The organism is Thermoclostridium stercorarium subsp. stercorarium DSM 8532, from assembly GCF_000331995.1.
Lineage (GTDB): Bacteria > Bacillota > Clostridia > DSM-8532 > DSM-8532 > Thermoclostridium > Thermoclostridium stercorarium.
This window is the reverse complement of the sequence record NC_020134.1, coordinates 173,014-230,684: the sequence shown is the minus strand read 5'-3', so window position 1 is coordinate 230,684 and position 57,671 is coordinate 173,014. Positions and strand designations below refer to the sequence as shown.

The 57,671-nt window shown below is 41.1% G+C and carries 48 protein-coding genes, 2 tRNA genes and 1 CRISPR repeat array (2 of these 51 only partly in view); of the genes, 23 read left to right on the top strand and 27 right to left on the bottom strand.

Translation table 11 applies throughout. The features are described from left to right. The 4 genes from CST_RS00985 to CST_RS00970 all read right to left on the bottom strand — a co-directional run. A protein-coding gene (locus tag CST_RS00985; protein WP_015357935.1) for a cache domain-containing protein crosses the window boundary here: on the bottom strand, positions 1-277 show its start. 758 nt of this gene lie to the left of the window's left edge; the window shows 277 of its 1,035 coding nt (coding positions 1-277); its start codon is at positions 275-277; the stop codon falls past the left edge of the window. A 168-nt stretch (positions 278-445) separates the two neighbouring features. Then, positions 446-2,071: an extracellular solute-binding protein gene (locus tag CST_RS00980; RefSeq protein WP_015357934.1), complete on the bottom strand. Its 1,626-nt coding sequence runs from the start codon at positions 2,069-2,071 to the stop codon at positions 446-448. A gap of 86 nt (positions 2,072-2,157) precedes the next feature. Further along, on the bottom strand, positions 2,158-3,078 hold the full coding sequence (locus CST_RS00975) for a carbohydrate ABC transporter permease (protein ID WP_015357933.1): 921 nt from the start codon (positions 3,076-3,078) through the stop codon (positions 2,158-2,160). A 12-nt stretch (positions 3,079-3,090) separates the two neighbouring features. Then, positions 3,091-4,044 carry an ABC transporter permease gene (locus tag CST_RS00970; RefSeq protein ID WP_015357932.1) on the bottom strand — a complete coding sequence of 318 codons (954 nt, stop codon included), beginning with the start codon at positions 4,042-4,044 and terminating at the stop codon, positions 3,091-3,093. A 330-nt stretch (positions 4,045-4,374) separates the two neighbouring features. Between CST_RS00970 and cheB the strand changes: the two genes are divergently transcribed. From cheB to CST_RS00955, 3 genes are all read left to right on the top strand, one after another. Beyond that, positions 4,375-5,439, top strand: coding sequence for a chemotaxis-specific protein-glutamate methyltransferase CheB (gene cheB, locus CST_RS00965; protein WP_015357931.1), 1,065 nt, complete (start codon positions 4,375-4,377; stop codon positions 5,437-5,439). 289 nt (positions 5,440-5,728) lie between these two features. Beyond that, positions 5,729-6,097, top strand: a complete 369-nt coding sequence (locus tag CST_RS00960; protein ID WP_015357930.1) for a BlaI/MecI/CopY family transcriptional regulator — start codon at positions 5,729-5,731, stop codon at positions 6,095-6,097. A 1-nt stretch (position 6,098) separates the two neighbouring features. Further along, on the top strand, positions 6,099-7,766 hold the full coding sequence (locus tag CST_RS00955) for a M56 family metallopeptidase (RefSeq protein WP_015357929.1): 1,668 nt from the start codon (positions 6,099-6,101) through the stop codon (positions 7,764-7,766). 80 nt (positions 7,767-7,846) lie between these two features. On the opposite strand, the gene CST_RS00950 is transcribed toward CST_RS00955, so the two are convergent. From CST_RS00950 to CST_RS00940, 3 genes are all read right to left on the bottom strand, one after another. Beyond that, the gene (locus CST_RS00950; RefSeq protein WP_015357928.1) at positions 7,847-8,713 is read right to left on the bottom strand and encodes a carbohydrate ABC transporter permease; all 867 of its coding nucleotides are present in this window, start codon (positions 8,711-8,713) and stop codon (positions 7,847-7,849) included. Between the two features lie 16 nt (positions 8,714-8,729). Further along, complete coding sequence (locus tag CST_RS00945) at positions 8,730-9,665, bottom strand: ABC transporter permease (RefSeq protein WP_015357927.1); 936 nt, start codon at positions 9,663-9,665, stop codon at positions 8,730-8,732. 93 nt (positions 9,666-9,758) lie between these two features. Further along, complete coding sequence (locus CST_RS00940) at positions 9,759-11,261, bottom strand: extracellular solute-binding protein (protein ID WP_015484833.1); 1,503 nt, start codon at positions 11,259-11,261, stop codon at positions 9,759-9,761. An 840-nt stretch (positions 11,262-12,101) separates the two neighbouring features. Between CST_RS00940 and CST_RS00930 the strand changes: the two genes are divergently transcribed. The 9 genes from CST_RS00930 to CST_RS00890 all read left to right on the top strand — a co-directional run bounded on the left by CST_RS00930 (position 12,102) and on the right by CST_RS00890 (position 21,272). Beyond that, positions 12,102-12,195, top strand: a tRNA-Ser gene (locus CST_RS00930). Between the two features lie 1,320 nt (positions 12,196-13,515). After that, positions 13,516-13,731, top strand: coding sequence for a hypothetical protein (locus CST_RS00925; protein WP_015357924.1), 216 nt, complete (start codon positions 13,516-13,518; stop codon positions 13,729-13,731). Between the two features lie 53 nt (positions 13,732-13,784). Further along, positions 13,785-14,108 carry a rhodanese-like domain-containing protein gene (locus CST_RS00920; RefSeq protein WP_015357923.1) on the top strand — a complete coding sequence of 108 codons (324 nt, stop codon included), beginning with the start codon at positions 13,785-13,787 and terminating at the stop codon, positions 14,106-14,108. A 131-nt stretch (positions 14,109-14,239) separates the two neighbouring features. Further along, positions 14,240-15,295, top strand: a complete 1,056-nt coding sequence (locus CST_RS00915) for a radical SAM/SPASM domain-containing protein (protein WP_144050588.1) — start codon at positions 14,240-14,242, stop codon at positions 15,293-15,295. 1 nt (position 15,296) lies between these two features. Continuing rightward, positions 15,297-16,499, top strand: coding sequence for an MFS transporter (locus CST_RS00910; protein WP_015357921.1), 1,203 nt, complete (start codon positions 15,297-15,299; stop codon positions 16,497-16,499). Then, entirely contained in the window at positions 16,496-17,869 is a 1,374-nt protein-coding gene (locus tag CST_RS00905; RefSeq protein ID WP_015357920.1) for a radical SAM/SPASM domain-containing protein, read from the top strand. The genes CST_RS00910 and CST_RS00905 overlap by 4 nt, the downstream gene beginning before the upstream one ends. Before the next feature lie 113 nt (positions 17,870-17,982). Beyond that, positions 17,983-19,020 (top strand): metallopeptidase TldD-related protein, encoded by a 1,038-nt coding sequence (locus CST_RS00900; RefSeq protein WP_015484831.1) that lies wholly within the window; start codon positions 17,983-17,985, stop codon positions 19,018-19,020. 151 nt (positions 19,021-19,171) lie between these two features. Further along, positions 19,172-19,651 (top strand): MFS transporter, encoded by a 480-nt coding sequence (locus CST_RS00895; RefSeq protein ID WP_081594880.1) that lies wholly within the window; start codon positions 19,172-19,174, stop codon positions 19,649-19,651. Between the two features lie 550 nt (positions 19,652-20,201). Next, entirely contained in the window at positions 20,202-21,272 is a 1,071-nt protein-coding gene (locus CST_RS00890; RefSeq protein WP_015357916.1) for an IS30-like element ISCth3 family transposase, read from the top strand. 1,032 nt (positions 21,273-22,304) lie between these two features. On the opposite strand, the gene CST_RS00885 is transcribed toward CST_RS00890, so the two are convergent. After that, positions 22,305-23,405, bottom strand: a complete 1,101-nt coding sequence (locus CST_RS00885; protein WP_015357915.1) for a M28 family metallopeptidase — start codon at positions 23,403-23,405, stop codon at positions 22,305-22,307. A 319-nt stretch (positions 23,406-23,724) separates the two neighbouring features. Further along, positions 23,725-25,139: a CRISPR direct-repeat array (repeat unit 30 nt; unit sequence GTTTCAATTCCTTATAGGTAAACTTCAAAC). A 1,257-nt stretch (positions 25,140-26,396) separates the two neighbouring features. Here CST_RS00885 and CST_RS00880 point away from each other — a divergent pair. Together CST_RS00880 and CST_RS00875 are read left to right on the top strand one after the other, a co-directional pair. Further along, on the top strand, positions 26,397-26,804 hold the full coding sequence (locus CST_RS00880; RefSeq protein WP_015357914.1) for a bacteriohemerythrin: 408 nt from the start codon (positions 26,397-26,399) through the stop codon (positions 26,802-26,804). A gap of 129 nt (positions 26,805-26,933) precedes the next feature. Next, entirely contained in the window at positions 26,934-27,785 is an 852-nt protein-coding gene (locus CST_RS00875) for a YihY/virulence factor BrkB family protein (protein ID WP_015357913.1), read from the top strand. A 164-nt stretch (positions 27,786-27,949) separates the two neighbouring features. On the opposite strand, the gene prfA is transcribed toward CST_RS00875, so the two are convergent. The 3 genes from prfA to CST_RS00860 form a co-directional block, all read right to left on the bottom strand. Beyond that, entirely contained in the window at positions 27,950-29,020 is a 1,071-nt protein-coding gene (gene prfA, locus CST_RS00870) for a peptide chain release factor 1 (RefSeq protein WP_015357911.1), read from the bottom strand. 99 nt (positions 29,021-29,119) lie between these two features. Further along, positions 29,120-32,365, bottom strand: a complete 3,246-nt coding sequence (locus CST_RS00865) for a DEAD/DEAH box helicase (protein WP_015357910.1) — start codon at positions 32,363-32,365, stop codon at positions 29,120-29,122. Between the two features lie 241 nt (positions 32,366-32,606). Continuing rightward, positions 32,607-33,362 (bottom strand): sulfite exporter TauE/SafE family protein, encoded by a 756-nt coding sequence (locus CST_RS00860; protein ID WP_015357909.1) that lies wholly within the window; start codon positions 33,360-33,362, stop codon positions 32,607-32,609. 208 nt (positions 33,363-33,570) lie between these two features. Between CST_RS00860 and CST_RS13790 the strand changes: the two genes are divergently transcribed. Then, the gene (locus tag CST_RS13790) at positions 33,571-33,702 is read left to right on the top strand and encodes a hypothetical protein (protein WP_015357908.1); all 132 of its coding nucleotides are present in this window, start codon (positions 33,571-33,573) and stop codon (positions 33,700-33,702) included. 67 nt (positions 33,703-33,769) lie between these two features. Continuing rightward, entirely contained in the window at positions 33,770-33,955 is a 186-nt protein-coding gene (locus tag CST_RS13155) for a phosphorylase family protein (protein WP_015357907.1), read from the top strand. A 2-nt stretch (positions 33,956-33,957) separates the two neighbouring features. Here CST_RS13155 and CST_RS00855 read toward each other — a convergent pair whose 3' ends face one another. The 5 genes from CST_RS00855 to CST_RS00835 all read right to left on the bottom strand — a co-directional run bounded on the left by CST_RS00855 (position 33,958) and on the right by CST_RS00835 (position 38,545). After that, entirely contained in the window at positions 33,958-34,365 is a 408-nt protein-coding gene (locus CST_RS00855; RefSeq protein ID WP_015357906.1) for an RrF2 family transcriptional regulator, read from the bottom strand. A 31-nt stretch (positions 34,366-34,396) separates the two neighbouring features. Further along, a complete protein-coding gene (locus CST_RS00850; RefSeq protein ID WP_015357905.1) occupies positions 34,397-36,211 on the bottom strand; it encodes a GTP-binding protein in 1,815 nt (604 codons plus the stop codon). A 58-nt stretch (positions 36,212-36,269) separates the two neighbouring features. Next, positions 36,270-37,151 carry a sulfate adenylyltransferase subunit CysD gene (cysD, locus tag CST_RS00845; RefSeq protein WP_015357904.1) on the bottom strand — a complete coding sequence of 294 codons (882 nt, stop codon included), beginning with the start codon at positions 37,149-37,151 and terminating at the stop codon, positions 36,270-36,272. Between the two features lie 24 nt (positions 37,152-37,175). After that, the gene (gene cysQ, locus CST_RS00840) at positions 37,176-37,958 is read right to left on the bottom strand and encodes a 3'(2'),5'-bisphosphate nucleotidase CysQ (protein WP_015357903.1); all 783 of its coding nucleotides are present in this window, start codon (positions 37,956-37,958) and stop codon (positions 37,176-37,178) included. A gap of 326 nt (positions 37,959-38,284) precedes the next feature. Further along, on the bottom strand, positions 38,285-38,545 hold the full coding sequence (locus tag CST_RS00835; RefSeq protein ID WP_015357901.1) for a putative Se/S carrier protein: 261 nt from the start codon (positions 38,543-38,545) through the stop codon (positions 38,285-38,287). 217 nt (positions 38,546-38,762) lie between these two features. On the opposite strand from CST_RS00835, the gene CST_RS00830 reads away from it, so the two are divergent. Continuing rightward, a complete protein-coding gene (locus tag CST_RS00830; protein WP_015357900.1) occupies positions 38,763-39,410 on the top strand; it encodes a hypothetical protein in 648 nt (215 codons plus the stop codon). Between the two features lie 489 nt (positions 39,411-39,899). On the opposite strand, the gene CST_RS00825 is transcribed toward CST_RS00830, so the two are convergent. After that, positions 39,900-39,976, bottom strand: a tRNA-Arg gene (locus CST_RS00825). Positions 39,977-40,251: 275 nt separating this feature from the next. Between CST_RS00825 and CST_RS00820 the strand changes: the two genes are divergently transcribed. Continuing rightward, positions 40,252-41,112, top strand: coding sequence for a stalk domain-containing protein (locus tag CST_RS00820; RefSeq protein ID WP_015357898.1), 861 nt, complete (start codon positions 40,252-40,254; stop codon positions 41,110-41,112). Here the strand turns inward: CST_RS00820 and CST_RS00815 are convergent. Next, on the bottom strand, positions 41,109-41,423 hold the full coding sequence (locus CST_RS00815) for a hypothetical protein (RefSeq protein ID WP_015357897.1): 315 nt from the start codon (positions 41,421-41,423) through the stop codon (positions 41,109-41,111). The two genes, CST_RS00820 and CST_RS00815, sit on opposite strands and share 4 nt — an antisense overlap. 411 nt (positions 41,424-41,834) lie before the next feature. Between CST_RS00815 and CST_RS00810 the strand changes: the two genes are divergently transcribed. Further along, positions 41,835-45,557, top strand: coding sequence for a bacterial Ig-like domain-containing protein (locus tag CST_RS00810; RefSeq protein ID WP_015357896.1), 3,723 nt, complete (start codon positions 41,835-41,837; stop codon positions 45,555-45,557). 139 nt (positions 45,558-45,696) lie between these two features. Further along, positions 45,697-46,113, top strand: a complete 417-nt coding sequence (locus tag CST_RS00805) for a hypothetical protein (RefSeq protein ID WP_015484828.1) — start codon at positions 45,697-45,699, stop codon at positions 46,111-46,113. A 67-nt stretch (positions 46,114-46,180) separates the two neighbouring features. Here the strand turns inward: CST_RS00805 and CST_RS00800 are convergent, their stop codons facing one another. The 6 genes from CST_RS00800 to CST_RS00775 form a co-directional block, all read right to left on the bottom strand. Beyond that, positions 46,181-47,464 carry a hypothetical protein gene (locus CST_RS00800; protein WP_015357894.1) on the bottom strand — a complete coding sequence of 428 codons (1,284 nt, stop codon included), beginning with the start codon at positions 47,462-47,464 and terminating at the stop codon, positions 46,181-46,183. A 24-nt stretch (positions 47,465-47,488) separates the two neighbouring features. Beyond that, positions 47,489-48,550 (bottom strand): DUF58 domain-containing protein, encoded by a 1,062-nt coding sequence (locus CST_RS00795; RefSeq protein ID WP_015357893.1) that lies wholly within the window; start codon positions 48,548-48,550, stop codon positions 47,489-47,491. Positions 48,551-48,555: 5 nt separating this feature from the next. Then, positions 48,556-49,530 carry an AAA family ATPase gene (locus tag CST_RS00790; protein ID WP_015357892.1) on the bottom strand — a complete coding sequence of 325 codons (975 nt, stop codon included), beginning with the start codon at positions 49,528-49,530 and terminating at the stop codon, positions 48,556-48,558. Positions 49,531-49,558: 28 nt separating this feature from the next. Next, entirely contained in the window at positions 49,559-50,077 is a 519-nt protein-coding gene (gene loaP, locus CST_RS00785) for an antiterminator LoaP (protein WP_015357891.1), read from the bottom strand. 16 nt (positions 50,078-50,093) lie between these two features. After that, on the bottom strand, positions 50,094-50,546 hold the full coding sequence (gene mscL / locus CST_RS00780) for a large-conductance mechanosensitive channel protein MscL (RefSeq protein WP_015357890.1): 453 nt from the start codon (positions 50,544-50,546) through the stop codon (positions 50,094-50,096). 63 nt (positions 50,547-50,609) lie between these two features. Further along, on the bottom strand, positions 50,610-51,920 hold the full coding sequence (locus tag CST_RS00775) for a nucleotide sugar dehydrogenase (protein ID WP_015357889.1): 1,311 nt from the start codon (positions 51,918-51,920) through the stop codon (positions 50,610-50,612). 172 nt (positions 51,921-52,092) lie between these two features. On the opposite strand from CST_RS00775, the gene CST_RS00770 reads away from it, so the two are divergent. Continuing rightward, positions 52,093-52,290 (top strand): hypothetical protein, encoded by a 198-nt coding sequence (locus tag CST_RS00770; RefSeq protein WP_015357888.1) that lies wholly within the window; start codon positions 52,093-52,095, stop codon positions 52,288-52,290. 16 nt (positions 52,291-52,306) lie between these two features. On the opposite strand, the gene CST_RS00765 is transcribed toward CST_RS00770, so the two are convergent. Together CST_RS00765 and CST_RS00760 are read right to left on the bottom strand one after the other, a co-directional pair. Further along, positions 52,307-53,878 (bottom strand): response regulator transcription factor, encoded by a 1,572-nt coding sequence (locus tag CST_RS00765; protein WP_015357887.1) that lies wholly within the window; start codon positions 53,876-53,878, stop codon positions 52,307-52,309. 18 nt (positions 53,879-53,896) lie between these two features. Further along, a complete protein-coding gene (locus tag CST_RS00760; RefSeq protein WP_275450130.1) occupies positions 53,897-54,412 on the bottom strand; it encodes a sensor histidine kinase in 516 nt (171 codons plus the stop codon). A gap of 12 nt (positions 54,413-54,424) precedes the next feature. Between CST_RS00760 and CST_RS00755 the strand changes: the two genes are divergently transcribed. Then, the gene (locus CST_RS00755) at positions 54,425-55,537 is read left to right on the top strand and encodes a stalk domain-containing protein (protein ID WP_323054214.1); all 1,113 of its coding nucleotides are present in this window, start codon (positions 54,425-54,427) and stop codon (positions 55,535-55,537) included. 114 nt (positions 55,538-55,651) lie between these two features. On the opposite strand, the gene CST_RS00750 is transcribed toward CST_RS00755, so the two are convergent. Next, positions 55,652-55,858, bottom strand: a complete 207-nt coding sequence (locus CST_RS00750; protein WP_015357884.1) for a hypothetical protein — start codon at positions 55,856-55,858, stop codon at positions 55,652-55,654. Positions 55,859-55,999: 141 nt separating this feature from the next. Between CST_RS00750 and CST_RS00745 the strand changes: the two genes are divergently transcribed. Further along, positions 56,000-57,671, top strand: the 5' portion of a protein-coding gene (locus tag CST_RS00745) for a glycoside hydrolase family 2 (RefSeq protein ID WP_015357883.1). Its footprint extends 1,040 nt past the window's final position; only the first 1,672 of its 2,712 coding nucleotides appear in the window; the start codon lies at positions 56,000-56,002; the stop codon falls past the right edge of the window.

Below are 57,671 nucleotides of genomic sequence, written 5' to 3'. Positions count from 1 at the left end.
AATACGCCTTCAGCGCATTTTCTTTCAGCTTAAACGGAGTAATATACGGTGAAAGGCTTATCTGATTGGCTATATTAATCAATGCGGACAGCTTTTCCTCATGCTGTATTCTAAGAGAACTGAGCCTGTTTGTGTTTTCCTCCACAATACTTTCATGAATAGCCGATGCATAGCTGTTGTTCACATATATCCCCACACCGATAAACAGCACAGCCATGACGGCAGCGTATGAAACAATATAGCTTAACAGGATGGAACGACCGAAAATCTTTCTCATTTTACACTCCCGTATGCTTTTTAATATTATCAGGCTGCAGTTTATTCGGAAGTAATATAACAAAACCGCAGAACAGACAAGCCGTACTGCGGTTATTAAACTCAGAGCTCAAATCAGATGTTATGAAAGGAAGTTAATCCCTGTCTTTTTTTATTCTATCACATTGCTTTACTGCTTGGCAAGATAGTTATCATACGCTTTCTGGTAAATCTCGACATATCGATCCACACCCACGGCCTTGGCCGTGTTCAGGAACTGCTGCCAGCTTTCGTCCGTTACTCCGTTTGTTATGAAATTTGTAATTGATTCCTTCATGAATTTGTCTATTTCATTATACAACCGTGAAACTTCAATTGACTCCTCATTGGTCATCTTAACAAGCCGTTGCAGGTAAACATACGAATATTTCTCAAGTATCCCCGCCCCTTCGTATTCTTTGCTGTACTCATATCTTTCCACGCGATGCGGGGGCATTTCGTAAATCTTGAAGTAATAATCCCCGGGCGCGAAGAACTGGGCGTGATATACCGGAACGTAATTATAAAGTTCGTTGTTTTCAGGAACATATAATATTTCGTATTTTCCCTGGTCATTTATTTTCATCGTAGGTTCAATCGGGCCGCCCTCGTGAATCGGTCCGTTGTAAGCCACCATCATTGTTTCGGTTTCAAGCTGGGCATCTATCCACATGAGGGTTTCAGGAATATGCTTGTTGGCAACTGTCAACGCAGCTCCTAAAGTCGGTACCTCAAGAATTCTCGGAACCTTTACGCCATGCTTGCTTGCAGGAGGAAGTATCGAAACATAATTCGCCGCAGTTTCGGGTGTAAGTGCGGTATTTATAAGACGCAGATAAGTTGTATATCCGACACGCCCCGCATTCATCTTTGTTCCCCATACGTTGGAGTCCTGGGTAATCGCTTCGGGGTCAAGCAGACCTTCCCTGTAACACAGATGCAGCCACTCGCATGCGTCACGGAATCCGGGCAGATATCCCGGGAAAACCACCTTCTGATTGTCATCAATGCACGCATAAACAAAATACTGCAGTGGCACGCCAAACTGCGCAAAATACGTATAAACGCCCTGAATGTGGTTGGTAAGACCTCCGGCACTCATGGGGATTTCGTCCTTTTCACCGTTCCTGTTCGGATCACTGTCACGGAAAGCGCGAAGGACATTGGTAAGTTCATCGACGGTTTTCGGAATTTCAAGCCCCAGGTTGTCAAGCCATGTTTTATTAATGAACCAATGGCTTTCGTGATTGACGTTCTGAGCGATAAGGTTGCCAATATAGTACATTTTGCCGTCGGAGGCGGGAATTGATACATAGGCATCATTCAAATACAGGCGACTGTAATAATTGGGCATGTATTTTTCGATATAGTCGTCCAGAGGCACAAGGATTCCCTGATTTACGCCATACTCCTCAATATCCACCTCGCCACGGAGAATCATATCGGGCCAGTCTCCGGAGGCGAACATCAGGTTTAATTTGGTATTCCAGTCCGCATCCTTCACAAGCTCCCATTCAATATGTATATTGGTCTTCTTCTCCAACTCCTGGTAAAACCACATATTATCGAAGTCTACCTGCTGGTTTTCCAGTACGTACTGAAAAGCCCTCAACGTAATTTTTTCGTCGCTTATCTTTCCGTCGCTTCCCGGCACCGGTGCGGCTATAATAGTATCGGCTTTCTGACTTTCACCGCCGTCCGGCTTTGCGGCCGGTGCTCCGCATGCAGTCGTCAGCACCGCAAGCACAAGCAGCAACATTAATAATGTTTTCTTCATACTCAGACTCCCCCTCTTCTATTTTCTGATTATTTCCGCCGTTGTTTCAGCGGTTCGGCTCAAACATGGGGTATAAAAAATTTGCATCAGCCTTTTAAGGAACCGAGCATAACGCCTTTGACAAAATAATTCTGCATGAGTATATAAAGAACAACCGCAGGCACTGTTGATATAACAATCGCACAGTATTTTGCAACCAGAGCCTTTCTAATCGCTTCGGTCATTCCCTTAACGTCACCTTCATATGCCGAGAAAAAGGCATCGGTTGCCGTGCTCGCCGTCAGCGTTGCCACGGCTTCCCTCAGAATTGTCTGCAGCGGCAGTTTTGATCTGTCCCTTATATAAACCAGTGCGGTGAAATAGTCATTCCATCTCGCAACGCCGTAGTATACGCTCAGTACGGCGATTATAGTCCCCGACAGCGGCAGAACCGCATGGATAAAATATTTGAAATGGCTGGCACCGTCAATTATCGCTGCCTCGTATAATTCGTTGGGAATATTCATTGTAATGTAAGTCCTTGCCACCATAAGATTCCATACCGAAACGCAGTTTATGACAATCATAAGAAGCCTTGTATCGTACAGTCCAAGCCTTCTGTTCATTATAAACTGTGGTATCAGGCCACCCGAGAAAAACATCGTAAACACAAACAGGAAGTTAACAAATTTTCTTCCGGCAAATTTCCTGCTTAACGCATATGCTGCCATCATTGTCACGGCAACGCTTAACGCGGTACCCACGACGGTGTAATATATGGAATTCATATATGACCGAAGCAATTCCTTATGCCCGAATACAGCTTCATATCCGATAAGTGAAAAATCCTTTGGCCACAGTATCACTTTTCCTGACATTACGGCATCGGGATCAGACACCGACGCTATAAGAATGAACCAGAGGGGATATATTACAATAATCAGAACAATAATCCAGAATATAATGTTAAAGGTATCAAACAAATTGTCCCCTAAAGTTTTTTTTGTTTTAACCCCGGTATGAAGCATCCCGTTTTCCTCCTAAAACAGGCTTGTATCGCCAAGTTTTTTCGATATCCAGTTAACGGTTATAATCATTATAAAATTAATTACATTTATAAAAAGACCTATTGCGGCCGTGTACGAGAACTGCGCTTTTGTCAGCCCCATTTGATATACATAAACACCAATAATGTCGGACTTCACCATGTTGCCCGGTGTCTGCATCAGCAAAGCCTTGTCGGTATTTGAAACCAAAAGATTCCCGCAGCTAAGAATTAACATCATCACAACAATGGGGGCAAGGTGGGGTATATCAATATACCGGATTTTTTGATGCTTTGTGGCTCCGTCTATCGTAGCAGCTTCATACAATTCTGGATCTATTCCTGTCAATGCTGCAATATAAAGGATAGTATTCCAGCCGGCATGCTGCCATATATCGGAAACTATGAACAGGGTTCTGAACCACCCCGGTTCAATCATAAAATGTATAGGATTTCCTCCCATGGCCTTTATGAAAGTATTTATAATACCACTGTCGGGTGACAGGAAAAGGTACAATATTCCTGCCATTACCACGGTGGATATGAAATGTGGTATGTAAATAACGGTTTGAGTAAATTTCCTAAAACGCGGCCATTCTATTTGATTCAGCAAAATAGCCAGTACTATCGGAACGGGAAAACCCCACAGCAGTCCATATAGGTTTAACAGAAACGTGTTTTCAAGAAGTCTTCTGAAATAATATGCATTGAAAAAGTCTTTAAAATTTTTCAGCCCGACCCATGGGCTTCCCGTTATTCCCAATACCGCCTTGTAATCCCTGAACGCGATCTGGACGCCATATAACGGCAGATAGCAGAAAACGAAAATAAAGGCCAGTGCAGGAAGTAAAAGCACATATAATTGCCAGTCACTCTTTACCGCCTTTCCAATTCTTTTAGTTAATCCCGGTTTCTGATAATATTTAAAAGAAGCTTTTTTCATTTCCATTCCCCATCACCCTCTTCGTCATGGTAGCACGGAACGGTCTCAGGCTTCCTTATATTGTCCATTGCAGCATTTGCTTTTCTTCAAATTAATCAGGAATTAACAACAATCGATTTGTATGAAGTGAATTTCCGGCTCCAACTTCATAATAACACGAATGGATATACTTGAATATCGGCTAAAATTTTGTATATTATAAACAACACCCCGAATATGATAGTCTATATTTTTGTAGATTATTACTTTACATAAAACTTCCTTTACTATTGGCGGAAGGGTATATTATAATTATGCTGAAATATACACAGTACTCAGCCTTCGGGAGAATAGAAAATGATAAAAGTTTTGATAGTAGATGATTCTTCTTTTATGCGCGTCAGGATAAGGACACTCCTCGAAACCTGCAGTGAAATAAAAGTTGTCGGCATCGCCAGAAACGGTATGGACGCAGTACGTAAAACCGTTGTTCTCAGACCCGACGTTATTACTATGGACATAAACATGCCGGATATGTCCGGAATCGAGGCCGTTGAACTCATAATGAAACAGTGCCCCACTCCTATCATAATGGTAAGTTCACTGTCCTCTGACGGTGCCAATGAAACGCTTGAAGCTTTGGAAAAAGGGGCGGTAGACTACATACACAAGGATAATCTGAATGAAAAAAACCTGATAGAGAAAATTCTTATTGCCAAGAATGCAAAACTTAACATAAATGGCCATTCCGCGCCAAAAATTTCCAAGAACATTATTCAGGAAACCAGGGAAAAAATTTTGGCCGAAACCTTAAGACTTCAGAAAACTACTGAAATACTTTCAGGGCGAAGGACATTTTCAATAATCGGAATTGGAATTTCGACGGGAGGCCCAAGCGCATTGGCGAAAGTACTGCCCCGAATATCCGCCGAAATCCCGGCAAGCATTGTAATAGCCCAGCATATGCCTTCCGCTTTTACAGGCCCTCTGGCTGAAAGGCTGAACAGGATTTCCGCATTGCATGTCAAAGAAGCCGAAAACGGCGAGCAATTAATACCCGGGTATGCATATATATGTCCGGGCGGTAAACATATAATGGTTGAAAAAAAAGGCATTATTACTTTATATGACAGGGAGAAATTCCCTAATTACCATTACTGCCCTTCGGCAAGCCTTTTAATGGCGTCAATTTCCAGGGTATACGCCAACAACGCCATGTGCATAATAATGACAGGAATGGGTTCAGACGGCCTTGAAGGGGTTCTTGAAGCGAAGAAAAACGGAAGTTACGTCATCGCGCAGTCCGAAAATTCTTCTGTTATTTTCGGGATGCCGAAAGCAATTATAAGCAATAACCTGCAGGATGAAATTGTACATCTGGACCATATCGCCGACAGAATTAATGAGTTATGCCTTGAATGAAGCGGGGCAGGTAAAACTCTCCTTTGCCCCCTTCAAAATATTCCCGCCTGAACAAGCTTTACATATATCATCCGTTCTTCGTTCACGCAAGCATCGCTGACTGAAACCTTAACCCCTCCGTAACGCGGCATATCCATAATTTATATCAAACCCCGATGCAATTTTTTCGGGAATTTGCTTCCCGGATGAATAAGCCGTATACCCTCTTACTGATAAAAAATATATTGACTTTGATTTAAGACAATTGTAGAATTTAAATAAGACAATTGTCTTAAAGGAGTTGGGTGAAATGAAACGACTGCCCGATGCGGAGTTTGACGTAATGAAAATCATATGGGCGAATGAACCCCCGATTACCGCAAACATTATCATGGAACAACTGGGGACGCAGCGGAAATGGAAAGCCCAGACGGTAAATTCCCTGCTGCTTCGCCTTGTAAAACGCGGATTTCTCCGTTCCGAGAAAAACGGCAAAGAGCGGGTATATTTTCCTGTCGTCAGCAGGGATGACTATCTGAAGTTTGAAACAGAGCTTTTTTTGAAACAATATCATAACAATTCCGTCATAAACCTGGTTAACACTTTGTACAGAGACAAGACACTGACCGACGAAGACATCGACGAATTGCTTCAGTGGCTTAAAAAACGGAGGGGTTAGAATGAAAGACTTTATGATAATGCTGATAACTTATTCTGCAGCATTGTCCCCGGTTATACTTTCCTATGCAGCTTTAACTTCTCTGTTGTCAAAACGTTACTCTGCAAAGGGGCTTTATTATTCATGGCTGGTTATCGTGATCGGCCTGATTGTTCCATACCGCCCTCAGATATGTGCAGGCATTATAAACAGCAGTAACAATAACAAAATAATACCGGAAAACAATATCTTTCCCGGGTTCAGTGCTGTCTCCATTTCCCATTTAAATAATAAAGTCTTCCCAAGGTTTCCTTTACAGGGGAAATGGTGGACATTTATTTTTGCCGTATGGCTGTGCGGAATAATGTTTTTCCTTTCGTACCAATGTTTCAAGCACCTTCGCCTTGTGAAAGCCTTCAACAGGTGGAGTAAAGAAATAAAAAATGAAAAGACTGCATCAATTTTAAAAAAGGTAATGCGTGATTTGGCCTTGTCCGGCAAGATAAAACTTCTGTCATGCCCGTATGCCGGAAGTCCTGTGTTAATTGGTCTTTTCAATCCGCGGATAATTATTCCGGAACAAGACTACACAGATGACGAACTTTATTTTATTCTCAGACATGAACTTGTTCATTACAAAAGAAGGGATTTATGGTACAAATCGCTGATACTTCTTGCCACAGCCATCCACTGGTTTAATCCCGCCGTTTATATAATGGCAAAAATAGTCGGCATGCAGTGCGAATTGTCATGCGATGAGTATGTTGTTTCGGGTATGGATGCAGCTACACGTTACAGATACTGTGAAACGCTTATCGGAATTTTTAAAAAGCAAACCCTGATGTCAACTGCATTAACAACAAATTTTTACGGAGGTAAAAACGGTATGAAAAGGCGAATACTTTCAATCATGAACGAAGGCAAAAGAAAAATCGGACTTTTTATTGCCGGTATCCTGCTGGCTGTCGTTATAGGAGCGGGGTTTTACTGCAAAGCGGTAAATCCGGCGGATACACTTACCCCGTCGTCCGGAAAATTTAATGCCGCTGTGTCCATTAAAATGGCAGGTATGGAGAATACGAGGGAAAATACCGGCACATCGGTGCGTTATGTTGATCCAAGGCCATCCCTTGAATTTTACATCGAAGGCGAAAACATAGCGAAAATAGACATATCCTGCGAGAACGAATACCTCGCCGCCATTGACTGGACTAAAACACAGCACAGAAAATACTGGGACGTGAACTACTATCAGACATTTGATGAGGAAACTCAGGCCAGTGTATTTTATCCCGACAAATATTTCGATAAGACAATATCTTTATCATTCAACGAAGACTTCACAGATTACCAAAATATCTGGTACAGATGGCATGCGTTAAACCTTTATGAATGGGCGTTGGAAAATAATTATTCCCGCTTTTTCGGTTACGGAAGTGGGCAAAAAATAAAAATGCCCGATAACCCGACCGAAGACCAAAAACTTATGCTGGCAGCCGGAAATGACGGTTCCGGGTTAACAGGGCTCGGACACATACAGCTGTCGGGATATCCCGACGAACTTACAAAAGATAGGATCACCGTAAAAATCACCGACAGAACCGGAAATACAATCACCAAACTAATTAATGTAAAAATCAGCAACAATGAATTTAATGAAACGGTAGTAACTGCATATTTAGAGAATTAGTAAACAAAAAAAGGGAGGCGCATCATCAGCTCACTAAACCGGAGGGAGCAGGCTAACCGTCCCCTGCCTCCCTTTTTTCATTATTCCTTAACTGCCCCTAAGGTAATACCGGTAACAAAATACTTCTGGCAGAACGGATACAAAATCATCGGAGGAATCATGGCCACTATTGTAGCGGCATTTTTCACGGCATTACCATATCCAGCCGCATTCGGGTCTGTTAAAGTCTGATCACTTAAGATCAGCTCTCTCAGCTTAACCTGGAAATTGTACAAATCGGTGTTGGTAATATAAATTACAAAGTTGAAAAAGCTGTTCCAGTAGCTAACCGCAAAGAAAAGGCTTATTGATGCCAGCGCCGGAAGAGAAAGCGGCAAAATAATCTTATAGAATATTTTCATTGGCGTAGCACCGTCTATATCTGCTGATTCCATCAGGCTTTCAGGAATCTGTTCAAAGAAATTCTTCATCAGGAAAATATTATACACACTAATGGACGGCGGCAGTATTACAGACCATAAAGTATTGGTAATTCCCAAAGCTCTGATAACCAAATATGTCGGTACAAGGCCACCGCTAAATATCATGGTTACAAGGATAAAATACGAGAAAAATGTTCTTCCCGGCATATCCTTCTGTACCAGAATATATGCCCCGAGGGTTGTAAATACCATTCCAAAGAAAGTTCCCGCTACAGTCGTTATTATGGAAATATAAAACGGCCTGTATAACCCCTTGGTGGAGAAAATAAGCTTATATGCTCCAACATCAAAATTCCTTGGCCACATATTTATTCCATATCTTGTAGATTTATCAAGAGAATCAACCAATACTTTCCAGACAGGTATGCAGACAACTATTAACACTATCAAAAAGAATACGCCGTTAAGAATTCTGAATATGCTTCTTCCTGCGTATCCATGCTTAAAGGAAAATTTGTTTCTCACGCTGCTCCTCTCCTTATTACAGTATACCTGAACCTTTTACTTTTTTGCTCAGGTGATTTGAAATCAATACAAGCACCATGCCTACAACCGATTTAAACAGACCAATGGCCGTACCAAGGCCGTAATTTGCTTGGCGCATACCTATTCTGTATGAATACGTTCCAATTACATCGGCAACATCGTAAACCATATCATTGTAGAGTACAAATATCGGTTCAAATATATTCAATATCTTTCCTATGTCGAGTATGAAAACAACCAGTATTGTCGGAAGTAATGCAGGTATTGTGATATGGAGGGTCTGCTTCCACCTGCCGGCTCCGTCAATTTCAGCAGCTTCGTACAATTGCGGGTCTACTGATGTTAATGCCGCTAAATATATAATAGTTCCCCAACCGGTTTCTTTCCATCTGTAAATCATCAGGAATATGGGAACCCACCATTTTTTATCAGCCAGGAAATATATCGGCTCAACCCCAAAATTGGCGAGTAAGTTGTTTACAAATCCTCCCTGAGGGGAAAGAATAATGTTGAAAATCGATGCCACAACAACCCAGGACAAAAAGTGCGGCAGGTAAATAACCGTCTGAACAAAACGTTTTATTCTTACATTATAGATCTCATTAAGCAACAGTGCAAAAATTACGCACACAACAATACCAAGAATAATATTTGAAAAACTCAGAAATATTGTGTTTCTGAAAGCTTTCCAGAACCTTCCGCTGCTTACCCCCGTAAATAAATCCTTAAAGTTTTCCAGACCAATAAATTTCTTTTTAAACGGGGTAAACTCATAAAAAGCATATCTTATTCCAACCATGGGGAGATAATGAAAAATAATGAGCATCACAAATACCGGAAGGAACATAAAATAGTGATATCTGTACTTCTTTATCTTTTCAATTGTTTTTCTTTTTGAATATTTCTTAACTTGAGTTTCGACTTTTTGCAAGTAAGTCCCCTCCTATTACACGATTAATTAAATACAAGCGTACCAGCAGAAAACGAGTTTCTGCTGGTACACATGATATTAACCCCGTTTTCCTTATTTGTTTATATCAGCAAGTATCTGATCCACATACCCTTTAGCTTTCTGGGTATATTCATTGAGACCTTCGTCTACGGTTGCTTCGCCGTAAACAACTTTAGCTATAATTTCACTCTTAATTGAGTCTAATTCAGACATATACTTTGTCAAAACTTCCGAAGCAGGCAGCAGTACATCCTGAACTGCATCTTTCTGGAACATTGCCAGAGAGTTCATAATGATGTCAGGATATTCATAAGGATCGTCGTACTTGGTAATTGACAGTGAACCTGACATAAATACCTTATCAAATGTGGTATTGGGATCCTGCATGCTCGGCAGTTTTACCATCTTGCCGTCTTTCATTTCATACATTAAACCTTCAATACCATGGGTAAAGAGGGTCTGTCCTTCACCACAGTCAAGCATGAATTCCAGGAAATATTTGAAAACTCCTTCGGGGTTTTCACATTTTGTTGTAATGCTTACAGGCGGTGCAACTCTCTCAATATACTTGGTTTCTGCAATAGCAGGAATCGGAAGTACCTTAGCTTCAGGAACATTTGCTTCAATGTTGTTCTGCAGTGTCTGATTCCACAGTCCTGCCCAATAATTGAATACACCTACATTACCTGCATAAAACTTATCACGGCAGGTGGATGTTTTGTTGGTAACAACTTCCTTATCAATCAAACCTTCTTTATAAGCATCCTGCATTCTCTGCAGAGCGGCTTTCATTTCAGGTTCGGTCATTCCGTCTACCCATTTGCCGTCTTTCTTATAGAAACCGGGATTTGCATCCTGATAAAATTCCCTCACATAGTTTATTCCCATAAGTCCCGGAGCGGTAAACGGAATTGTATCCTTCTCACCATTTCCGTCAGGATCTTCGTCTCTGAATTTTCTCAGCATTTCGATAAATTCATCATAGTTTGTCGGAACGTCTATGTTCAGTTTTTCCAGCCAGTCTCCTCTTACATATGTGATAGGGCCGTTACCTCTTTCTACCGGCAATCCGTAAAGTCTGCCGTCCAGTCTTAAAGCATCAACTATTGACTGATCTACCATGTTGTTCTTAACTTCGGATTTTTCATACAGATCGGTAATATCATACAGTGCGCCGTTTACGGCATATGTCACATACATGTCAGTGGAAAGCAACAGCACATCCGGAATTTCACCGGTAGCAAAAGCCAAATCCACTTTCTCATAGTATTCATTATGAGCCGGCTGATTAACAATCAGCTTAATTCCGGTCTTTTCCTCATATGCCTTAACAACTTCATCCTGTCCGTTTTCCTTGGTTATTAATGTACCGTTAACCATAAATGTAATCTGTTTTGGTTTTGCAACTTCATTTGAATTTCCCGGATTATTATTGTCAGTATTAGTTGGTGTACCGGTTACATCTGTTGAAGTATTAGAATTACCTGTTGAATTTTTACCACATGCTGTCAATGCCAGCACAAGCGTCATAATAATTATGAAAGCGCTTACTTTTTTCAAATAATTTTTTTTCATTTTTGCAACTCCTTCCCTCTTCTTTCTTAATTCAGTACTATCTTTAGTGCGATTAAGTAAGCTTTACACAATTTATAAGTTTCATTAAAAAATTTTGTCCCCCCTTTTTCTTCTGTTTTTATGATAATCTTTTGTAAAAACTTATATAGTATCCTGCCGCTTCTGAAAAGCAAAATACCGGCCCAGCGCTGGTTTCCTATCAGCCGCAAAAAATAAACATATGCCGTACTACCGAGCTTTTATATTCCTGTTATCTTTTTTACTGAAAAACGAGATTGTTAACCAAATAACAATCCTTTTTCTGCATGCATTGACTTAATAAGTGTAAAAAAAATTAAATAATTAAAATTTTGCTATCAAATTCATATTTTATATATTTTACACAGCAAACATCTGTAAGTATATCACCATATACATAAACTTGTCAACTAACTATAAAAACAAACTTATAAATGCAAACTTTACCTTTGCTATTACACTGAACTTTAAGAGAAAAAGAAAAATCACAGGTGTTTTATCAATTTCATTCAAAATTCAGTATGTCCTTATTATAAAGAAAAACTTTACGAAAAACAAAAACTATTTTTCTGTTTATTTAAAATTTATCTCCGATTATCATCTTATTAATAAACATTTTTACCGCATACGCATGAAATCGAATGTAAACCGTCAGTCAAATGTAATAAACTTTTCCTGCTAAGCCAGATACATAAGATTTGGTAATAAAAGCCTGTTACGCCTTCAATTTTTAAAAAACTTGACACTGCTTTATTTGCTATGATAGAATTAACAGGCAGGTTACTTGCATAACTGCTTTCAACTTAATAAACAAACGCTTGTGGAGAGATGGCTGAGCTGGTCTAAGGCGCACGACTGGAAATCGTGTGTACCCCCAAAAGGGGTACCGAGGGTTCGAATCCCTCTCTCTCCGCCAAAATAAAGGCTTTCAGGGTTTTACCTGAAAGCCTGTTTTTATGTCCCAAAGTACCCAATGTTACAAATATGTCACAACAGATTTAAGCGTTAAAATAAAGTTAAAAATTAAGGAAGCCCAACCAGCTTCCTTTTTTATATCCCGAACAAATACCACTTAATGGAAACGTCACATTCTGACCGTCTTTACCCTTTACTCTGAACCTGACAGGCTGCGGAGCTCCTCCGTTCGTAAAAGTACAGCTTATCACGTCTACGGGTTGCATGATAGTTTTAATAGAACCACCTATACATTATTCCACTTCTTATAAGCAAAATGTCACCGCCGGTGTATAATTTAAATCCGCTATTGACATTATGATGATTCATTCCGAGGAGAAGTGCTATAGCTAAATACAGTATAAAAGCTATTTTAGAGATACAAGAATGGATAGATAATTATCCACGGAAGGTGTTGAATGGAAAAAGCTCTAGAGAAGTTGTTCAAGGGTATATGAATTAAAAAAGCTCCTCCCCTAGGAAAGGGAATATAAAGCTTCAAAAATAGATCAAAAAACATAAACGGACGATTAGTTTTGACAGAGAAAAAGTGTTTCATTTTAACTTGCAATTAACGTTGAATAAAAAACAATGGAAAATATATTGCATATTTCCATTTTTTATGTTATAATAAAGGTAAGAGAGTAGACAGTTAAGAGGGGGAACAAAATGAGGGGGAAACTTTGGGTGCTACTCACATCACTGATACTCCTTGCCTATGTATATGGGGTTTTTATTGTAATTCCACTTGAAAATCCTCCTATTTGGGTAGGTTAAGAGGTAATAATATCAATAGCGGGTTAAAATTGAGCTACTTTTAATAATTTTAAATTAAATTGTTTCTAACTTTATTAATCTGACCTTGCTGATTTGCTCATTGTAAAAACTAATCTTTAGTCCATCATTATCTTTCAACTTTTATAACAGCAAAAGTTTTAAATATTGCACGATGAGAGAATAACCCTTGCGGCAATGATCAGAGGAAGGGAATCTAGGCTTTGAAGGCAAGTCTAGATTTTTAAACATAGAAGAATAGAAATCCAATTTTTAGCTGAGAAGTAAAGAGTTCGAAGATATTTTATAAAGTAATTGAAGCTGGTGGATGTAGGCTTTCCTCCTTATGAGTATTTATCACAATTGAACAAGCATAAGGGATTATAAACAAAAAGATAAAAATTTAAATTTGAAAGCAATAGTTAAAAAACACACCTCTTAAGTGACTTAAATTAAAACTTTCAAATTATATAAGTCCTTAAAAAATACAAAAATAGGAGGTGAGATAATGTCTGTGGTGATCCATGAAGGGATTTATCAGATTCACTGGTGTATTCATGGTGGGATTGTAGCGATGCCACTTTCACTGACTAACCGAGCGCAAGAAGAAGTTGCCTCAGAAATTGTTGAGAAAGGAATAATTGGTATACGGGAAGAGCAGATCTTAAAACAGTTGTTTGCGGACAAGTTAGCATTATCAGAATCATTGTCTTGGGAAAAGTAAATTCTAAAATGAGAAGAGTTAAACTAACTGAGTGAGAAAGGAGAGCATGGTATATGCAAATTGAAATGGTAACAAAAGAAGAGTTATTGACTATGCTAAATAACCTTGACGTTATTGTATTAAACGTTCTTCCTCGCGATTGGTATGAGCAGGCTCACATTAAGGGTTCGATATCAATCCCCTTGGAGGAGTTGCCAAACCATTTAAACTGTTTGTCTAAAGATAAACTTATTATTACGTATTGTGCAAGCTACGAATGTACATCTTGTATCGAGGCAGCGGAATTGTTGGCTAACTATGGATTTAATGTAAAAGTTTACAGAGGAGGTACTAAGGAATGGATAGAAGCGGGTCTTCCGTGGGAAAGCAGCACATAAATATTGATCATCCTCTCAATATTCTGCGTAATTCTCCCCATTATACCTCGGACCCACATTTCAGACGTAGAGCAGATATGCGAATAGCTCGGTAACAAAAGTTTGCTGGAGGTCGCCTCTTCAATCTTGATATAGAGATTACCACTATTTGTAATCTTGCTTGTCGAACGTGCTACAATGTATCGACTAAGCCACAAATTATGACAGTGGAGCAATTTAGTCGTATTTTAGCAGATGCTCGGCAACTTGTGGAGTGTTTAGAGATGGATGGACTTTGGCTGACAATTTCTGGGGGAGAACCATTGACAAATAACTGGATATGGGACATGCTTCAGTTGGCTCAAGGGCCGGATATTAAAGGTATCGCAATTATCACTAATGGTACACTTATTAACCAAGAAACAGCAAAGCTTATGGAATCTTTAGGTATCTCTGAGGTCATGATATCCCTAGATGGAGCTAGTGCACAAACCCACGATGCTATCAGAGGACAAGGTTCGTTCGCCAGGACCATGAGAGGCGTAGAGATACTAATAAAATACTGTTCTAATATATTTCTTGGATGTACCATGACTCTTACTACATTAAATATGGACAATACTGAGGATTATGTTGATTTAGCTTTTCAAATGGGATTTAATTATGTGTGGATTAACCCTCCGATTTATTGTGGATGTATAGTACAATCAGAGCTTGATATCTCTTACGAAGAGCATTTACGAATTATGAAGCTTGTTAGAGAACTCGATACCAGGTATTTTAGACAGGCTTTTGCAGTATATTATAATGTCCCGTATTACCCTCTTACTGACCCCATCTCTCCCTATTTGGATCTGAGCACAGCTTGTCCTTGGGGGCGTACTAACCTAACTATTACTGCCGATGGCTCAGTCCTTCCCTGTTTATACAGTCGAGATTTGTGTTTAGGAAATATTTTTGAGCAATCTCTAATCGTTCTTTATCACTCATCTGTGCTGGAAGGAGTTCGTAACGGATCGTTACTTGCTGAACCGTGCCGTTCTTGTTTGTACCGCGAATTCTGCGGGGGGTGCCGTGCTAGAACGTACTATCTTACTGAAGACTGGTTTGCTGCGGATCCCTGGTGTCCCCTTGTCAGGGGTTTGACTGAGGAGCAAATTAGAGTTTTTCCATCCAATTTACCAAAGGAAAAGGTAGGAGGATATTGACATGACTGAACATTCAACTAATGGAAAAATACTCTATACCTACTACATTCGCTGTTATATTATTGCTGTATGCCTTATAGAGTTTTTTGCTTTTAAAATTCTTGATCCTTACTATATTCAATTTATGACTACAGAAAAGGGACTCGAGTTAACACCTACCCAATTTGGATTTTTTGTATCACTTGCCTCAGCAGTGACATCTGCTATCGATTACCTGACTGGAGCTTTTGCAGACCGGCTGGGCCGTAGGCTCTCTTGGGGATTGGCAATGTTTTGCTATGGTGCAGGAATGTTATGGCTCAGCTCGATTTCTGCCTTTGGTCCTGCACTTGTTACAGCTGTATTAATGGGAATTTCCTATGCTTTTACGAGCGGTACACGGGAAGCATGGCTCTATGATAGTGTTGGACAAGAAGGGACAAGGAAAGCTTTTGGTAAGCTTTACCTTTACTCTATTCCATTTACTGCAATAGGAATGGTGGTAGCATATATTCTGGGAGGCCTTGGCAGCTTGCGTATTCCAATTGCTTTGACTGGTGTTATCATTATAGCCGATGGCTTGTTTATCATGACCTTTCCTGAGAACTATGGGAATTACCGCCGCCGAGGGTGGTTGGAAATACTCAAAACGGGATTTTATCAGTTTTTAGAAAGTCGTGTTCTATGGATTACAGCAGTTCAGAGTTTTTTCTTTACACTTCCCATTTGGATCACAACTGCCTGGTGGATTACTTACATGGTGGAACAGTTTGGGGTTGACCTGAAAGAGACGGCTTTTGCTTTTGGTGTTACTTCATTGGCTGCAGCAGTGACAGGTTTTTATATTTGCAAGATAAAAATCACCGATTACCGGAAACTAATTCTTTGGCCAACACTATTATCAGCACTTGCCTTTTTATTAATGCCGTTAGTTCATGTGCCTTGGGCTTTTGTGGCCTTAGTTATTGTTGCGATTGCTTCCAGTTATTTGAGGGGGAGTGGTATTACCCTTTTAGAAAATGAACAGATCAGCGTCGAACGGGCAACAGCACTATCTTTTTTGAATACTCTTCGTAGTGCTTTCTGGGCAGTAGCTCCTCTCTTATGGGGGACTCTTATCTCAGCTTTGGGGCTTAAAGTCACGTTCTTTTTTGCAGGAGTAGCTTCGCTGATTTCCTTGTTTTTGTTAAAACTTGCGTTAGTGCTAAGAGGTGAAGATTCATGAAACAGATTGTTGTACCCGATAGACCTTACCACTTGTCTTGGGATCTTACTACAGCATGTCATCTCCATTGTAACTTTTGCTACAACACTGAAAGAAAATCACATCCAACCGAAACACGAGATCTAATTGAAACAATACTTGACAATGTAGTAGAATTGAAACCACTACATCTAGGCATTGGAGGAGGCGATCCATTTTTAAGTCCGTACATTAGCTGGATATTGCAGCAGTTAGCGGAACGAATGGGGGATGAAATGCCGATTATTACAATTGATACTATGATGGTAAACCAACGTGAAGATGTGGTACAACAGGTCTGGCGACTCAACAAGGACCTTGGAGATAATAGGATACAGTTCTATCTAAGCATCCACGGGAGCCCTGAAATTCATGACAAAATTGTCGGATACAAAGGGCACTTTAAGGAACAAATTGAAGGCATCAAATTGTTAAAGCGATATGGGATTAACTTCAGCTTGGGTATTGTACCGACAAACTTTAATCAGCTTGACACAGTACTTATATTGGCTTTGTACTTGGGGGCTGGATTACTAAACCTTTCCCAATTTGTTCCTATTGGCAAAGGTGCAAAGGCATATGAGCAAAATCTGAGCTCCGAACAATATAAATGGCTTCTGGATTGGATTATGACACGTAATACCCAATTAGGCTGCCGATATATAGTGACTCATGAGCACTGGATAGCAGCTGTTGATCGGGAACTGCTTATGAATAGTCTTTTTATTGGTTGCAGCGCGGGGATTTACTATTTTGGAGTACGTAGTAATGGTGATATTGTTCCTTGCCAGCTTAACTCGTATGTGCTCGGCAATGTGTGCAACACAAGATTAACCGAAATATGGCGAAATCATCCTGTGTTACGACGATGGAGAGAACGAGAGGTTGAGGGAAGATGTATAGATTGTCCATTGGTTTTCAAATGCGGGGGTTGTCGTTGTAATGCTGTAGCATATAGTGGAAACTTTTTAGGGGAAGATCCACTTTGTCCTTTTTCACCAGAAGAATTAATCAGAGCAATTAACTTGAATCAAGCAAGCAAAAAAATAACTACTGAAAGGACTGATGCCTATTTGTCAGAAATAAACATTAGAAATGACACAAGAATTGTAAAACTCGTTACACTTGCAACGTGGCAAGGAGATTCTTTGATTATCCGTAATGAGGCACGAAATACTTTCGTGGAGCTCACAGGTGATGCATCAACTATCTATTGTTTAATTCCATCCCAATGTGGGATTGCCTTGAATGACCTCAGGTTAGCTTTCAAGAAACAAACAGGAAGAGAACTCCCTCTAGTGGAACTTAGGGCATTAATTAGTTCGGGTGTTTTAGGATGTGTTATCGAATAGCATATTTTCTGCGGTCACGGCACTTCAAAATATGTAAGGGACGTATTTATGAAATCAAAACTTACGAAGATTCCAAGGTTCATTGTATGATGTACAGTGGGAGGACTGTTATTGTGGAGAGTGATGGCGGTTCTAAGATGTTCACACTTCCTAAGGCTGCTGTATGGGAACCAGATCCTGGAGATATATATGTTGAGAGAGGGCTTCTTGATACACAAGGCTTGCTTGCTGCTGTGGAAACAGTAGCAAACTATTCTGTCGATGCAGTACTTTCTTTTTATCATGAAGAAAGGACAATAGAAACAGATGGTTTTGTCAAGCACCAGCGTATGGGATTTTATGTATTACAATTTCAGGAGAATTCTAGATTTTATATATATGCGGACTATGTTCCAGAAAAGTTGAAAGAACTGTGTATTTTTCACATGTTGCCTCACCGGGTAGTTTTTCCAAACAATTTACCTATCCTCCTAAGTCCTAATGTTGTTGGTCACATCTTCCATGAATGGGTTCATTTATTAGAACTTGACTTTTTAGGTTATGAAACTGCGTTGAGTATCAAAAATCTTCCGATTTTTGGTGAGTGTGTCGATCTACAAATCTTCGAGGATCCAAAGGCAGAGACCATTGGATTCAATGCTTTCAATGACGATGCCCGAATTACAAGGCAGATCCCTATTGTAGAACAAGGCAGAATAGTGGGGTTTATAGATAGTTCTGCATACCCATGTCATTATCTTGGATGTGGATATCTTGGGTACAATAATAGTGCTTTCCCTATTCCACGCACAACCAACCTAGTAATTCAAGCTAGGCCAATAGTATATGAGAGTGAGAGGGCATTAGTGATCACTGAACTTGATCTGGAGCTTTTAAATAAGGATCCTGTTTCTACTCGGATTCGGATTAAGAATTGCGAAGGTGTTTATATAGAACGTGGGATGCCTATATATAGGGTAAATTGGAAAGTTGGAATTGAAACAACAGTTCAAGAGTTAGTATGTAGTATGATCTTTCTGAATTCTTCGAACATTCACCTTACCGTAGTTGGTGGAATTTGTGTCAAAAATGGTATTGCAGTACGTTCTGCTCAAAGTGCCCCACCAGTACTACTTGATGGGTTATTAGGAAAGAGTTTACTGCCAAGGTAAAAGCTTTATGCGTTATTAACAGTATTTCATCTGCTAGGAATATCAAAAAGAAATTAATTGATTTCTTGAAAGCGATTACTTTGGGAAAGGATATTTATACAATTATACAAAAAATAATAATTTTAGGTGTAAGTTATAATGCTTCAGGACAATAAATCAAGAAATTACAATATATGGGAATTACTATTCTCCATATCTGACAGAAAGTTTTGGACTTGATAGTGCAAAAATAAGGCTAATATTTAGCATATTAGGAATAATTCAACTGATTCTTACACCAGTAGCGGGGATAGTTGTGGATAGATACAACTATGGATTTATAAATGGCCTTATTTTAGGAAATGTTCTGTCAGGAGCTTTCTTGTTAGTTTTTGCGCTTACCCATTTGCCATTTGTTGCAGTTCTGACAATGATAATATCTTCAGGATTAGGAGTTTTTCATTCAATTGGATACGATGTGATGATGGCAATGATTTCGGAGAATAGATTTAGAGCCACTATTTACAGTGGAATGATGGCTGTGTGGAATGGAATGTTCATCATAGGGTTGATGCCACCGCCGGTGTATAATTTAAATCCGCTATTGACACAAAATTTATTGAAAACGAAAAATTACGTTTTTTCTTTATAGATTAATGCGGTCCTCAGACAGGACATCCTTGGTTAAATGCCTTATAGGTAGTCTTTAAACATATGCGCAGAACTCGGCAAGTGAAATGTGTACTCTGTTTCAATTCCTTATAGGTAAACTTCAAACCCGTAAAACCCTCATAAAAAGCCGCTTTTATAAAATCCATAATTTTAAGCATTAAAATCCGTAAACAGCTGATATTGCTCAATTTTTAGATCTGTCGATCTCGGTGGTTTTTAAGCTACTGGGCATCAATAGATTCATAGGATAAATATTACCATATATTCTATCAATTTGCAATGGCTACTTTTAGCCAGTAATGCATATATTGCTGTATTTTATTTTGTTTATTCACAAAACTTCCTAAATTCAGTTTAACATTTCTTTGAATTGTTTGTATATAAAAAGAAGGTAATAACCATCAAATACATTAAAAAGGTTCGTTGTAAAATTAAATGCAACAGTAAAATGAAATAAATAATTGACAACCATAGTGAGAAATCATGTATGATTTAGGTGTCCAATCCAAACATACAGGAGGTTCTCAACTATGGCTGTACAATATAAGTCTACCACAACTGAGCATAAGTTTAAACACTTAAGTGTTTATGAAAGAGGGCAGATTGCAGCTCTTTTAAAAGAAGGAAAGAGTCAACGTTATATTGCTAATAAACTAGGTCGCTCGCCAAGTACAATTAGCCGTGAAATTAAAAGAGGGACAACAATGCAGATGAGAACTGATTTATCGACATACAAAGTATATTTTCCTGAAACAGGGCAGGCAGTTTATGAGAAAAATCGTATGAATTGCGGAGCAAAGCGTAAATTGGCTCAAGTTGAAGATTTTCTTAAGTTTGCAGAAGATAAGATACTACGCGAAAAATGGTCTCCAGATGCAGTTGTTGGTTTATGTAGGAGAGACCCCAAGTGGCAAAATTCTACTATTGTATGTACCAAAACACTGTATAATTATATAGACCTGGGACTCATAAAAGTACGAAATATAGATTTAAATCTTAAACTACGTTTAAAATCTAAAATAAAAAGGATACGTCAAAACAAACGGGTTGTAGGGAAAAGCATTGATCAAAGGCCGGAAGAAGTACAATCACGTCAAACCTTTGGGCATTGGGAAATTGATACGGTAACAGGCAAAAAGTCTAACGATTCAGTAATTTTAACCTTAACTGAACGAAAAACCCGCTACGAGTTATTGTTTCTTTTGGACGCAAAAGACAGTAATACTGTTAACGAGGCACTTTCAGAACTTAAGAATTGTTATGGTAAGGATGTTTCAAATGTATTTCGCACTATAACGGCAGACAATGGTTCTGAATTTAGTAGACTATCCGAAATGTTACAAGGGCTAGGAATTGAAGCTTATTTCACTCATCCTTATTCCTCATGGGAGAGAGGAACTAATGAACGTCATAATGGACTTATTAGGCGTTTTATTCCTAAAGGAAAGGCTATAAAAGATTTTTCTGAAGAAACGATAAAACGGATACAACAATGGTTAAACAGCCTTCCACGAAGGATATTAGGTTACAAAACACCTGAAGAATGTTTTAATGAAGAGATACATAACCTGGTAAACAAAAATATATCAGCAATAGTCTGAGCCCTTCATCCAAGATATTTTAAAGCTCATTTGAGGGTAGTCAAGGGTAAAGACTTTGTCTTATCTATCGATAACCCTTGACTACCCTCTGCACTCGCTCAAGATAGTAGTTAAGAAGGGCTAAAAGATGATGTTGTACTTTAACACCTAAAATTATGGATGATTTCCACTATAGGTGTTGCATTTAATATTGCAATTTACAAATACATTAAAAATTACAAAAATTATTTAGAAATAAAATGAACCAATTCGGAATTAGCGCAATGGGCATTGATGGAAATTATGTTTACCAATAAAAGCCACTTTATTTCTACCTAACAATAATCCTCTTATTTGAATATTTATCCATTTATTGATATTATATAAATATATTGGATTTGATTTTATAAAATGTATAAGCTTTGAATAAATGCAGGAGGTGTAATATGCAGTTATATAGTCTTTGTAACAAAGCGTTGACTTTGGATGAATTTGTTGGCGAATATTAGCCTATGTATTTTATAACCTCTCGTAACAAGCTAATTAGAAATAAAACGAGTCACTTCGTCGAGCAGGAAATTGAGAAGATACTTATACAAGGACTAAGACCAACCGATTTGCCATTTGTTTTAGCATGATAGATAGGAAATATAAAACATAAAGCCTCAATAAACAAAATAGCGTATAAAAATAATTGTAATAAAACACTGGAATTTAAAGATAGATTCAGAATTATTGAGCATCTAATATGCTGAAATATATAAGTGAAAACTTCATTCATCTAAAAGAATTATCAGAATCCAATCCTTATGAACTTTTCATCAAACTCTGTGAAAATAGAGTTAAAAAAGACTAAAAATTTACACAAGGGAGGAAACCGGTTGGATGATAATAACGCTATAACATAGTTTAAAAGATACATACAAGAAAGAAATAAAGAAAAGAAAAACTTGCGTCATGCGTATTTAAAACTTTATCCAAAAACTGATAAGAGTTTAAAAAAGTATATTGAAATATATTTGTTCGATTAACAGACAAAATGGTATTTTTCACTTAAGTGGTATCAGAATAATAAATATTATCAATATTCAGGTTAATTATGTACTCTTTTAAAAGATTCACCGTATTCACCAATTCATCTATTGACAAATTTTCAAAATCAGAATCTTTCTTTCTGACGGTTTCATAATCGAAATATTTCTGGGTGATCATCATATTTGGGATCCCTTTCACCTCAAAAGGATAATGATCACTGCTTGCGCTATACTGAACAAGGGTATTCATCTGCGGGAATATTCTTTGCCATTCGTCCGTCAAGGCATTTCCTATGCCGGCTAAGGGATCACGCGGATCATTTGCAAAATAGGGTGTGGCAATTACCACTTCCTGGCCGTTAACATAACCTACCATGTCGATATTGATGCATGCTATGATTTTGTCCAAATCATCTTCGCTCAAATTCGAAACGTAATACCTGGACCCTATCAAAAACCTTTCTTCCGAACTAAAGAAAATAAATCTCAGATTATACGGCAGGTCGCTTTCTGAAATTTGGCGGGCCAGTTCAAGCAGGGTAAGAACACCGGAAGTATTGTCTATAATGCCAAGCTCCTTGGATACAGTATCATAATGCGCGCATAGGATCAAATATTTATCCGTATTCTGCCGTGTATGAAGTTCCGCTATAACATTGCGTCCTTCTCCGATTACTTCACTGTTGTATGGATTGAGATTAAAATAATCAGCATTATTGACAGCAGCTATATCGTATTCATAGGCCGGGAATACCTGGATTTGAACGGAGTATCCGTATTCTTCCATTCTTTCTTTTATGTAATTTGCCGCGAGCTGTTCGTTCTCAGTTCCCCATTTCCGGGGCCCGTTCTTTGTAAGCGCCTGCAGATGCTTTTCAATTGCCTCTTCCGGTTTCATTTGGAGGGCTTCCAGACTTTTTTTATTAGGTGTATGAGAAGGTATGGGAGTATTGGAAGGGCATGCTTCACTGTTACTTTCCGCTTCTTTTTTTGTTGACGTTTCCTGTCTTAAGTCATCAATTTCCGACAGACCAATAAAATTATCTGCATTTCTTCCCTCACAGGCAGAAAATAGAAAAATGACGGCTAACGCAATGAGTATTTTTTCTATCTTTTTCATATAAAATTACCTCCATTTCAAAAAAATAGCACAAAGTTGCTTGATCCGTCAACACCGGCCGGTGTGACTTCACACAGCCCTCAATAAGTGTGATGCTCCCGGTATAACCCCGTTCCCTTAACAGGTACCTCAACACTTCGCTGTTGAAAATTCCCTGAACAATATATTCATCCGGAATAGGCCTGAAGGGATTTGTAGAAGCAAATTAGGTAGCTAAAGATATGTCAAAGCTGTGTGCATAGAGAACTCTTTGCGAGGGCCCACTTCATATGTAGACTTAAAACAGCCATGCAAAATACTGTGCCAACGAAGAAAGTATGCTTCAATCTCTTATATGTAGACTTGAAACAAATAAGAATGAAAAGCCATATTATTACATAAGACTGTTTCAATTCCTTATAGGTAAACTTCAAACCATGCAGAAAGAACTTGAGACTATGGAGCCTAATGAGTTTCAATTCCTTATAGGTAAACTTCAAACACACCGGGAAGCGTTCTCATTTTCTGGGGTGATACCGTTTCAATTCCTTATAGGTAAACTTCAAACTTCCTGCCGAGAGCAAGTTGTTTCCCGGTTTGGCTGTGTTTCAATTCCTTATAGGTAAACTTCAAACGCAAAAGTAAGTCCCGAGGTTGCCGGGCAATGCCGTTTCAATTCCTTATAGGTAAACTTCAAACTCAAAAGTTGGTAAAATTATCAGGGATTTAACCAAGTTTCAATTCCTTATAGGTAAACTTCAAACTCCCGGAACTCTGGCGAGGGATAAGGAATTCGAGACTTTCAATTCCTTATAGGTAAACTTCAAACCGCAACAGCAGAAAGGTACTATGACGATGCTATCATCTTTCAATTCCTTATAGGTAAACTTCAAACATGACAGAAAAGAAACTGTTCTGTACCGCGATTCAAACTTTCAATTCCTTATAGGTAAACTTCAAACCCAATGCAGGTATATCGTCAAGGATAGTTGCGAAATTCCTTTCAATTCCTTATAGGTAAACTTCAAACCCTGCCATTCAAACCTATTCACCACCTTTTAAGCCCTTTCAATTCCTTATAGGTAAACTTCAAACTGAGATTGCCCTGCTGTAATTAACATTTTGTGCCACTTTCAATTCCTTATAGGTAAACTTCAAACGCATCTTCACGCCAAACGCTGCCGCAATCTGTCGGCTTTCAATTCCTTATAGGTAAACTTCAAACTCAAACGAAATACGTCAGTTCTATGAGGGAATTTTTACTTTCAATTCCTTATAGGTAAACTTCAAACTTATCAATGCAACTTTCTCATATTTGGGGAGTTTCTCTTTCAATTCCTTATAGGTAAACTTCAAACGCCCGCTAAAACCCTTCCGTCAGGCAACATTTATCTTTCAATTCCTTATAGGTAAACTTCAAACCCTGGTTTGGGTAACCGTTTATGTAAGTGTTCAATTAACTTTCAATTCCTTATAGGTAAACTTCAAACGGTTTGCCGAGGAATCATTTGAAAATAAATGAAAACCTTTCAATTCCTTATAGGTAAACTTCAAACGTTTCCTCCAGCGTTACCCGCATAAAGGCTGCTTCCCTTTCAATTCCTTATAGGTAAACTTCAAACTAACGGCAATCGTATTCCTGATTTTCTATACAGTTATACTTTCAATTCCTTATAGGTAAACTTCAAACCCTGTTCCCGTGAAGCTGTTTTCTGACTTCTTCTGCTTTCAATTCCTTATAGGTAAACTTCAAACCCGTAAAACCCGCATAAAAAGCCGTTTTTATAAAATCACAATTTTTAAATTTTTGAGTATTAAAATCCGCAAATAGTTGATATTGCCCGATTTTTAGATCTGTCGATCCCCGGTGGTTTTTAAGCTACTGGACATCGACAGATTTATTTAGGATAAATATTACCATATATTCTATCAAATTGCAACGGCTGCCTTTTAGGCAGTAATACATATATTGCTGTATTTTATTTTGTTTATTCACAATATTTTCTGTAATATTTTTCCTAAATTGTTTGTATCTAAAAAGGGAGGTGATAACTATCAATAACGTTTTAACTTAAAAACTACCTTTTTATTAGTTAAAAAACTGTTTTGTGCAGTTTGATATCAACCCCATCTATTGCCTCATTTTCTGCTGTCTCTTTAGATTCTATAATTTTCTATATCATATTAATATTTCTTCCACCAAGTAAAATTTCACAAAGTCCTCAGATGCCACATCTTACCTTCCACTCTGAACTTAACAGGCTGTGGTGCCCTGTCTTTCACGAAAGTACAGCTTATCATATCCACAGGTTATAATGAGAGATTTCATCTTCTTCACCCATAGATTTATCATGACAAACATCTGTTCGGTGTAAAACACAGAAAAATAAAAATGATCCTAAACGGGACACAGAAATGTAGCCAGAACAGATACGATCATACTATTCTGCTTAAAATTCATTTCCTTATAGGTAGAATTCAGACCTATAATAATCAGGAATCCGGCGTTTGAATACGATATATTTCAATCCCTTATAGGTAGGCTATATACCACCCGACGAACTTAAGGCTGAAAGCAGAGGTTCTGCATTTCAATCTCTCATAGGTAGTATGAAAACACGAAGCAAGGTGCAAAAAATGCTTTATTCCACCTGAGTTTCAATTCCTTTTTAGGTAAAGCTTATAACAGTTCTTTTTGAAAATTATACTATACCTTTATTTAAAATTCAAATAAAAAACATTAAACTTTTCAATATTCTGCGTTTTTTGGCGTAAATAGCGGAAGCAGGAATGCATAAACATTATTATGAAAACTGCAGCCGTATGTCCAGGAAAAAGCAATAAAGCAGTCGAAAAAGCTAAAAAATAAAATATTTGATTTTGAAAGACCGTTTTGCCTGAAGTTATGGTAAAATATATATGCAGATGTACATAGTTACCATTATACAGCAGGCGGGCTTCCGTCCGGTACCGTGTACTTTTGTGTATATTATTGTTGGAGGGGGTATAAACATGGCAATTAAATGGACACCGGACCTTTCGGTAGGTGTGGACTTTATTGACGAACAACACAAAATCTGGTTTGAGAAGGTTGACCAGCTGTTTTCCGCAGGGCAAAGAGGCGAAGGCAGAGAATACATCCTTAAGATGTTCGACTTTCTTGACGATTACACGAAAACCCACTTCAGGGACGAAGAACAGTATATGGAAAGCATCAATTATCCGGGACTGGAAGAACAAAAAACGGCACATAATCATTTTAAGGAAGAACTTGCGCGTATTCGCAAGGAATACATCGAATCGGGCGGAAATCTCGTATTACTGGTCAAAACCAATAAAATGATTGTTGACTGGCTTGTAAAGCATATTTCTCATCTTGACAAAAAAATCGGGGAATTCGTCGCTGCCCGGAAGGAATAAATTACAATCAGGGGGGCGCATTTTGTCTGTATTTTTAATGGGTGGTGGTATTTTCATCTCTTTTTTCTCATTATTCAGCACTGCATACCATAAAATATATTTACGAAATATCAGACCAAGGAGACGGAAATGAAAGAACTTCTGAAAAAAACATATGATTTCGGGAAGAATGCATACAATATATACAGCAAGGCGAAAGTACCTTTTTTAGCCGCCCAGACATCCTTTTACGTTATACTTGCCTTTTTCCCGTTTGTAGCTTTTATTCTGACATTAATTCAGGAAACCCACCTTGATGATACACTGTTTATTAAAGCTTTATCAAATTTTCTGCCGTCTTCGACATATGTGCTTACACTGCAGGTCTTGGAGAGTGCACAGGCACATAAAAACCTTTTTATATCCATAGGTGGTGCCGCAGCTTCAATATGGCCGTTTACAAAAGCCGTTCAGTCCCTGATTGTGAGTATTAACACAGTATACGGCATGGATGAAGAAAATCTTTTAAAAAGGATTGGTTTCTCGCTGATTCTTACCTTTGCTTTTATAATACTGATTATTCTTTCAACAATACTGCTTCTGTTCGGGCATTACCTGGGCAGAATAGTTTTTGAATACCTTGGTTCTCCCGAGGCTTTTATAAGGATATGGGATTACCTGCGCTATGAATTTTCGGTGTTGGTTTTGCTGGCCATTTTTATGGTTCTCTACAAAACCGTTCCTCGTAAAAAGGTGAAACTTGGAGAAATATTTCCCGGTGCGGCCGTAGCAACAATTTTATGGCTGGTTTTGTCCTCAGCCTTTTCGTTCTTTATGAACCGCTCTTTCAGGTTTGCCACAATATACGGCGGAATAGCCGGGATAATCCTCCTTATAATATGGCTTTACTGGGCAATGCATGTCATACTTATAGGGGCGGTTATAAATGTCGCAAATTCTGATAAAAAACGAAGGGGCAGTTTTCATAAATCTTCCGGATAATTACGGTAACCGTCATTTTATCTGTTAAGTGGATGCCCGAATATTCGGATTATGAACTTTACATAGCCCTGTCGGTGGTTATGTTTCTATTTTCTGCGGTATCAGGTTATCTATATCCATGCCAATTTGAAAGAAAAAAATGGGAGAAACGATGATTTCCCCCTTTATTCCTGGCTTGCAATTTTACGGGCCTGATCCTCGGTTATCAATGCGTCGATTAATTCGTCCAGATCACCGTCAAGAATCTGGTCAAGCTTGTAAAGGGTCAGCCCTATGCGGTGATCGGTTACTCTGCCCTGCGGGAAATTATATGTGCGGATGCGTTCGCTTCTGTCACCCGTACCTACCTGCATCCTTCTGTTTTCAGCAATTTCATTGTTAATTTTTGACTGGGCCAGTTCATACAGTTTCGCTTTCAGCACCCGCATTGCCTTTTCCCTGTTTCTGTGCTGGGATCTCTCATCCTGGCAGGTAACAACAATACCCGTAGGAATATGGGTTATGCGTATTGCCGAGGATGTTTTATTAACATGCTGACCGCCGGCCCCCGATGCCCTGAACGTATCCACCCGGATATCCGAAGGGTTAATCTGGACTTCGGGAACATCATCCACTTCGGGCAACACCGCAACGGTGACGGTGGAAGTGTGAATTCGCCCGCTTGACTCGGTTGTGGGAACACGCTGAACCCGATGAACCCCGCTTTCATATTTCAACCTGCTGTAAGCGCCCTTACCTTCGATTGAGAAAATGATTTCCTTGAATCCGCCAAGTTCTGTTTCATTGGCATCAATAATTTCGTAAGTCCAGTTTTTCCTTTCGGCATACCTTGTGAACATGCGGTAAAGATCCGCCGAAAACAGCGCAGCTTCTTCTCCGCCTGCGCCGCCGCGTATTTCAATGATAACGTTCTTCTCGTCATTGGGATCTTTCGGCATCATCAAAATTTTAAGTTCCCTTGTGGTTCTTTCGATTCCTGCTTCCGCTTCCTCTATTTCTGCCATAATCATGTCGCGGAGCTCTTTGTCGGGTTTTTCTTCAAGCATTTTTTTGGCATCCTGCAAATTTTTCTTGTACTTTTTATATTCGCGGTACTTTTCCACAATTTCAGAAAGCTCCGAATGTTCCTTCATCAGCTTTGCATAAAGCTCCGGGTCGGAAATAACCGCAGGATCGGCTATTTTTATGTTAAGCTCTTCGTATTTATTCTCAATCGCCTCAAGCTTATCAAACATACCTACCTTACCTCTTGATAAACGTTTTTTAACTAATGAATTATAGCATATAGGCAATATCTGCTTCAAGCAGCCCTAAAGCCCGTCAATAAACGCCTTTTACTCTTCAAATAGCTGCCTTACTTCTTCCATTGTCAGCTTGTTCAGCAGCGTTTCACCAGGTTTTATAACCATATCAATAAGCTCTTTTTTCTTTTTCTGTAAAAGCAATATTTTTTCTTCTATTGTATTCCTCGTTATAAGCTTAAAAACATGTACAGCCTTCTGCTGGCCGATACGGTAGGCCCGGTCGGTGGCCTGATCCTCCACGGCGGGATTCCACCATGGGTCAAAGTGTATTACCATATCCGCGCCGGTAAGGGTAAGCCCCGTTCCTCCCGCTTTAAGCGACAGTAAAAAGACATCGCCTTCTCCGCCGTTAAACTTCGACACCATTGAAGCTCTTTCTTCTGCGGAAGTCTTCCCTGACAGGTAAAAACAGCCTATTCCCCTGTTTATCAGTTCCTTCTCTATTATATCCAGTACCGATGTAAACTGTGAAAACAACAGCACCCTGTGTCCAAGCGACAGGTTTTCCTCAAGCAGCTCGGTCAAAAGATCGAGCTTGCCGCTGCCTCCCTCGTAGTTCTCAATATATGAGGCCGGGTGGCAGCAGATTTGTCTGAGCCTCGTAAGCGCGGCAAGAATTTGCATATGACTTTTTTCAAATCCCATTTCGTCAACCGTTGCCTCTATTTCCTTTCTTGCCTGGGCCAGAACAGCAAGATAAATATCCTGCTGTGCCCTGGTCATCTCACAGGTTACAATGGTTTCAATCTTGTCGGGAAGTTCTTCCAGCACGTCCTTTTTCATTCTCCGCAGTATAAACGGCCTTATATGCCGGCTTAAGTCCTCGCCCGCTTTTTTATCACCGTCATATACAATCGGCTTTACAAACCGTTCATGGAACTTCTGCTGGGTATAAAGATACCCGGGCATTATAAAATCAAATATTGACCATAGCTCCATCAGCGAGTTTTCCATTGGCGTACCTGTCAGCGCAAAACGGGTCTGTGCCGAAATCTTTCTTATTGCTTTTGCAGACTGGGTATAATGGTTTTTCACATGCTGCGCCTCGTCAATTATGCAGAAGGAAAAACTGTACTTCTGATAAGCTTCAATATCCCGTCTGATAAGAGGGTATGACGTAATCACCAGATCAAACTCGTTCATTTTGTCCAGAAACTGTTTCCTCTGGGGCTGGGTTCCGATTATTGCGGCAACTTTAAGTTCCGGCGTGAATTTCTCCGCCTCAAACATCCAGTTATAAACCAGCGACGTAGGCGCAATTACCAGTGCCGGACCTTTCGATTTTCCCTTTTCGGATAAAATCAGCGCCAGAACCTGAAGAGTTTTACCAAGCCCCATGTCATCCGCAAGAATTCCGCCGAGGCCTGTTTCGGTCAAAGCCTTGAGCCACTGAAAACCGGCTTTCTGGTAATCTCTCAAAACACCATCCAAAGATTTCGGAATTTCATAAACCCTGTTCCTAATTTCACAGACTTTCCTCACAAATTCATCAAAATCCCGCGTTTTCTCCATGATCCCGATGCGGGTGTCATTAAATAAATTCTCAAGGTAAAAAGCCCGGTAAATGGGAAGATAAATTTTCCCATTCACGAAATCCTTCGGGTTGATATCCATCTGATCGGCAATGTGCAGTAACTCGTCCAACTCAGAGTACCGGGAAAGCGGAAGTATTCCTCCGTCCTTAAGCCGGTAAAACCTCTTCTTTCTCCGCAATGACTGAAGAATGCCCTTCAGTTCATCGGGATCAATGTCGCCTGTGTCAAAGGATATTTCAAGCATGTTTCCGGCAAGGGACACCCTTCCCGTTATGCATAATTCCCGTTTTACAGTTACTTTCTTAAAATCCTCGGAATAATAAACCTCCGCCATCTGCTGAAGCCGCGGAAGAAGTTCAAAAACAAACAGATAAATTTTCTCCTTGTCGGTAAGGACGTACTGACCGTTATCTTCACAGAATCCCGCTTCGTGCAGAAAATTTATTATCAGCCGCTCTTTTTCAACGTCCCTCAGTATATAAATATCCCCCGGTACTAACGAATTAGAGTCCGATACTGAATTAACCCGGTATTTCCCGTAATGAAACACCACCCCGGCACTGACGCCGTTTCTGTACTGATCCAGATACACTTCGGCCCGCAGCGGTTCCTGAACTATTTTTTCCTTTAACGCGGGAGTTACCAGAACATCTCCGGTTTTCTTCATTATCGGTACAATTTCTGAAACAAAACGGCTGTGATATTCCTTCGGCACGATAAACTCATTTGTGCCTGCTTCCCTAAATCCTTCGCTGATTATTGAAAGATACTTCTTCTGTGTGTCAGGAACCTTATATATTTTCCGGTTCATATAATAAAAGGATGAGCCGGGTACTATCTCCACCGGGACGGTATTCTGGTTCATTTTAACAGACAGCCATTCATCCATCTGCCTTATTTCAAACACTACAGGGACAGGCTCCCGAACAATCTGTACGGTATCCATGTCTCCAGAGAAAATAAAGGCTTCTATGCTTTCGCCAACCATAATATCCAAAAACCGCTCAAGCCGTGAAGGGGTAAGAACCACCTGTCTTCCTTTTATAAAGCCCGAATGGCCGTAACCGTTGATATAACTTATTTCACGGTCGGCAAAATATATATCTTTTAAAAATTCCATTATCTCATCGTCGCGTCCTGCATAATACTGTCTTTGGCTGTCAAGAACAAGCTGAGTGCCGAAGCGCAGCTTTTTCCGGTTTATCCACGCCTCAATGAATTCCTCAACATTTTTCACAACATAAGGACGCGTGATTCCAGTCTTGAATTCGAGATATGCCCGGATTTCGCTTGAATCCGACATATGGTTGAATAAATAAAGCGTCGGATATATACGGATCTGTTCCCGGGCGCTTTCTGAAAGGGATTTGCCTGTTTCGGCTTCCATTCTCTTAAAAACCGCCTTTACCGCTTTATAGCTGTTCTTGTACTTAAGCTGTTCATTCTCCGCCCTTTTGTTTAATTCTAAAAGAACGGCAGCAATATGCTTGCACGGTTTCCCGTGTCTCTGATAGTACTGGCATGTGCAGTTCTGAGCGTAAATATTCTTATTGGAATCCAGGAATATTTTCACCCGGTTATCATAATTTCCGTTAACCCGGGCGGTAATACAATCCCTGACTTCATCAAAATGCACGTCTTCCACTAAGCCGCTGTGAAAGTAAATACGCCCGCGGTTATATATCACCGGATCCCCTATGAAATTACTGATTTCCCTTTCAGTCAGCCTTAAATAATTCATAATAACTTCAAAACCCCGCCTGTAAGTTTGCTCTCTCACAGCCAACATTTATTCGTAGTCAATCATTTTATTATATCACACCAAAGGATCAATGTCTTTCATAATACAACTACAATTTTTCCGCCTTTGTATCTGCTTAATTGTCTGTTTATGACAAAAGAGCGGTTACTCAGACGGGTGAAAAACAAAAAAGCCTGCAATTACAGGGATTGCAGGCTTTTAATTAAAATTTCCTTGTTTTCTAAACCAGCATAAGAATTATATTCCTTATGTTTAATGCGGCAACTACGGTACCCACCAAAATCATCATCAGCTTTGGCGAAATTTTCCTAACAAGATATGCCGCAAAAGGCGCAGCCAAAATACCTCCCGCCGCAAGTCCCAGTATTATTTTGCCGTATTCCCCGAAACCGACTGCTGTAATAAACGTTATTGTCTGGGCCAAGGTTACAAAGAATTCCGACGCATTCACCGAACCGATTACATACCTTGGAGTATTGCCGCCTGCAACAAGGGTGGTCGTAACCACCGGTCCCCATCCTCCGCCTCCTATTGCATCGAGAAAACCGCCCAAAACGCCAAGAATATACAGTCTGACCCCTTCCAGTTTTTTTGCCGCCTCATCGCCTGGCTTCACAAAAGCTTTAACAATTATCCGCACCCCCATTACAATGAGGTATACGTTTATAACCGGCTCAATTATCGTCGTATCAATATTTGACAGGATGTAAGCACCCACAATTCCGCCGATTACTCCCGGAACGACCAGCGAGGCAAATAACTTTTTATCCACGTTTTTAAGCTTGTAATGGGAGATTCCCGAAACAAACGTTGTAAAAACCTCAGCCGTATGTACCGACGCGCTTGCTGCGGCCGGCGGCACTCCAAAGCTGAGCAAAAGACTTGTTGAGCTCACGCCGTAAGCCATGCCTATACAGCCGTCAATTACCTGGGCTATAAACCCCGCAATCAGAAACAGGAAAAAAGTCGCATCCATACTTTATACTCCTTAAAGTCTATAATATCGATAGACTTAATATACAATATTTTTTATGCCAATGCAACATTTCACACCGTTATTTTTATAAATTAAATAAGTTTTGCCATGTCCGACAGTATGACTGTAAAGAATATTGTAATTTTATTACAAGGTTTATTTAAATGAAAGGAACAGATTTTCCAAAAAGCTGAGGAAGATGAGTTGAATGGATATAATCGGAATAATCGGTGCGATGGACGCTGAAATTGAGCTGATACTGCATAACATAACGGTGACGGATGAACAGGAATACGCGGGTTTTAAATTTTTGTGGGGAAATGTAAGGGCACGAATATAGTTCTTACAAATTCGACGATGTTTTAAAAAAATCAATCAAGGACATATACGATCCCTGCCGCGTGGAAATGGAGGGAACTGCAATAGGGCATGTGGCAGATATGTACGGAGTGCCCTCTGTTGTCATAAGAAGCATATCTGACAATGCCGACAGCAACGCCGTCATGGACTATGACGAGTTTGAACGCACGACGGCAATAAATTCCGCCATGCTGGTACTAAATATGCTGAAACTGTTGAGCCTGAAAATTTGACATTACTGAACAAACTGGGAAATGGTCAGATTCTCCAGTTTATCGGCCACAAAATCCCGGATTTCCTTGAAAACCTGCAGCAGTTTCTCATTTTTTTCTATAGGGGTATGTTCAAAAAAATACAGGCTTGCAGAACCCACTGACGCCAAAGGTCCGTCAATAAGTCTTATAATTTCGGCAAGAGTTATTTGATCGGGGCTTTTTGCAAGCTCATATCCGCCCTTTGAACCCCGTATGCTCCTTACGTATCCTGCGCCCTTCAATTGCAGGAATATCTGCTCCAGATACTTTTTCGGTATATCGTTTCTTTCAGCCACCTCAACAATCTTCGGGGGATCAGCATTTCCGTAATGCCTTGCAAGATCAATCAAAGCCAAAAGCGCATATTCACTTTTCCTTGACAACCGCATGAAAATCCTCCTGCTGTATAATTAATAGGCATTACAAGTTAATCCGTTTTCTAATCATGCGAACACATTCGTCAATATTCTCAATACTACTAATATGAATGGTCACCGGAATATCGGTGGTTTTTTCTTCCCCAACCCAGATTACGGTGATTTTTTCGTGGGGAATTCCCGTGCATATCACATTATAATCCTCGGCAGTGAGTTCTCTTGCCGAAATGATAAATATCATGCCTGCATCAAGCATTATATGTGCAACCTCGGTCAATCTGCGGATATGTTCCTGCCTGCTTGGTACAATAAGCTCATGATCCATAAGATCGGCATCAACACCATACATGACACTTCCCATTCCAAGGTAATACACGAGTTTCCCGTCATCAAACAACTGTTTTTCAAGTGCTCTGCCCAGCTCTTTTCTCGGGCTTTGCTTTTCACCGGTAATAAGAATCAGCGCAGCGCCATGGCCGTACTTCAAAGCGCGCGTTTCGGCACTTATTTCGCTTCCAATCCATTTGTAATTACGCATCAGAACCTTGTCCCGAACCCAGCTTGTCTGATCCTCCAAATCGCTTATAACGATTCCGCCGCCCGAAATCTCATACTCATCCACAATTACAAAACGGCTTGTGTTTGCGATGTCAGCCGTCAAATCAAAGGCAATATGCCTGTCCAGGCTCAGGATGCATTCTGCCACTTCGTTTCGGTCCACCTGCTCCTTCTTTTTGCTGACAAGGCTTGACGCATCAATGACGTTCCGGATTTCTTCCACCCGCATGCTTACTTTCGCCGTTCCAAGTTTTAAATAGTAGTCTTTTCCCTTTACCAGCGGATTTTTGCCAAGCCAGAACAAATTCACAAGCATCCGGCCCGTAACTTTGGGTTTAAGTTCGTCCGCCTTACACATCAGTTCTCCGCGTTTTACATAAATTTGCTCGGTTACAGTGAAGCCCGTGGCCCATCCTGCCCCAATCTCGGTGACCGGCGGTCTGTTGAAGCCTTCTATTGACTTTATCCTCGTACGTTTGCCCGACGGATAGAATATTACTTCATCGCCGACCGAAATTTTTCCCGTTTCAATGGTTCCGGCAATAATCCTTCTGTTGTCTCCGCCCCTTGTGAATTTATATACATCCTGAACCGGCATACGGAACGGCTTGTCTTCAGGAAGCTCTTCGCTTTTGAACGAGTCCAGAACTTCAAGCACATTCATGCCTTTATACCAGGACATTTTATCCGAATGATTTGCGACATTATCCCCTTCCCTTGCGCTAATCGGGATAAAACATACAGGCTCCACGTCCACTTTCTTCAAGAAACGCCTGTACTGTCTTTCTATACGTCTGAAAGGCTTTTCGCCGTATCCCACCAAATCCATTTTGTTAACAAGAACACACACCTGTTTAATGCCGAGCATTGACAGCATAAAGCCGTGACGGCGGGAATTTTCCTGAATCCCCTCGCTGGCGTCTATAACCAAAAGCGCCGCTTCAGCACGGGCTGCGCCGGTAATCATATTCTTCAGAAACTCAATATGCCCGGGGGCGTCAATTATAATATAGTTTCTCTTTTCTGTCTGGAAAAAGCAGCGCGCTGTATCAATGGTTATGCCCTGTGCCTGTTCGTCCTTCAGCGCATCCAGTAAAAATGCATATTCGAACGGTTTGGAGTTGCGCCGGCATATTTCCTTCACCTGTTCCAGCTTTCCCTCGGGCAATGAATTGGTATCGGCCAAAAGCCTTCCAATCACCGTGCTTTTACCGTGATCCACATGTCCCACGATTACTATATTCATATCCTGTTTATTTATCAAATCCCGCCTGTTAAAAATTGGCTCACCGTTTTCCATTCTTAAAACCCCTATTCGTTTTTATTAAATATCCTGCTTTTAAATAATCAAAAGGCCCTTACATATACCCGCCTTTCCTCAGTTCCTCAAGGCCGCCTCCGTCTTCCTTGTCCTGGGCTCGGCCTGAGCGCTCTGCTATATTGGCGAATTTTCCGCTTTTAAGCTCATATATTATGTCATCCACCGTTTTAGCGTTGGATTCAACAGGAAATGTGCACGGCCAGCATCCAAGAGAACGGTATCTTTTACCGTCCCCGCGGTCGTAATACAACGATACGGTGGGAATGTTCTCACGTTTTATATATTCCCATATGTCAAGTTCGGTCCAGTCCAAAAGCGGGTGTATGCGCAGATGTGTTCCCGGCGCAAAATCGGTTTTAAACTGTCCCCAGAATTCAGGGGGCTGATCCCCTATATCCCAGTCGCTGTTTTTATCCCTTGGCGAAAAATATCTTTCTTTCGAACGGCTTCCTTCTTCATCGGCCCTTACACCTACAATAACCCCGGTGAAAGGCTCGGTATTCGTGTCAGGCTCATAACATTTTTTCTCGTGGTTGAGCCGGTATCTCGGCCATTTTCCGTTCAGTGTGTTTTTCAGCGCTTCGGTTTTCAGCAGCCTGCAGCATTCAAGACGGCTGACATTCCCGTCGGGGTATGTGAGTTTCTTTTCGAGGGCTTCCCTGTTTTCCCCGTAAATCATATCCAGGCCCCATTCCAGCGCAAGCCTGTCCCTGTATTCTATCATTTCGGGTATTTTAAAGTGAGTGTCTATATGCACCAGCGGGAACGGAACATGTCCAAAAAAGGCTTTCCTCGCCAGCCACAGCAGGACGGTGCTGTCCTTTCCCACCGACCACAGCATGCAGAGATTTTTAAAATTGGCATAGGCCTCCCGGAGAATATGAATTGATTTATTTTCAAGCTTGTCCAGGTGGTTCATTCAATCACCTTCTTCATCTTTTGGTTAAAACATAAGTTTATTAGCGGGGTGGTTAATAGCATAAAAGCCTTTTTCATTCCGGCTGTTTTCCCGGTTATACGTCATTTCGGTGTCATCCAGTTGTCTGAAAATCCCGCCTGCTTCTTCAACAATGCACTGCATTGCGGCGGTATCCCATTCCATCGTAACTCCGAAACGGTAATATACCTCTGCCTCGCCTTTGGCTACAAGGCAGCCTTTAATCGCGCTTCCGACATTTCTTATGTTTTTTATACCGTTTTTTTCTACCAGTTCAAGAAGCCTTTGCGATTTATGCGAACGGCTCATCACCAGGCGTATATCGTCGGTTCTTGTGGACACATGGATTTGTTCGGCATGTCCGTCCTTTTCATAAAAGGCACCTTTTCCTTTTACGGCGTAATACAATTCACCGGTAACGGGAATTCCGATAACCCCCAGCACCGGTTTTCCCTTGTAGCTAAGGGCGATGTTCACGGTAAATTCACCGTTTTTCTGAATAAATTCCTTTGTTCCGTCCAGCGGATCAACAATAAAACACCAGTCATTTTTAAGCCTTTCGGGATCATTTTCCGATTCCTCGGCAAGAACGGCGCATTCGGGATACCTGTTTTTCAAGCTGCTGACAATAAAATCGTTCGATTTCCTGTCGGCTTCGGTTACAGGCGTTAAATCGTCCTTAAAGTCAACCTGAAAATCCTTTTTGTATACATCAAGAATAATTCTGCCCGCCTCTTTTGTTATTTTCTTGACATATTCAAGCACACCGGTCAAATCCTCTAAATTCATAATACCCCTCAGTTTCCCATATATTTTTATCTCAAGGCAGTGAATTCCGTCATACAGTTGTTCAGTTTATTTTGCCTATTACTATAGTATACATTATTGTAAATTAAATTTAAACTTTATTCAGAACGCCAATATAAATTTTTATGGTTATTGCGCATTTAACAATTTTATATTCTGATATTTCGCGCCTGAAAGCATTTCCTTTACTGATATAGTTGATGATAGAAGGTGTTTTAATGCCTAAAGCCAATTTGCCACATATGAAAATGGCATGTAAATATCCCCGGCAATACCGCCGGGGATATTTTGCGACTGTTTAAAATATATCAGAGGGGTATTTTTTCGTAAGTATTCTTCAAATGCCCTTTAACCACCCTGTAAAGATAGCGGACGGGATAATTCATGGCTTTGCTTTCGGCAACCACCATATCCTTGTATTCCTCAGGGAATTTAAGGCAATAACTGCAGCCCGTATGGGCGATTTTACACGGCAGCGATATTACTTCAAAAGCATAACCCTTCTTTTCAAAATGCCTGCACATTTTTATTGTATAATTTCCGGAATCATAAACTGCAAGGCAATCCACACTATCCGGCTCCCAATTACCTAATTCATTACCATACTATGAAAAAAGGTCCGGCATGGTTACCCGCCTATTACAAACCATGCAACAAATTACACTGTCAGCTTGAATTAAAAAAATTTCACATCTCTTGACAAGGTTGCATGCTGCTGTGCTATAAATAATGGAAGCGGCATATTTTGTAAACTTAGGTTTACTAAACTTAAAAAGGAGATGAATTATGAAAAACAAAATTTTTTCTTTGTTTGCCATTGTCTTAATAACAGCCTGTATTACAGCAGGTTGCAGTGCACGTTCGGAACAATCACCGATGAATGTGTACCACTCGGTGCTTTCGAACCAGTCTCAGTTTTTCAGTACTGATGCCCGGAAACAGCTGTACATATCCCAGTTAAACCAGGCTGTCAGTGAGGACAGCACAGTCCGTGCGGAAGTGACAAAGTTTACGGTAATTGACCTTGATAAGGATGACATGCCTGAAGTTATCCTTCGCCTGACCGTAAACGGAGATGACTATTTTGGTTCCAAGGTTTTGAAATACCAGGACGGCGAAGTTTATGGATATACTTTGTGGTACAGGGCCTTTATGGACCTAAAAGAAGACGGAACCTTTTCCTTTTCCGGCGGCGCGTCGGACTGGGGATGCGGCACTATTTCATTCACCAAAGAGGGATACAATGTTGATGGAATTACTTATTGTGAATCAGAAATTACTTCTGACAACAATGAGACAGTTTTCTACTATGTAAATGGGGAAAAGGCCTCATATGAAGAATTCCAGTCAGCCATTGATGAGCAGGGTAAAAAAACAGATGTTACATGGTATGATCTTACCGATGAAAATATAAAGAATTTGTTATCGAATTAATAACCGGAGGCTTACATGCTTTTCCTCCTTATTGTATAAATTAAAAGCGGAACAGGATAAAACCTTCCTGTTCCGCTTTTGGTGTTATTTAAAGCTTTCCATTTCCATGCACGCATAACCAGTCAAAACAAAATAACATTCAATCTGCGAACCTTCATTAAACTTTTATTTTAACTCAACCAATGTCTTAAACCCGGATAACAAGACAAAGAACAGTCCAAAACAGCGTTCCTCTTAGTGAGTTATCAAAACCGGCCACCGTAATAGCGCGTATGAAAAATTATTGAAGATACACTCCCTCTATTTACCTTGTATAAAAAACCCTCCAACAAAGCAGAGCCATATAACAGCCACGCACGGTAGGGTGACTCGCAAACACAATACGGTCTTAAATTCAAAAGTGAACCGGGGAAGGATACCGAGATTGAAATAAGACCTCCAATAAATTAAATACATACAAAAGACCGGCTCAGATTTACTGAGCCGGTCTGGTACGCCCGACACGATTCGAACGTGCGACACCAAGTTTAGGAAACTTGTGCTCTATCCTGCTGAGCTACGGGCGCATAACTTTATTTTCGGTACATTTATTTTACTACAGGTTCGAATATCTGTCAATAAGCTTAATTTCGCAATATTTGTACTGTTTACAGTATTTTACACGTATATTTCCGCCTGATTTTTTTGTTTTTTAATATTTTACTTTCGGGTTTATCGCCGGAAATTTTTATGTTACAATATTTTCGAACGGTTGTCCCGCGCAGACTGACTGTGAAAAGCCGGAATTCCTGTGTCACAGCTCGAACAAGCCTTGCGTAGTATGGTACGGGGAGTGTTAGGAATGGAAAAGGTGAGGATATGCTATAAAAAATTTATTAAAAAGGCATTTTTCATACTTTTGGTCTTTATGATGCTTTTTCCGGCAAATATATCCTGTGCCGGTGAACTCACCGAACAGGCATTTATTACGGTAAAAATCAACGGTACTCCCATTTACACCGACACAAACCCGTATGTAAAAGAGGACAGAATCTTCGTTCCCGTTCGCTTTATTGCCGAGGCTTTGAATATGAACGTGGAATGGATACCCGATGAAAAAAAGATTACTCTGAGCGATGATGAAGACACAATACAGATGTGGCTGGACAGCAACCTGCTGATTGTAAATGACGAGGAAATTTTAATGGATGTTAACGTGGAAGGTTTTAACGGGAGGATAATGGTGCCGGTCAGATATCTGGCTGAAATAAAAGGTTTTGAAGTCAAATGGGACGATTACACCTATTCCGTTGAATTAAACAAGGAAGGTGTGGAAGTCCCCGCATCAAGTGTTTTAAACAGATCTTACACCGATGATGATATCATATGGCTTGCAAGGATTATTCATGTTGAAGCGAGGTATTTAAGCATTGACGCTAAAGTGGCAATTGCAAATGTTGTGCTGAACAGAACAAAGCATCCGGATTTTCCGGATACCGTATACGATGTCATATTTGACAGCAAGTACGGAAAGCAGTTTCCGCCGGCACACACAGCCGCATTCCGGCAGCTGAAGCCCGACGAATCCTGCGTCATTGCCGCCAAAATGGCCCTGGAAGGGATTAACAATGTGGACAAATGCCTGTACTTTAACAATCAGCCCTTTAAAAACAAATCAAAGGATTTTTACATTAAAATAGACGGCGAATATTTCTACTATTAGCAGGTTATTATTTTCTTTTCTGCGGTGGGCCACTCTTTGTCATAATCTTTGTCGGTGTCGACTTTAACAGCGTGAGGTTCAAGTTCCTTCCATGTCATCCTTGTTTGAGCCCATCCAATCAAGATGTCGTCATTGTTCAGCGCAAATTCCATTTCCGGGCCATAAAGTCTGGGCTTCATTGAGCTTGCATGATAAGTAAGTTTCAGTGCGGAATTGTTTTCAAAATACCTTGCCCTGTGTTCTGCTATAACTTCTGCGGGAATGTCATACACTGTACCGTCGGACATTTTGACTCTCAAAAATTTTTTCATGGCTGCACAGCCCCCTTTTGTTCAGCCATATTGTTAAATTTTTAACTATATATATTCTAACATAAATCTTTCAATATTTCCATACTTTTTTTTAAGCAAGGATATACTGTTCTGAAATTTTCAAGAAAAGAAACCAAGATATAATTGAATATTTTTAACAATAATTATATAATGTAATCAGTAAAATTTATCGATCATTACCAGTTTATTTGCAGGCACTCCAAACGGCTGAAAACCGTTGAGAATTAAACACAAGTGAAAAAACAAATCAACGGGGAGGGGTGGTGTAAAGCAAAATGAAAGCGCTTACTTTAAAACGACCTTCTTCCTAATAAGGCCTTAAAATTTTATATTCCGCAGAAAGTAAACTTACAAATTTAAAATCAAGGTCCGATTAAAGGAGGTTCTTTTATGAGAAACTGCAAAGGGTTGTCAATTTTGTTATGCTTCTTGCTCGTATTTTTTGCCATGCCTTTTCCTGCCGTAGCTGAAGAAGCAGAGGCAATGCCTGTGAGCGAAGCCTCTGAATGGTCGTTTTCAGCGTTTGGCTCTAACACATCGGTTGAAAAAAATCCCGACCCGATGATTAATTCCGACGGTTCGGTCAAGATTGTCGCGAACGGAGGAAAAATAGCAAGCAACGAGCAGGGAATATCCTTCTATTACAGGGAAGTGCCTTCCGATGCCAATTTCGAAATAAAGGCAAAAGCCGAAGTTCTGAACTTTAAAGGTGACGACAAACAGGTATCTTTCGGTTTAATGCTGATGGACCAAATAGGCCAGCACCGTAATTCCGAAAAACATAACTCCAATTACATAGCCGTTGGCGCTCTTGATACAATAATTAAAGCATTTTACATGCAGGAGAGCCTTACAAAGACAGACATGCTGTCCCAAACTCCGTCCCAGGGTGATATTTTCGAACTTTCAATCAAAAAATCCGGGGATAATTATGTTTTGACATGTAACGGCACAACCGAAACCTTTACGCTGCCGGGACTGTTTTCGGACACAATATACGTGGGAATTTATGCCGCGAGAAACGCAGAAATTAAATTCAGCGATTTGAATTTTACACTCGATACAAAAGATATTGTGGATTTATCAGTTGACCTCTCCGGAATGAAAACTTCCTATCTTGTTGATGAACCTTTAAACTTAAAAGGTCTTAAGGTTACGGCTCACTATTCCGACGGAACCAGCGAAGAACTCACCGAAGAGGATTACATAGTAACAGGTTTTGACAGCAGCACTCCGGGAACAAACACAATCTGCATAAATGTCGGTGAAATTAGCAAAACTATTGATCTGGAAATACTCCCACTGACCTGCACAAAATTAACGGTTAAATATTTACCCGCCAAAACCGATTACTATTTAGGCGATTCTTTTAACCCGGAAGGTTTGAAAGTTATAGCCGAATATAATGATGGCTACAAGGTGACTGAATTGACAGAGGACAAATACGCATTATACATTGCCGGTAAAGCCGCTGAAGATTACGTGTTCAGCAAGGCAGGCACACAAAAAGTTGAAGTAATATCCCGGGAAAATCCTTCGGTTAAAACCGGATTTGAAGTAAACATTTCGGACGCGTCGATTGAAAGTCTTGAGATTTTCCGCAAACCCGAAAAAACCGCTTATTTCATCGGTGATGAACCTGATTTGACCGGTCTTGTTGTTTACGCCCGTTACAGCGACGGCTCAAAGGTCCGCCTCGATAAAAGCGAATATGAAGTAAATGGCTTTGATTCGTCAGCGCCGGGCGAAAAGGAAATCACCGTTTACCATAAAGGTAAGACGGTGGCATTCAGTGTGGTTGTAAAGGAAAAGGAAGTAATGGGGATTGAAGTTACAAAATATCCCAAAACCACATACTACATCGGTGAAACTTTTAATGCCGAAGGACTTGAGGTTTCAAAGGTTTATGACAACGGCGACAGAGAACCTCTCACCGATTTTTCCGTCGATGCCTCGGCATTTGACGGCAGTACGCCGGGGGTATATGACGTAATCATTTCGGCCGACGGTTTTGATCCGATAACCCTCAAGGTAACAGTGAGGGAAAAGACCGAATATGAATGGAAGGCTATCCGTTTCGGCCAGTCTACGTCTGATTCGAAAAACTATGTAAATTTCCTCGACAACGGCGCAGTTGAAATAGTCGCCCTCGAAGGCGGCGGAAAAATTGCAACCGACCACGACGGTATTACCTTCTACTATACCGAAATTGACGCAAAGGATAATTTCGTCCTCTCCGCCGACATTAAGGTCAAGGAATACGCCAAGAACCCGCATGACGGGCAGGAGTCCTTCGGTATAATGGCCCGTGACGCAATAGGCACTCCGGGTGATTCAAGCATCTTTGCATCAAATATTGCCGCAATAGGCGGTTTCAGCGGCGGCACAAAGAGCCCGAACGGCACTCAGCTTTTTATTCGTACGGGAGTTTCCTCTCCTGACGGCGCAGGCAGCAAAGGTATACGTCGGATTATGATCAAGGATGAAAAGCCCGGTCCGGACAATACCTATCCCGCCGCAGAATACAGACTGACACTGGCAAAGACCAACAGCGGTTTTGTCGGGAAACTCAATGACGGCGAGGAAGTAATCTTTTACGAACCCGATATTCTGAACGTACAGGATTCCAAAATTTATGTGGGATTCTTTGCAGCCCGCCTGGCAACGATTGAAGTAAGCAACATAGAATTGTATGTATCCAGCAGCGAAACCGACGCGCCGCGGTATATTCCGCCCGAAGCTCCCGTTACTCCGTCACTGCAAATCCTGTCCCTCGACAAAACGTCGAATGTGAATTACAGTCTTGTGGTCAAGCCGAATGTAAACGGCAGCATCACCGTAAAACAGGGTGCTGAAATCCTTGTCAGAGATGTAACGGTAAATGCCGGTGAAAAATATTCGGTTGACGCTGTCCTTGAAAAGAACAGCGAAAACCCGTTCACCGTAATCTTCATCCCCGACGATACACAGAATTTGTCGAGCTATGAAAAAATAATCAAAAATTTCAGCGTAACGATGAGAACATACAACGAGGGCGGAAACATTTACGTATCCCCGAACGGGACACCTTACGGAGACGGGACAAAAGACAATCCCCTTGACCTTGACACGGCAATTGCCTTTGTTAAGGAAGGACAGAAAATAATCCTTATGAACGGTGTTTATAAACGGGATTCCGCACTGGTTATTTCCAGGTACAACGACGGAACGGCCGAGAACAGAAAATATCTGGTAGCCGAACCCGGTTCAAGGCCTGTCATAGACTTTGACAAAAAAGGCCAGGGTGTTACCCTGAGTGGTAACTACTGGTATATTGAAGGCATTGACTTTGCAAGATCGGCACCTAACTACCCCGGCTTTATAATCGGCGGGAATTATAATATAGTGGAAAACTGCCGGTTCTATGAAAACGGCGATACCGGGCTTCAGATCAGCAGAACAGATTCATCGGAAAATATTGCCGAATGGCCGTCATACAACAAGATTATAAACTGTGAATCCTTTGACAACCGCGATCCGTCCGAAAACAATGCTGACGGCTTTGCCGCAAAACTCACATGCGGTGTCGGAAATATGTTTATTGGCTGCGTTTCGCATCATAATATTGACGACGGATGGGATCTTTACACCAAAGCCGGTACGGGCGCCATCGGACCTGTTATTATCGACAGCTGCATAGCTTATGAAAACGGAACTCTTACCGACGGCACGGTTGGCAAAGGCGACAAGAACGGGTTCAAGCTCGGCGGCGAAGGCGTTCCGGTACAGCATATAATCAAAAACAGCATAGCTTTTAACAACGGTGCGGTGGGCTTTACAAGCAACAGCAACCCGAGCGTTATAGCCATTAACAATATCGCCTATAACAATGCCAAAGGCAATCTGGTATTCACATCCTACAGCGGTATTGAAACCCATTTTGTGGTCGACGGGTTTGTTTCATACAATACTGAAGGCGCACCCAGGGATTCGGCAACAGGTGTTCCCGCTTCCGATGACAATTACCTGTTTGACGGAACAAAGTCGGTAAACAAATCGGGTGAAGAACTCACAGAAAAAGAATTTATCGAAAAACTGCTTGAACTTATTTCAAAAATAAAAAGCATAAAATAAAAACAGCACAAAAACAGGTACTGAAAGAAGTCCCGGGATTTTCAACATCCTGGGACTTTTTTACTTTACATAATAGTGTCCAAATCAATTTTTTCACCATATTATATAGTACAAGTTCCGAAAAAAGGTGGTGATGAATATGCCGGATGAAAGATACCAGGCACAGCTTCCCTTCGACGGCTTTTTCCGGCGGCCAATACCGGGTAGACCTCCTGGGCCCTCCGGCCCCATATTTGGCCCTCCCGGAATGCAGGAAGTTCCCCCATTCGGACCTCCTACAGGCGTACCCGGACGACAGGGACCTCCGCAAGGACCCCCGCCTTCATTTATCCCCTCAAGAAGGGATGATGGCATATCCATCCGCGCCGTAGACCCTGGCTCAATCCGGCCATGCCTGTTCCGCTACGTATATATATGGCTTGAAAACGGAAGGCAGTTCTGGGCATGGCTTGTGTTTGTAGGGCCACGTTCAGTAGCGGGATGGCGTTGGACCGGATTTAACTGGGTCTTTTTCGGAACAGATCTGGAGAATATCAGCAGTTTCGTATGCTTCTAAGGACCGGTGGTATGATATTCTCCGGAATAAAAAACGATGGCTCTGCTTCACGCGGAGCCATCGTTTTTTACAGATACCTGTCTTTCAAAATTCTGACCGTTTCATCGTCAACTTTCTTATCGCCATACCGGACGTTGTTGTACACATCTCTCAGCAAAGAATGATCCTTTTCGCCCTTGTCAAATTTCCGTGCCTTATCCGCAACCTCCGCAGGGGTGTTTGCAAGGCTTACTTTTAGCCCCTTTCTTATATAATCCATAACAAATTTGGTATATATAAACCTTACCCTGCTTTCGTTATCCTTCATATCACGCCATTTAGGGTGGCGCCTGAAAAGTTTTCCGAACGTCCTTGCCCTTCTCTGGAATTCGGTCTTTAACAGTGATTCTTCCCGGTCAAAGTAGCCCTGTTCGGTTGTACTCCATTTCTGAAACCTGCTGAAAAATGCCGAAAGCATGTTATACAAAGCATGGCAAATCCTTCTGTAATTTTTCACAAGATATCTTATAACCAAAAACAGTATTCCGGCAAATAAAAGCGCGGTAATCACGTAAAACAATATTTCGGCAACCGAATTCTGCTCTTCGGCGGGCGGAAGTACCATCATGTCCTGCGGCGCCCCGCCTCCACCCTCTTCCACGGGCTGATAAAGCGAGCCCATAAATTCAATTATTTTCAGTATAATCCACGCTATTGACCTGGCTATATAAATAAATGCATCCAGCAAAACTCTCCAGAAAGACAGGACTATAATCCCCGACAGAAGGACCGACACAATGATCCCGTTCCCCCTGTTGACAGATGCGGGTATGGTTTTCAGGCTGCTTTTCTCATAAGTTTCATTTATAAGAAAACGCCTGTTTGCGAGAGGAAAGCCGAAAAGGCAGTAAATGATTGAAACCCACATTGCCATTGCAAAGTAAGGCTTCAAAGTTTCGATATTGTTTATAATAAACAGGGAAATTATGTGAATAACCAGTCCGCCCGAATACAGAAAAATCCTGTTGGTTATATCCCGTGTTCCGGCAGCTATGCCCCAGATATAGAAAAAAACCGTCGTTACCGCAACCGCAATAGTTTCTTTAACCAGCCCCGTCAAAATTACGGTTTTGAAAATAAATACCACGGCAGTTACATAAATTATTCCAATAAAAACGGCGACGTAATTTTTGAACCTTTTCAGAACGGCCGTCAGAGCAAGGCCGAAAAACAGATGCACCGGAAGCAGCGGCAAAAGCGTAACCACCGTTTTGTAAGGCAAAATCAAACCTGCCACCGTTAACCCCAAAGGGAAATACATCAGATATTCCAGCACGCACCATAACCATCTCAAAAATATCTGTTTTTTCATATACCATCAAGCCTTTTCCATTAATCAAATTCTCAGTATTTCCACGGCGTTCCCCTTAGTCCTGAGCCTTCTTATCCGTTCCTCGATTCCGTCATCCACATATGCGGTTATAAAAAGATAGTCGGTATTGCCCGGATTATTCTCCAGTTCCCTGTCCAGAAGCGTATAAAATGTTATGCTTCTTGAAATAACCATGCGCGCAAGGCATTCCAGCATTTTAACGAGATGATTTTTTCCGCCTGCCGGCTCAATTCTAACAGGCTCCTTTTCCATATCCTTCAGATACCCGTTCGTGCAAAATCCTGCTTCTATTACATTCCTGCTGGCATACTCCAGGACGGTCGCCGCCACCGAAATGCCATACTCCACCCTTTCAGGCTCATCGGTAACCGTCCATTGATCGGGTTTGGTATCCACATTCAGAAAAACCATCAGCCTATGATTTGCAGTTGGCTCGTACTGATTTACCTGCAGGGTTCCCATGCGCGCGGTCGCTTTCCAGTTTATGTTTTTTATAGGGTCTGACGTGGTATATTCCCTTATCCCGGCGAAAATGAGCGGATCTTCAAGTATCCAGCGCCTTACAACCCTGTCCCCCTGCCAGCTGTGGGACGGCAGGTTCAGTTCCGAAAGGGTGAGTGTTCCCGGAAAAACATAAAGCTTTGCGTCGGTTGTTTCGTCCTTTATCGCCGAGATGGTCCCCGTTATTGAACGGGCGGTAAGGGCTGCCGATTTTAAATGGTAATAGCCTCTTTTTGTGCATTTAACGGTATGGGTTCGTATAATCCTTGTATAAGGTAGCATTGTAAAAACACTGACGTGAAATTCGTCTTGAAGAATGTTCAGGTCTTCCTGAAGACCAAACCTAAGCCCGCTGTCTATCCGCGATTCCACTTTGAGCCACGGCACAGGCAAAAGTTTCCTGTTGCTTATGGTTTCAATCATATGAACGGTTTGGCCGAGCTGGGCATGCAGTGTGTCAAATTTTCTTTCAATACTTACTTTTGAAAGCCCGAATTTCATCACTGCGACCGATTCAACAATAAGTACCACAATCGCGGCAATAATCAGCTTGTAAACCCACATTGCACTTAAGCACCTGCCTGTTCTTTCAGCCTGTCTTCAGAAGGAACAGGTACCCTTTGTAAAATCTGCTCGATGATGGAATGGGTTACCGGCTTTCCGTTTTCGCTGCCCGAATGCCTTGCAATTATCCTGTGGGCCAAAACGGGTATCGCCATCTGCTTTACATCGTCGGGCGTCACATAATCCCTTCCGTTTATGGCCGCAAGGGCCTGGCTGGTTTTAAGAAGTGCCTGGCTTCCGCGCGGGCTTACCCCCAAAATAACCTCATGGTGTTTTCGTGTAGCCTCCACAATCTGGATGATATAAGAATAAATATCATCGCTTACGTAAGTGTTCCTGAAAATGTCGTTAAGGCCTTCAAAGTCCTCTTTTCCGGCAACCGGTGCTATTGAAGACAGAGGATCTTCGTAACGGAACCGTTTCAGTATTTCGACACCTTCCGCAGTATCGGGATAACCCATGTAGAGTTTCATAAGGAACCTGTCCAGCTGGGCTTCGGGAAGGGGGAACGTACCAAGGGTTTCAACGGGGTTCTGCGTTGCTATAACCATAAAAGGCGGGCTTAAAGGATAGGTTTTTCCGTCGGTGGAAACCTGCCTTTCCTCCATGCATTCCAAAAGGCTTGACTGCGTTCTTGGGGTTGCCCTGTTTATTTCATCGGCCAGAAGAATGTTGGTGAAAACCGGCCCTTTTCTGAATACGAAATCGCCCTTTTTCTGGTCATAATAGTGGATTCCCGTAACGTCCGACGGCAAAAGGTCGGGGGTGAACTGAATTCTACTGAATTCCAGGTCAAGCGATCTGCTCAAGGTTTTCGCAAGAAGCGTTTTTCCCGTTCCGGGCACATCCTCCAGCAAAACATGCCCCGAACAGACAAGACATATGAATAAATTCCGTATAATATCCCTTTTCCCGACTATGACCCTTTCAACGTTCGCAGTGAGTTTGTCCGCAAGTTCCTTTAATTTGCGATTATCCATACGCATTACCCTTCCTGTTTATATATACTTACTTGGCAGGCTCTATAATGTTTACTCCCAGGTCTATAACCCTTTCCTCGCCGAGGAATTCCAGAAGCACCCGTGCTCTGCCTTTCCTTTTGTTGATTTTAAGAATTCTGCCCTGCAATGATGTCAGGGGACCGTTTACAATAACAATTCTATCCCCTTCCATAAGTATATCGGATTCCTGGATTGTATCTTCATCATCAAAAAGGTGGCTGAAAACCTCAATCTCCCTCGGCGGTATCTGAACGGGTTCCCTGTCGGTGCATAAAAGCTTGTACAGGCCGGGAACGCGTTTCAGCTTCATGTAGACGTGCTCATCCAGCACGCCGTGTATAAATATGTACCCGGGAAATAAATTGCGTATTCTCCTGTGCCATACCCCGTTCTTTCTTTCCTTTATGATTTTTTTCGGGATCATTACGGCGGGCTCCCCGCCGAAACGGAAGTCCAGCCGTTCCTTTACCTTGTTTTCTTCTCCTGTTTTTACAAAAAGAGCATACCATGCTGAATCCTTGTCCATAACAAACACCCTGTTTTCATATATCTTTCTGTTTTTGCATTTCTTTCAGCAAATCCCTTATCTCGGCCAGAAGCTCCTCTTCCTTTGAAGGTTTCAGGGGTTCTTCCCTTTTTTCTTCTTCCTCTTTTTTCTCCCTGTCTTTCACAAGTAAAGACTCAGCCCTGGTTTTCAGGGAAGCAACAAGCCTTACAAAAGCAAATATGGATATTGAAATAATCAGGAAATCCAGTATATTTTGAAGAAACTGCCCGTACAAAATCGCAAGTTCGGAATTTTCCCCTTCAGCGGGCCGTATTACAAGCTTTAAATCCTTTACGTCGATTTTTCCCAGAAAAATCCCCAGTATCGGAGTTATTATGTCATTTACAAGAGAAGTGACAATTTTCCCGAAAGCCGAGCCTATAATAACTCCGACCGCCATGTCAAGAACATTGCCTTTCAGCGCAAACTGTTTAAATTCTTTCAGCACAGGTACTCAACCCCCTTGCAGTCACAGCGGCGGGAAGCGGGAGAACAAAACCCGTTTCCTGTTTTACAGGCTCCAGTATAAATACCCTTTTTCAGCAGCCTCTTTCGGAGAGAACATTCCTTTTACATCGATAAGAACCTTTGTTCCTTTGGAGTACTTTTTCTCAAGCATGTCCAGTGTGATTTCCCTGTACTTTTTATGGCACACCGCCATTATAACCGCATCCACATTGTTTACATCGTCATATTCCGCAAGTTTTATCCCGTATTCGTCAAGCACATCTTCGCTGTTTGCCATGTAGTCCGAAACAAACACCTCAATGCCGTATTCCTGAAGCTCATGAACTATATCCACTACTTTCGTATTCCTTGTATCGGGTACGTCCTCCTTAAACGTAAGCCCCATAATGAACACCCTTGCGCCCTTGATCTGTTTATCGGCCTTAATAAGCTGTTTTACGGTATTTTCGGCCACGTATTTACCCATCATGTCGTTAATTCTTCTGCCGGCAAGGATAACTTCGGGGTGATAACCCAGTTGCTGGGCTTTATAGGCCAAATAATAGGGATCCACGCCGATACAGTGGCCGCCCACAAGCCCCGGTGTAAACTTCAGAAAATTCCACTTTGTTCCGGCAGCTTCCAGAACGGCTTTCGTATTTATGTTCATTTTGTTAAAGATAATCGAAAGCTCATTCATGAAAGCAATATTAATGTCCCGCTGAGTATTTTCAATAACCTTTGCAGCTTCTGCGACCTTTATGCTTTCGGCTCTGTAAATCCCGGCCTCGACAATTATCCCATAAACCTTGGCTATTTCCTCCAGCGCCTCCTCGTCAATTCCCGAAACAATCTTCAAAACCTTTGTTACGGTATGGACCTTGTCGCCGGGGTTTATCCGCTCGGGGGAATACCCCACCTTAAAATCGGTACCTGCCTTAAGCCCAGATTCCCTTTCCAGCACGGGTATGCATATTTCTTCGGTAACACCGGGGTAAACGGTGGATTCGTATACAACATAATCCCCTTTCTTAAGATGCCTTCCGACTGAGGTGCTTGCCCCAATCAGCGGGTTAAGGTCCGGTGTTTTGTCCTGTGCCACCGGAGTAGGTACTGTTACTATATAAAACGACGCCCGGCTTAAAACGCCTTCGTCGCTGGAAAACTCGACGGTTGTGTTCTTCAGCGCCTCGTTTCCCACTTCCCCGGTAACGTCTATTCCGTTCAGATAATTTTCAATCTTCCTTTTATCTGTATCAAAACCTATAACGTTTATTTTCTTTCCAAACTCTATCGCAAGGGGCATTCCCACATATCCAAGCCCTACAACGGCAAGGTTTTTTTTACGATCCAAAAGATCATTATATATTCCCATAAAAATACTCCTTCTTTTGTCTCTTTATGTATTTTTAACTTGTAATTCGATTATATCTGATTTGAATTTATTTTAAAAGGAGTAACAAAGATATAATATTTTTGTAATTTGATTCTTCAGGTTATTTCTGATATTATTTTCCTTGACTGAAAAAAAAGAGAGGTAAAGGGTGATGAAAGGGAAAAAAGCCGTTTCGGTTTTAGTGTCTGTCGTATGCGCTGTGATAGGGATCCTTTTGATATATTCTTTTGTCAGCATGGCAAGAAGCATAATTGAACTGGTTCTGGGTTGCGGTTTTGCTTTTCTTTCAGTCTTTAATCTGTATCTGACAGTGAAGTATTCAAAAAATAAAACTTCAAAATTACAATGACTATTGAGCACTGAATTTATGAAATAACTTTATTTTTTTTGTCATCCAGCTCATACTTAAATTCTTTCGGCAGACAGCCGGTATACTTTTTAAATACCCTGGCGAAATATGAGGGATTACCGGCAAAACCCGTGGCGTTGGCAATTTCGTATATTTTAATGTCGCCAGGGGACTGTTTTATGAGTTCTTTTGCTTTTTCCATCCTGACTTTTAACAGGTATTGAGAAAAACGCATGCCTGTTTCTTTTTTAAACAGTTTCCCGAGGTAATCCACATTCAGATAAAGTATTTTCGACGCGATATACTGAAGTGTAAGATTTTCGTCGTGTATATTCTCATGCACGTACCTTATTACCTTTTCAATTACCCTGTTCTGACCGCTTATCACCGAATCATAGGTTTTCTTTGCCAGCGCCGTTGCCGTGTTGAGGATAAAATCCTTAATTTCCGAAACGGTATTGCATTCATTTATTTTGGTTATGTTTTTGATGCGCTTACTGATCTCACAGTCCTCGCAATGCTTTATTATAATTATATACAGTTCAATGCCGCACGCCCGCACTCTGTTAATGTCAAACCCGTTTATCCTGTAAGAATTGAAAATGGTGTTTATAATGCACCTGACCAAATCAACGTTCCCGCTGCGGATAGCGGCCGAAAGCTCCTCGATTTGAGTATCGGAATTTAACGAGTAATCTGCTCTGAATACGTTGACATCGTCCTTTGTAATAATCTTTCCTTCTCCAAGATAGAATTCAAATTTTACAATATCCTTGACTTCCCTGAACATCTGTGCCGCATTTGAAATAACCCCCTCGCTGCTTATCGCCACGGTGGGTTCGACATTATAAACCGAAAGGCACTGCTTTTGAATTTTCTCAACCATCCTGGACAGGCTATCAAAATCTGTCATACCCGTCAAAAGCACAACATAAGTGTTAATAATAATGCATACGGTTACGTTTCCAGCTCCGAAATTCTGCTCCACCAGGCTTTTTAAAGCCAGCAGCTTAACATAATCATACTCATCTATTTTAAAAAGCAGCATCCGGTAAGGTCCTTCATGCAAATCAAATAGTTTTTCATACGGTTCCAGGCTCCGAATGTTCGGCGACCCCTGGAAAAGATCGCGGAAAAACTGCTCCCTGGCTTGCGGCAGAAGCTTTTCCACATTTTCCTTCATGGATTCTATAAAACGTTCTTTTTTCTCAATATTCTGAATCCTTGAAACGGCTTTCTGAACACTTCCTTTAATGCTGTCGGCGTCACATGGTTTCAAAAGGTACTGCAACACTTCATTCTGAATTGCTTTCTGAGCGTAAGAGAATTCATTATACCCCGAAAGGATGATGAATTGTGTTTCCGGCATAAGAGGCCTTACTTTTTCCACCAGCTCAATCCCCGTAAGTACAGGCATAATTATATCGGTAAGGACGATATTGGGCTTTTCCTTCAATATTATGTCGTATGCCTCTTTACCGTTTGCGGCAAGCAAAACTCTGTTTATACCAATATCCGACCACCGTATAGCTTTTGAAATCCCTTCCCTAACCGCACGTTCATCGTCGGCAATTAAGAGAGTATACATAAACTCTCCCCCTGTTTCTCAGACACTTTTATTTTCCGCAGGAATCCGGATTATAACCGTTGTTCCCTTTCCGCGTTCGCTTTCTATAATAAGGCCGTAATTTTCGCCGTAAAAAAGCCTGAGTCTCTCGTCTATATTTTTCAGTCCTATACCCCTCCTTGTGGGTTTGCTTTCACCGCTCAGAAGCTTGTTGACAAATTCCCTGTCCATTCCGGGGCCGTTGTCTTTAACGCTTATTTCCGCGCACCCGTCCCTTTTGCAGCCTGATACGCGGATTTGGCAGATCCCTTCAAACTTTTCAAGACAGTAGTTGATGGAATTTTCCACAATGGGCTGAAGAGTAAGCTTTGGTATTGTCAAGTCCAGATATTCCTCATCAACTTCCATCCTGAAATCCAATCTCTCTTCAAAACGTAACTTTTGAATTGTAATGTAGTTCTCAAGTATATTCAGTTCCTCCCTGAGACTTATATTATCCTGAAGATCCAAGGTTGCCCTGAACATATTGCTTAGCGCCCTTACCATGCTGGAAATGTTGTCAAGGCCATACCCCGGAACGGAGAAATAGTGGTAAATGCCGCGAAGGAAGGCTTTACCGACAGTAAAGTCACAGGGCGTGCCCAGAGAAGTTTCATCGGCGAAACCAAAGATCGGTATCTGGTAATGGGCACAGTGAATAATGTAACCCTTAACGAACTCGCCTTAATATTGAAAGACATAGGTATCGTAAACGCCATAAACCTGGACGGCGGCGCTTCCTCGGCACTAATGTTCGACAATAAAATCATTACGGCTCCTACGCGAAACTTGAGCAATGCCATAGTAATAACCCGGAAAAAGGACAAACCGGTACGCATTCAGCTGAACGGCAGGGAAATGTTTTTTGACACCGATCCTTATTTTTCAAACGGAAGGACAATGGTACCGTTGAGGGGTATTATGGAAGCCCTTGGCGCCACCGTGGGCTGGGATTCTTCCACCGGCACAATCTGGGCGTCAAAAGGCGATACCAGGGTTGAAATGTGGAACGGAAGCAATATCATCCGGGTAAACGGCGAGGAACGCACCCTTGACGTTCCGATACAGGTAAAATACAACAGAACCCACGTTCCTGTGAGGTTTATTGCCGAAATATTCGGCGCCGAGGTTGATTTCAATCAGGACAAAAACATGGTTACAATCAGGCTGGAAAACTCCAGTCCCACCGAAGTTTACGACAAGGCGGTTGCGGAGTTAAACAGTGGAAATTCCGCCGAAGCCGAAAGACTCTTCCTCGAAGTTCTGAAAATTGATCCGTCTTACGCAGGAGCAATGCTGAAACTGGCAAAACTTTATTCTTCCACCGATAAGGAAAAATCGGCGGAATACTTCGAAAAATTCCTGGAAATTCAGCCGAAGGATTATGAAGCATGGAATACTCTCGGCTGGACATATGCAACTCTCGGCAATGTCCGAAAGGCTTTGGAAATATTCAAATTCCTGACCACGGAAAAACCTGACGTCGCCGCATACTGGATAGGTCTGGGGGATATGTATGCTCACTACCAAATTCAGGATTACACATCGGCAAAAGAATGTTACAACAGGGCACTGAGTTGTCCCAACATCAGCGAAAGCCAGAAAAACAGCGTTTATGAAAAGCTGAAGAAATATCAGTGAAATTTAAGGCTCCCTCAACGGAACGGGAGCCAATTTTTTTAACTTTTTTCAAACTTCGTCCTTACTTCCCCGTCAATCCTCACATATACTTTTCAGCTTTTCAAAATATTGTTGTCATCTTTCTGTCATATATAATGTATCTCTTACACATTTCAACCTGCCAATTAATATGTTGTTTTCGGGTAACTCATCAAAAGAATAAAATGAACTGAAAATATATTCGCCGTCCTTATCATTAATTATAGAGCGCTCCAGATCTTTAACCGTTATTCCTTCCTTCGGAATTAACTTAAAAACACTGTAAACTTTCTTTTCAAGCATTCGTGTAGGAAATGCTTTTAATCTGACAGATCACTTTTATAAACATATGCGTCTATGTAATACCGACAAGCTTACGGAGGTTTCTATGCTTAATGTATAATAGAAATAAAAACACATAATTCTTGAAATGGGGGATCTGTAATGGACGTAAATACCATATCCCTTTCGGGGGAGTGGAAATTCTCTCTGGACCCGGAGAAAGCGGGCATCACCGGAAAATACTATGAAAACGAACTTACCGATAAAATTATCCTTCCCGGAACCACCGATGAGAACAAAAAGGGCTTTAAGAACGAAAAACACGAAACAGAAAGGCTAACCAGAGAATACATATATATCGGGTACGCATGGTACCAAAAAGAGATTGAAATAAGCGAAGCCTGGAAAAACAAATATATCCTGCTCTTTCTTGAACGTACCAGAATAAGCCACGTCTGGCTTGATGACAAATACATCGGGACACAGAACAGTATCTGTACCCCTCATCTGTACGAACTGGGCCGCATAGACCCCGGTCCTCACAGGCTGACAATTATGGTTGACAATTCAGAACTTCCCGTTCCTGGAAGCCACCAGACATCTCCTGACACCCAAACCAATTGGAACGGTATTCTCGGAAGAATTGAGCTTACGGCTACCGATCCTGTCTGGATAAATGATATAAACGCTTATCCGGATATACGGGGAAAAAAGGTAAGGCTTAAGGTGCAAATAAGAAATGAAACAGGGAAAAAACTTTCCGGAATCCTGAGGTTAAAAGCCAACAGTTTTAACAGCCCTGATTCCCACAACGTACCCGAGGTGAGCTACAACATAAGCCTTGAAAATCAGACAACTGAAATTGACATAGAATATTTTATCGGCGACAATATGCTGTTATGGGATGAATATTCCCCCTCGCTGTACAGGCTTTACGCAAAGCTTTCAACAACGGGCGCCGAAAAATACATAAGCTTAAAAGAAATTACTTTCGCAATGCGTGAATTTTCAGCCAAAGGAACTCAGTTTAACATTAACGGAAGAACGGTATTCTTAAGGGGGAAAACCGACTGCTGCGTCTTTCCGCTGACAGGCTATGCGCCAATGGACTTAAAAAGCTGGCTGGAAATTTTTCAGATTGCCAAATCATACGGGATCAATCATTACAGATTCCATACATGGTGTCCTCCTGAGGCATGTTTCACCGCAGCCGACATGCTGGGAATTTTCCTTCAGGTTGAGCTTCCGTACTGGGGTCCTTTTTACGAGCCCGGTGAAAAGGACTACAATGAAAACGCATTTTATTACCTTTACAGTGAAGCGCGGGCCATCATAAAAACCTTTGCAAACCATCCGTCCTTTGTCATGTTCTCCGCCGGCAATGAACTTAGCGGAAGCAGAAGGGCCATTTCAGAACTTATAAAAACCCTGAGAGAATACGACAGCCGCCTGCTTTACAGTGAGGGCTCAAACTCATTTTTGTGGGATCCTAAAATTCCCGACGAAAGCGATTTTTGGGTAACAATGCGTACAGCGCCCGGTGATTCAATGGTGCGAGGTTCCTTTTCCCACGCTGACAAACCCCTCGGCCATATACAGGCAGGCCCTCCGAACACAAGGAAAACTTATGCAGACAGCATATCAAACATACCAATTCCGGTAATAAGTCATGAAGTTGGGCAGTATCAGTCATACCCGAATTTCAGAGAAATAGAAAAATATACCGGCGTTTTAAAACCATATAATCTTGAGACATTCAGACAGCGGGCCGAAAAGGCCGGAATACTGGATAAGGCTGACGATTTTCATAAAGCTTCGGGAAAACTTGCGGTGC

Excerpts from the sequence above, each read along its gene's own strand:
- CST_RS00980 (WP_015357934.1), bottom strand. The coding sequence starts at position 2,071 with ATGAAGAAAACATTATTAATGTTGCTGCTTGTGCTTGCGGTGCTGACG.
- CST_RS00975 (WP_015357933.1), bottom strand. The coding sequence starts at position 3,078 with ATGCTTCATACCGGGGTTAAAACAAAAAAAACTTTAGGGGACAATTTG.
- CST_RS00970 (WP_015357932.1), bottom strand. The coding sequence starts at position 4,044 with ATGGAAATGAAAAAAGCTTCTTTTAAATATTATCAGAAACCGGGATTA.
- cheB (WP_015357931.1), top strand. The coding sequence starts at position 4,375 with ATGATAAAAGTTTTGATAGTAGATGATTCTTCTTTTATGCGCGTCAGG.
- CST_RS00960 (WP_015357930.1), top strand. The coding sequence starts at position 5,729 with ATGAAACGACTGCCCGATGCGGAGTTTGACGTAATGAAAATCATATGG.
- CST_RS00955 (WP_015357929.1), top strand. The coding sequence starts at position 6,099 with ATGAAAGACTTTATGATAATGCTGATAACTTATTCTGCAGCATTGTCC.
- CST_RS00940 (WP_015484833.1), bottom strand. The coding sequence starts at position 11,261 with ATGAAAAAAAATTATTTGAAAAAAGTAAGCGCTTTCATAATTATTATG.
- CST_RS00925 (WP_015357924.1), top strand. The coding sequence starts at position 13,516 with ATGTCTGTGGTGATCCATGAAGGGATTTATCAGATTCACTGGTGTATT.
- CST_RS00920 (WP_015357923.1), top strand. The coding sequence starts at position 13,785 with ATGCAAATTGAAATGGTAACAAAAGAAGAGTTATTGACTATGCTAAAT.
- CST_RS00910 (WP_015357921.1), top strand. The coding sequence starts at position 15,297 with ATGACTGAACATTCAACTAATGGAAAAATACTCTATACCTACTACATT.
- CST_RS00905 (WP_015357920.1), top strand. The coding sequence starts at position 16,496 with ATGAAACAGATTGTTGTACCCGATAGACCTTACCACTTGTCTTGGGAT.
- CST_RS00890 (WP_015357916.1), top strand. The coding sequence starts at position 20,202 with ATGGCTGTACAATATAAGTCTACCACAACTGAGCATAAGTTTAAACAC.
- CST_RS00885 (WP_015357915.1), bottom strand. The coding sequence starts at position 23,405 with ATGAAAAAGATAGAAAAAATACTCATTGCGTTAGCCGTCATTTTTCTA.
- CST_RS00880 (WP_015357914.1), top strand. The coding sequence starts at position 26,397 with ATGGCAATTAAATGGACACCGGACCTTTCGGTAGGTGTGGACTTTATT.
- CST_RS00875 (WP_015357913.1), top strand. The coding sequence starts at position 26,934 with ATGAAAGAACTTCTGAAAAAAACATATGATTTCGGGAAGAATGCATAC.
- prfA (WP_015357911.1), bottom strand. The coding sequence starts at position 29,020 with ATGTTTGATAAGCTTGAGGCGATTGAGAATAAATACGAAGAGCTTAAC.
- CST_RS00865 (WP_015357910.1), bottom strand. The coding sequence starts at position 32,365 with ATGAATTATTTAAGGCTGACTGAAAGGGAAATCAGTAATTTCATAGGG.
- CST_RS00860 (WP_015357909.1), bottom strand. The coding sequence starts at position 33,362 with ATGGATGCGACTTTTTTCCTGTTTCTGATTGCGGGGTTTATAGCCCAG.
- CST_RS13790 (WP_015357908.1), top strand. The coding sequence starts at position 33,571 with ATGGATATAATCGGAATAATCGGTGCGATGGACGCTGAAATTGAGCTG.
- CST_RS13155 (WP_015357907.1), top strand. The coding sequence starts at position 33,770 with ATGGAGGGAACTGCAATAGGGCATGTGGCAGATATGTACGGAGTGCCC.
- CST_RS00855 (WP_015357906.1), bottom strand. The coding sequence starts at position 34,365 with ATGCGGTTGTCAAGGAAAAGTGAATATGCGCTTTTGGCTTTGATTGAT.
- CST_RS00850 (WP_015357905.1), bottom strand. The coding sequence starts at position 36,211 with ATGGAAAACGGTGAGCCAATTTTTAACAGGCGGGATTTGATAAATAAA.
- cysD (WP_015357904.1), bottom strand. The coding sequence starts at position 37,151 with ATGAACCACCTGGACAAGCTTGAAAATAAATCAATTCATATTCTCCGG.
- cysQ (WP_015357903.1), bottom strand. The coding sequence starts at position 37,958 with ATGAATTTAGAGGATTTGACCGGTGTGCTTGAATATGTCAAGAAAATA.
- CST_RS00830 (WP_015357900.1), top strand. The coding sequence starts at position 38,763 with ATGAAAAACAAAATTTTTTCTTTGTTTGCCATTGTCTTAATAACAGCC.
- CST_RS00820 (WP_015357898.1), top strand. The coding sequence starts at position 40,252 with ATGGAAAAGGTGAGGATATGCTATAAAAAATTTATTAAAAAGGCATTT.
- CST_RS00815 (WP_015357897.1), bottom strand. The coding sequence starts at position 41,423 with ATGAAAAAATTTTTGAGAGTCAAAATGTCCGACGGTACAGTGTATGAC.
- CST_RS00810 (WP_015357896.1), top strand. The coding sequence starts at position 41,835 with ATGAGAAACTGCAAAGGGTTGTCAATTTTGTTATGCTTCTTGCTCGTA.
- CST_RS00805 (WP_015484828.1), top strand. The coding sequence starts at position 45,697 with ATGCCGGATGAAAGATACCAGGCACAGCTTCCCTTCGACGGCTTTTTC.
- CST_RS00800 (WP_015357894.1), bottom strand. The coding sequence starts at position 47,464 with ATGAAAAAACAGATATTTTTGAGATGGTTATGGTGCGTGCTGGAATAT.
- CST_RS00795 (WP_015357893.1), bottom strand. The coding sequence starts at position 48,550 with ATGTGGGTTTACAAGCTGATTATTGCCGCGATTGTGGTACTTATTGTT.
- CST_RS00790 (WP_015357892.1), bottom strand. The coding sequence starts at position 49,530 with ATGGATAATCGCAAATTAAAGGAACTTGCGGACAAACTCACTGCGAAC.
- loaP (WP_015357891.1), bottom strand. The coding sequence starts at position 50,077 with ATGGACAAGGATTCAGCATGGTATGCTCTTTTTGTAAAAACAGGAGAA.
- CST_RS00775 (WP_015357889.1), bottom strand. The coding sequence starts at position 51,920 with ATGGGAATATATAATGATCTTTTGGATCGTAAAAAAAACCTTGCCGTT.
- CST_RS00770 (WP_015357888.1), top strand. The coding sequence starts at position 52,093 with ATGAAAGGGAAAAAAGCCGTTTCGGTTTTAGTGTCTGTCGTATGCGCT.
- CST_RS00765 (WP_015357887.1), bottom strand. The coding sequence starts at position 53,878 with ATGTATACTCTCTTAATTGCCGACGATGAACGTGCGGTTAGGGAAGGG.
- CST_RS00750 (WP_015357884.1), bottom strand. The coding sequence starts at position 55,858 with ATGCTTGAAAAGAAAGTTTACAGTGTTTTTAAGTTAATTCCGAAGGAA.